Genomic DNA, 57,671 nt, shown 5'->3' with positions numbered 1-57,671 from the left:
CCACCAACCGTAGCGGTTGCGAAACCCCCATAACTCCCACTGCTTTCGGCTCCAGCGACCCCAAGTCGCCTGTCGCCGCCATCATCTCAGCGCACACCGACACCGCGACCGAACCTGCACTAGGCCCGCGCTGACACCGGCTCTCCCACGCGCCCATCCGCGTACGCACCCGCGCCGCTAAGCCCATTGGCCGCCAGACTCTGCGCAGCCGACGCCCGCGCCGTTCCCTCACCAACGCCCACGGACGCCTGGACCGGCTCAGCCACCGCCTCAGGTGATTCGACCTCGCGGATCAACTCGCGCACCGCTTTCTCGCTAACCCCGGCCATGCGTGCAATCTCGCGCAGCGTCTCCCCGCGGTCACGCATCGACCGCAGCGCCAGGCCGCACTGCCGGCGCTGAACCGCGCGCCGCTGCGCGGCCTGCTCGACCAACACCTGCTGACGCCCGGCCAACCACACATCGACCGCCTCGGCCCGATCGCGCGCGTCGAAAAACGCCGCGAGATCCTCGACGTTGGCCTTCGTGCGTCGGATGACTTCTTCCTGCGCCGCGGCCGCCGCTTCGCGCGCCGCCCGCCGGGCTCCCTTGCTGACCGCCTTGTTTCCCATCCATCACACGCTAAAGCCCGCAAAACCCTTACGCCGCACCCGGACACAAAAATCTCACCACTGCCCCCGCTCCCCATGCCCGGACCCGACCACTCACCACACCAGCCCACCGGCACTTAGGCCAACCTAACTACCACCACTCACTGAACATCACACCTCTTGCACTCAGGGTGACGATTCGGTAACGGCGGTTTGTGAGAGCACCTCCCGGGCATCATCTTGTCGGTCGCGGGCGTCGCGTAACGCCCGAGGCGATGTGAGAGTTGAACCGTGGTGATGTCGCGGTGATGGGCTTACACAAGCTGACCGCCGGAGACGGGTACATGTACCTGATACGGCAAGTCGCGGCCGCCGATGCCACCGAGCGCGGTCGCCCCAGCCTCAGCGACTACTACAGCACCAAAGGTGAATCCCCCGGCGTGTGGATGGGCGGTGGTCTGGCCGCACTCGGCCAGCCCGTCTCACGCGACCCCTCTGACCCGATCGTCGCCGACCTATGGGCAGTGGCGGCGGGATCTCAGGTCAGCGAAGACCAAATGAAAGCCCTATTCGGGGAAGGCTTGCACCCCAACGCCGATCGAATCACCAAGCATCTGACCGGCATTGGCCTGGGCCAATCCGGGGCGCTTGCTGCCGCACGGCTGGGTCGCCCGTTTGCCGTCCACGACACCGAAAACCAGTTCGTCACCCGGTTGCGCCAGGCCTACCGCGACTACAACATCACGGTCGGCAGCGGTGAACACGACAGCATCGCCGCCGACGTGCGGGCCCGGATCCGCACCGCGCTCGGGCGCGAGATGTTCACCGAGAAGCACGCTCGCCCGCCCGCCGATGACCGGGAACTGTCGGGATTCATCGCACGCAATTCACGAGCAGCCACCACCGCAGTGGCCGGCTACGACCTGACCTTCACCCCGGTCAAATCCGTCTCAGCGTTATGGGCGATCGCGCCGACACCGATCGCTCGCGCGATCGAGGAATGCCACCGCCAGGCCGTAGCCGACACGCTGCGATTCCTCGAAGAACACGCCGCGTTTTCCCGCATGGGCGCCCACGGTGTTGCTCAGGTCAACACCACCGGATTGATCGCCGCCGCCTTCGATCACCGCGACAGCCGCGCCGGAGATCCCAACCTGCACACCCACCTGGTGATCAGCAACAAAGTGCAAGCGATCGCCGCCGACGGCGTCCCGCGCTGGCTGGCCTTAGACGGCACCCCCCTGCACCACGCCACGGTCGCGGCCTCGGAGTTGTACAACACCCGCCTCGAAGCCCTGACAATCGCGAAACTGGGCGTCGACTTCGCCGAAACCGCGGCCAAACCCGGCAAACGGCCGGTGCGCGAAATCGTCGGCATCCCCGCCGAACTAATAGAGAAATACTCCTCACGCAGCGCGGCGATCGACCACCGCGTGGGCCAGCTGGCCAAGCAATTCCACACCACCCACGGGCGTGAACCCACCGTGGTCGAGATGCTCGCACTGTCCCAGCAGGCCACCTTGGAAACACGCCAAGCCAAGCACGAACCACGCTCGCTGGCCGAGCAGCGCCACGCCTGGCGCGTGGCTGCCGTCGAAGTGCTCGGCAGCCAACGAGCCCTCACGGCCATGGTCGCCGACGTCACCAACCAAAGCCCGTCCCAACAAGTCGCCATCACCGATCAATGGGTCGACGAGCAGGCCGCCGCCGTGATCGCCACCGTCTCAGAGAACCGAGCCACCTGGACGGTCAACCACGTACGCGCTCAAGCCCAACGCGCCCTGCGTTACGCCAACCACCCGGGCGGACCCGACCTGGTGAACCGCATCGTCGCCAGCGCGCTCGCCGCGCACAGCATCACCTTGAGCAGCCACGCCGACACGGAAAAAAACGAGCCAGCGCCGCTGCTGCGGCGCGACGGTTCCAGCGTCTACACCCGCCATGACACCACCGTCTACACCAGTGCGGCCATCATGGCGGCGGAGCGGCGCATCCTGGCCGCAGCCACCCTGCGCAACGGGCGCGCCGTCGATGACACCAGCATCGGTTTAGCGCTGGCCGAAACACATGCCAACCACGGCCTGGAACTCAACCAAGGACAAGCCGCCATGGTGCGCGACATGGCCACCTCCGGAGCCCGCCTGCAGCTCGCACTCGCCCCCGCCGGCACCGGCAAAACCACCGCCATGACCGCCCTGGCTGCTGCCTGGCGCAACAGTGGCGGCACCGTCATCGGGTTGGCACCCACCGCCGGCGCGGCCGAAGTCCTGGCCCAAGACCTCGCCTCCCCCACCGACACCATCGCCAAACTCATCCAGCTCGCCGACACCGGCCACGGCAGCCCCGCCGCCGCCGATGACCCCGCTCGCACGTGGTTCGACCGCATCGGATCAGACACCCTGCTCATCGTCGACGAAGCCGGCATGGCCTCGACCGCAGACCTCGACACCCTCATCGCCCACGCCCTTGCCCGCGGGGCCAGCGTGCGCCTCATCGGCGACGACCAACAACTGGCCTCGGTCTCGGCCGGCGGTGTCCTGCGCGACCTGGCCGAGCGCCACGACACCGTCACCCTGAGCACCGTCGTGCGCTTCACCCACCCCGAAACCGGCAAGGCCGAAGCCGCCGCCAGCCTGGCGATGCGCGCCGGAGATCCCGCCGGAATCGGCTTCTACATCGACCACCACCGCGTCCACGTCGGCGCCGATGCCACCGCCGCCGACCTGGCCTACACCGCGTGGGCCGCCGACCGCGCCGCCGGGCGTGACTCCATCCTGCTCGCCCCCACCAATGATCTGGTCGCCCAACTCAACGAACGGGCCCGCCTCGACCGGCTCACCCACACCCCCAACTCCCCGGCCAGCAACCCCCACGATCCCCACTCGGCGGCCACCGTCACCCTCGCCGACGGGCTAACCGCCTCTGCCGGCGACTGGGTCGCCACCCGCAAAAACGCCCGCTGGCTACGCACCACCACCCACGGCGCCTGGGTCAAAAACGGCCACCGCTGGATCATCCGCACCGTGCACGACGACGGCTCGATCACCGTCGTCCCCCTGCGCGGTCCGGCCACCCCCGTGCGCCTCCCCGCCCGCTACGTCACCACCTACACCACGCTGGGATACGCCAGCACCATCAACGCCGCCCAAGGCATGACCGCCGGCGGCCGCGACACCGAAGGAACCTGCCACATTGTCGGCTCCGACCGCCTCTCACGCCAACAGCTCTACGTCGCGCTCACCCGCGGCCGCACCGAAAACCATCTCTACGTCTCGACCGCCGAAGCCGACCCGCACCGCATCCTGACCCCCAAAGCCACCCACCCCCCCACCGCCGTGGACATCCTGACCACCATCCTGGGCCGCGACGGCGCCCAACAATCCGCCCACACCCTCGCCGCCGCCGAAACCGACCCCTTCAACCGGCTGCACCTGGCCGCCGACATGTATTCCGACGCGCTGACCGCCGCCGCCGAACAAAACGCCGGCCCCGACGTCATGGCCCGCATCGACACTGCCGCCGCACACCTGGGCCACCACCTCACCGACGCCCAAGCCTGGCCCGTGCTGCGCCGCCACCTGGCCCTGTTGGCCATCGAAGGACACGACCCCATCGACGCACTCCACGACGCCGCGGCCACCCCGCTGGGCGACGCACATGACCCGGCCGCCGTCCTGGACTGGCGTCTGCCAGCCCCCACCGGCGTCGACGCGGCAGACCGTGGACCGCTGCACTGGCTGCCCGCCATCCCCGACGTCATCACGACCGACCCAACATGGGCGACCTACCTACACGCCCGCGCTGACCTCGTGCGAGAGCTCGCCGATCACATCCGCGGCACCGCCCGCGCCTGGGATGCCACCACCGCACCCGCCTGGGCGCGGCCCCTGCTCGACGGCAACCGCAACCTGCTGGCCGAAATCGCGGTCTTTCGCGCCGCCCACCACGTCGATCCCGCCGACACCCGCATCACCGGCCCCGAACAGCACGCCAACCGCTCCGCGATCATCCAACAAGTCATCCACTCGCGCCTCGACGCCGCCCTGACCCGCGCCGGCGCCGACACCGCCCGCTGGCGCCAACTGGCCGACACCATCAACCCCCACCTCACCGACGACCCCTACTGGCCGCGGCTGGCCACCCACCTTGAGGGCGCCGCCCGCGCCGGCGCCGACGTCTCCGCCCTCCTCCACGACGCCGCCACCCAACACGGGCCCCTGCCCGCAGACATGCCCGCCGCCGCCCTGTGGTGGCGCCTGGCCGGCACCCTCGCACCCCCCTCACTGGAAGGCACCGACACCAAACTGCGGCCCCCCTGGACCGCCGAGCTGCACCACCTATTCGGAACCCGCATCGCCGAAGCCATCATCACCGACCCCGCCTGGCCCGGCCTGGTCGCCGCGGTCACCGCCGCGAGCTGGCCCCCACACGATCTGCTCGCCGCCGCCGCCGAACACCTGCACGACATCTCGGCCACCCAGACCATCCGCCCCGACGAATACGCCCGCCTGCTCACCTACCGCGTCGAACTGCTCACCCACCACGCCGCCACCATCGACCCCGACATCCCCCACCCCGCCGAGCGCGCCGAAACATTCACCGGCCAACAGCAATTCGACCTCACCGACCACCACATCGGTGACGCCGACCTGCACGAGCCCCCACCCGACCCCCACGACTACTCCTACGGGTTCGTCGAAGACGACCTCGGCGACCTCGACATCGCCGACCTGCCCACCACCCGCCCCCACACCCCGGCCCACGTCGACGACATCGACATCCCCGCCCTACGGGCCCGCCGCGACGCCGCCCACCACCACGCCCGCCAACTCGTCGACGCCATCCTGTCCGGCGGCGGTGGACCCGCTGAACGCGCGGCCGCTGCAGAACTCGCCAAGCTGCACCAACGGCTCGTCGAACAACGCCCCTACCAGCAGGCTCTCGCCCAGGCGCATGGCCGCTGGGTGCACGCCGAAGACACCGCCGAGCTGCACCATCAACTCCTCACCCAGCTTGCCGCCGCGATCACCGCGGCCACCGAACGCGGCGACCACGACATCGCGGACCGCTACCAGCAACACCACACTCAGGTCAGCGAACAAACCGAGCACGTCGACGCCGCGGTACGCACCGCGCGCGACCGCCTCGAGGGTGCGCGCGCCGACCTCATCGACAGCGCCGGCGGCCAGGCCGGCATCGTCACCGAACACCACCTGCACGCGCGCCGCGCGCAAGCCGTGCGCGCCGACACCGACACCCTCAACCTCGCCCGCCGACGCGCCCGCAACCTTGATGACCAGCTCGCCCGCGCCGAAGCCGCAGCCGCCCGCTCGCTAGCCCAAACCCCCGCCCACACTTACGATCTGGGCGCCGATCTCGACCAGCTTCAGGCCGAAGTCGACTTCCTGGACGCGGCCAGCGCTGCCAGCCCCGCCGCCCTCTACACACCTCCGCCGGCCGCCCTCGATGGCCTCGACGACGCGCATCGCCGCGCCGTTAGCGCGCTGACCACCAACATTCACAGCGTCCAGCTGCTCCACCTGCATCCCGGTGCCGACAAAACAGCCACCCTGAGCGCCCTCGCCGACACCGCCCACCACCACAACAAGACCACCTTGGCGGTCACCGGCTCCGACAACGCCCCTGACCACACCTACGCCGACACCACCACCAGCATCGACGACTACCGCGCCGACCTCACCGCCCAGCGACACAAACCACCGCTGGGCAGCCTGATCATCGTCGACGACGCCGACACCCTCACCCCGGCACAACTGCGCTGGCTCGCCCACACCGCCGCGGCCACCAACACCAAACTTGTACTGGTCGCCACCCCCGGTGATCGACAGCCCACCCACACCCTGATCGCCGTGCTCACCAACGACCTGCCCAACACCCAACACCTCGGCACCCCCGACCCCGGCCGCACCCAACCTCGCACCGCCATCGAGCGCGCCGAACACTACCTCGCCGCCACCAGCACACCCAGCCCCGAGCGCAGCCGCGCCGTCGAAGTCCTGTACCAACGCACCCAAGTGCTTGCGCAGCTGCGCGACATCGCCGCCACCGCACAGCGATTGGACTCCATCGCCGAACGCGACCGCACCCGCGGCCGCCACCAGAACCGCGGCAACGGCCTCGAACTCTAAAGTTCACCCGATCGCGGCCGACCTCGCGCCTTCGACACCAGTGGGTCTACGCAGGTTTCCCACTCGTCGCTCTCCGCACTTTTCTGCGTCGTTCACCGAATTTCGATCGTGCATCGGGTGGTTACGAGCGATGACCTCGAATCGGCTAGTGACGTACAGCCTGCGATCTCACGCGGCTGTAAGCCAGCAAATGGAACACCGCGACGGTACGATCAACACACGGAGGTCATCCCGGCGGGCGACGCAGCCCCCGACCTCATTCATCGAAATCTTCGGTCCTTCTCCATGTTTCGTGAGGATAGCTATGTGCGACGAACTGTTTTCTGGCTTCAGTGAAACCGGGTGGGATGAGGCTCCCTGGGACGTCGAACCGACCTTCACTACCGCCGAGTTGCAAATCCTCCTTAACCCCGAGCTCTCGGTCGCAGAGGCGGCCGAACGCGTGGGTTGTGTCGAACACGACGTGCGGCGCTTGCGGCGAACGTCCTGACTCTCCTGGTTACAGGTGGCGGATGGTCGCCGCCCGTTTCAGGCTGCCGCACGTGTCACCTCGCGGCGCTGTGTGACACGGGCCCACGGGCTGGGTACGCAGAGATTGTCTGACCAGCACGCAGAACGGAGAAACACTCATGGGCAACGTCTACGTCGAACCGCGACCCAAAGGCCGCGAAGGAGACGCTATCTCGCACTATGTCGTCGAAGACCACGCTGATAGCGAACTCCACCGGGCCTCAACCCAGCAGGATGCGATCGACTGGGCAAAAAAGCAGGGTCATTCACCACTGGTGGCGCGCGTTCGGCATCTCACCGACAAGAAGAAGCCGGACCAGTGGCGGGCCGTCTGACTCGACATTGTCGGACAGGCGCTAGTGGATTTGGTTGGTGAGCTTGGTGACCAGTGCGGTGTTGAGGTAGCTGGTGGCCGCAGGTCCGCCGGTATTGAGGGCGGTGATGGTCGCGGGATCATCGATGACGACCAGGGTGCCCCCGAAACTGGTGTATTTGGCGGGCAAGCCGGCGTACCCGCCGCCGCCGGCGGCGGGGTCGGTCCGCAATAGCAGCATGACGTCGCTGCGCTGGCCGATGTAGTCGACGTCGTTGATGTTGAAGGGAACCTGCGGTGGGCCGCCAGGGCTGCGCTTGTAGTGGGGGTTGTAGGTGAAGCCGATGCTTTCCAGGTAGCTACTCGGCGGTGACGGGGTCGCCGCGGCCGTGGTCGTGGTCGTGGTCGTGGTGCCTGTGTAGTTGATCACGACGGCCGATTTGCCGAGAAAGCTGCGGTGCTCGGAGCGGATCGTGTTCTGCTCGGATTGCGCCTTGTCCAGTAGCGTCTTGGCGGCGTCGGTGCGACCCAGTGCCGTGGCGACCCAGTTCAGTTGTGTCTGCCACGTCCAGTCTTGGCTGTTGTCGGCGGGCCGGGTCAGTGTCGGCGCGATCGAGGCCAACGCGTTGTAGGTAGGTTGGTCGACGTCGCCGGTGTCGATGATCAGGTCGGGTTTGGCCGCGGTGATGGCGGCGGCATCAGCGGCCGCGAATACCGGTGGGGTTGAGTGCATGAGCGGTTGCAACCAGCTCGGTGTGGTGGCGCCAGCGGCGTTGATCAAGACCGGCTGAGCGCCCAGCGAGAGCACAGCATCGGGGTCGCCGGGTCCGAGTGCGGCGATGGCCACCGGGCGGTGCTCGAGTTTGAGGGTGCCGAATTTGGTGTTCAGGGTTTGTGGCTGGTAGGGGCCCAAGTCGCCGCTGGTGTGACCGAACAGGTGAATGCCCACCACGGTGGCCGCGACCAGGGCAGCAACAAGCACTGTCGCGCCCACGATGAGACGAGTGCGTTTGCGGCCCTTGGGCGTTGGTGCGGAACCGGCAGGGCCAGTCGGCGTTGGGCCGGACGGTACACCTGCGAACTGTTGGGGCATAGCACTGTTCGGTGGCGCGGCTGCTCCGCGGGGATCATAGGCGGGCCACACCGGCTGGGCGTGGGGCGGCGTCGGTGGATAGCTCAGCGTGGGATTGGTCGCGTTGCTCGCCCGGGGCCCGGTGGGGCCGGTGGTGGTCGGTGGCGCAGGGTTATTGGTGAATGCGGCGCTGGTCGCCGCGGCCAGCGCGCCGGCCGTTTGGAAGCGCTGATCGGGGTCTTTGGCGAGCGCGCGGGCGATCACGTCGTCGATCTCAGGTGGTAAAGAGGGGTTGATTTCTGTCGGGTGCGGGACGGGTCGCATCAGGTGTCCGGCCAGCGTTGCCGACAATGAGTTGTCTTCGTAGGGGGTGCGGCTGGTCAGCAGCCGAAACAAGGCGCAGCCCAGGGAATAAATGTCGGTGCGGTGATCGGCCGGGCGGCCTTCGATGGTCTCGGGCGCCGCGTAGGCCGCGGTGCCGACCATCGAGCCTGTCGCGGTCAACGTGGTCGCATCGTCGAGGGCGCGCGCGATGCCGAAGTCGGCCAACAACACTCGCTCGTGATCGCTGCCCGGTGACGAGATTAGGAAGTTTCCGGGTTTGATGTCGCGGTGCAGCACCCGGCGCGAGTGTGCGTAATCGAGTGCGGCGGCGACGTCGGTGATGATGCGCACGATGCGGGTCGGGGTGAGGTTAGCGCGCGCCAAATCGTTAGCGGCGGTTCCTTCGACGTACTCCATGGCGATCCACAGATGCCCGTCGGTTTCGCCGCGGTTGTAGACCCGCACGATGTTGGGGTGGTTGAGGGTGGCGGCCAGGTCGGCTTCGCGGGTGAACCGGATCCGGAACTGGCGGTCCACCGACAGCTCGGCGGACAGAATCTTCAGTGCATCGCTGCGCGGCAATGTGGGGTGGCGGGCCAGGTAGACGGTGCCCATTCCACCTGAGCCCAGCACGTTTTCGATGCGGTATCCGGCGATGACGGTTCCTACGGCAAGCGGCATGAGGGGCTTACTTTCCGGTCAGCATGCGGTATTGGGCGGCCATCATCTGATGTAGTGCGTGTTCTTGTTCGTTTTGCATCTCGTAGGCGTAGCGGTCCGCGCGGGCCACACACCAGTAGGCCAGGGTCTCGTTGAAGCATTTCGCTTTGGGCATGCCACTGATCCCGCGAACCTGGTTCGGGCCGGTCATGTCAGCCACCAGGCGCGCGGCTGAGCCGCTGTCCGGGGTTTGGTAGATCCTGGTTTCCACCACCCAGGCCACCTGTTGCACGGCAGCGGATTTGAACAGCGCCGCCAAATGCACCGGGTCGTCGGGAGCCAGGTGCAGGGCGCCGTGCGCGTCATAGACGCCGTCGCTGATCGACTCGTTTTCTTGCCGGGGTGCCACGGTGCGCGCCATGAGGCCATCAGGATCCAGCGGCAGTTGAGCCATCTGATCAGGTGGCGTGGGTTTGAATTGGTCGACCAGCGGCTGCTGTACATCGAGGGTGGTGGCGATCAATTGGGCTGCCCTATCGGCGTTGTCGGCCGACGTTGCGGCTTGTGCCAACACGTATTGTCCGTGAGCGCTGAGGGCGGTCACCGTGAAACGCGGCCCCCCGGGTTCGGGGTAGTGCGCGGTCCAGGTGTAGCTCAGCGCAGTCGTTGCGGGGTACCGGGGAATCGAGACTGGTTGGGTGGGGACAGGTTTGGTGTCGAATGGCATGGTCAAGGACGCGCCTTTGGCGGCCATGTCGGCGATCGCGGCGGTGGCGTCGGCGGGGCTGGCCAGTTCCAACACCATGTTGAGCAGGTCTTTGTAGGCGCCTTTGTCGGTGTGACGGGCGCTGGAAAACCCGGCCAGCAAGTGGTGGCCGTTAAGGGCCTCACCCAGCGGGGCGCCCAGCAGCGAGTTGACCGCGTCAGTGTCTTTGACCACGCCGGATTCCATTTGCGCGAAGTCGATCAGGTCGGGGTCGACCTCCCAGGGGCCCACCACAGCGCTGGCCAGGCGGCGCCCTTCTGCCCACCCGCCTTGCAGCGCGTCGCTGGCCACGCCGATCGGGGGGCGCGGGGCGGTGGGAAAATTCCCGACATCGAGCAATGCGAGATCGACACCGTCCGAACTGGCCTCTCCCGGGGCTTTGATGGCGCTGCCCGCGATCGTCGTGCTGCATGCCACCGTGATCGCCGCGGCCGCGACGGCGAGGATCAAGGTGAGTGCGCGGACCTTCATGATGTGGTCAGCATCAGGTATTGGGCGGCGATGACTTGGTGGGCTTCGACCTCTTGGGCCGCTGTGGCTTTGAAGGCGTACCGCTCGGCGGTAGCGATGCACAGGAAACGCACGGCGCCCAGGTCGGTGCTGTCGGATCCGCGGTCAAAGCAGCGCGCTGAGGGTAGCCCGTTGATGCCGGGCGCGGAGTGGTAGCCCAGGAACGGGACGTCGATACGCACGAGACCGTCGGCGGCGCGCTGGGCGCCGGTGGTATCGACTGCCTCGTAGACGGTGGTGCGGTCGACGGCGACGCGGGCGATGCCGGCGTCGTTGTACATCGCTTGGGTAGCGATTGGGTCAGACCGAAAATGCAGGGAGGCGTGCGGGGAGTAGACCGCGGACTGATTGATGCTGGGCTCGGTGGCCGGCACGGTGCGGGCCAGCAGCCCGGTCGGGTCGGCGGGCAAGGAGGCCAGCTGGTCTACAGGTGTGGCTTGGAAGTGGTCGGCCGAAGGGCCTTGCAGGTCCAGGGTTTTGGCGATCATGTCGGCGGCTGCGGCGGCGCTTTCTTTGGAGCCGGCGAACTGGAAGAACACGTAGGGTCCGTGCGCGGTGAACGATTCGGCTTCAAAGCCTCCTGAGAGGGCGGCAACGTCGGCCACCGCGGCCGGGTAGCGCGGAATGGGGAGTCGGGTGGCCCAAATGTTGCCTGGGCGCACGGTGGCCAAGTCGGCTGCGCCCATGGCGGCTGCGGCGTCGGCGGCGTCTTGGGTGGTGGGGAAGCGCAACACTCCGTTGTCCAGGATCTTGGGATTGTCGCTGTCGGCCTGTCCTTTCGGTGGTGGCGGGGTGGCGCGGCCGCTGACGAAGCCGGCTACGAAGTGATGTGCGGTGGCGATCGGGGCGATTGTTTCGCCGCGCACCAGCACCGAAAGCCGGCCCGGGTCGGATATGGCGGTGGTGGGTGCGATTTCCGCGTTCGTCGGGCTGATGAGCTTGTCATCGATCTGCCAGGGTCCGGTTACCATGTCGGCCATGCGCTGGGCTTCGACGCGGTGCCCGGCGGCGTCATCGGCCACGTTGCCCAATGGCGGTCGGGGTCGGCGCGGATAGTTGCCGGGGTCGAGCAGCGCCGCGTTGGCCGCCGCCGGTGCTGGGCCGCCGGACTTCACGGCGTTACCGGTCACGACCGACGAGCAGCCGCTGCTGAGCGCGATCCCCGCGGTAATGAGGGCGGTCAGTAGCGGCAGTGATGCGCTCCAGCGTGCATACATCCCCGCGGTGTGAGCCATGGTTCGGTGTGTCGGTGTCACCGGGATGATTCCTGACCCCGCGGTGACTCCGTCTTTCGCGAGTGGCCTGTTTTTCCCGACCAGCGGCGCAAGGCCATGCGATCGACGAAGATCGCGCTAGCCGCCCGGCGTTCTGAAATCGCTTTGTCGGCGACCGCCATCACTGCCAGCTGTCGTACCCGGGCACCAAGTCGTCTCTCTTCCTGGCGGATTCGGTGCCATTTGGCGCCGTCGGCGTCCAGGTCAGCACTGTCGTTGAGGTAGTCGAGTGCGGCGTCGATGGCGCACTGCTGCAGGTCGGAATTGTCAGGGTAGAGCAGCGCGGCATCGCGCGCCGCGCGTTGGAGACGGGCCCGCTGAGCGGAGTTGAGATGGCGGGCTCGCGGTTGGCTCATCGCTGCGGTCACGAGCGCACTGGGTGATCCCTCGGGATCGGCTACGCCGTGTGTGCCCATCCCTCTCCCCCTTTGCCGCGTTGCCGCGCGACTGTGTCGGTCTGGAACCAGATCAGAAAATGGTAGCCGCTGCTACCAGCACGTCAGGCGCGATCGCCAATTTTGTTCATGATCAGTCGGGTGACGTCGCCCGCGCTGTGGCCTGGGGCGGGTGCAGTAGCAGCAGCAGCAGTGTCGCGGAAGTAGGTGATAGAGACCTCGACGATGCAGTTGTCGCGCGCCCCGAGCGCATGCATCTCGCGCAACCGGGTTTCTTGGTCTTGGTTTGCCACGGTGGCTTCCACGACAGAGGCGTCAGCATGCACGTCGCCGACCTCGTAGTGATAACCCACGCCGGCATCTACGCGTGCGCCAACACATCTGGTCCATTGCTCGGTGAACTTCGCGAACAGCGCATCGGCGGCGGCCATTGTCGGCAGCGCAACCACACCCTCCTCCAGGTCAATCACCGTCGGATCGTGATCGGCGTGCGAGTCCCACCACTGTTCGTGCGCGACATTGAGGACCTGGGCGTTGGTGTACACCTCACCCATCAGGATGTGGCTGAGCCCCGCGCAATCGCTTTGTCTAGCGCCGGGCCAATCCCAGAACAGCTCCCCGGGGCCGCCGAATACAGGTGCCCGGTCGATTTCGAACGACTGAGTAAATACGTGCGAGAGCTCGGTGTCGCTCAGCATCGCGTCTTTGATGACCTGGCCGGTCAGGGCGCGAGGTTTAAGGTTGGGTGCTGCCCGCACCGCGCCGTGGACAACATCGGTGCACCCGACCGTCATCGTGATCAAGACCGAGGACACCACGAGCAAGGCAAGCCGAATAACCCTGGGCGACAACCACATCCTGGTCATCGTCATTCCTTTCTTTGTGCAGCCTCGCGGCCACACGGTGAGTGCATTGCCAGCCGATTTTGAGGCCGCCCACCATCGGCGGCAGAGGTTAATGCGGGGTGACGCGGTCGGCCATGCGGGTGGCGATGGCGATGGCCTGATCGTTGCGATTGAAACCGCAGCTGTTCACGTCGATGACGACGTTGTTGCGTGCGGTAAGCGCCCGCTGGCATTGCCAACCCTCGGCGCCTTCCTGGGTATTGATGACGCTGACCATGCCGCCACGATTGGCGACGGTGCCTACCATCCAGATTCCGTCATGAAGGGCCGGGTCGGGATGCAGCGTGATGCCGTTGCATTTCTCCCAGGCTTGGGCTTGCTTGTCGACAAAGTCGTTGGCCGCCTTAGCCGTTGAGTAGTAGATCGCTCCGTCATCGACGATGGTCTCGGTCATGCGCGGGTCTGAGACCGCTTGGATCCGCACCCCCAGATAGCCGCTGTTGTCGAGTTCTCGTTGCAGCGCCGGGTGATGGACGCCGCCGCACTCAGGGTGATCGTTGTCCCCGCCGGAGAAGGCCAGCGTGTCATTCCGCGACACGTCGGCCCTAGGCGTGAGATTTGAGACGCCCAGCATGCTGTTGAGGGTCGTCACATCCAGCAGCACGCCTGGCAGCGCAGAGAGTGGCATCGTTGCCGCAGGTGTGGAGCTGGGGCTGGGCGCGGTTGACGTGGCACTCGAGCGCGGAGCGATCCTCACGTCGGCGGGTCCGTCGGAGCCGCTGGCGAAATTGATCACGAGCCCGACGCACAGGGCGGTGGCTACGACTGCGGACCCAGCCGTTATCCACGCCAACGGCAGCCGGCGACGGTTCGGTGCGGGCCGGGACGGCGACGGCGAATAGCCGGCCGGCGCGCCCCACGCCGGCATTCCCGGTGCTGCAGGCGGTATCGAAGCCGGCCCCGCAAAACCGATAGGCCGGCGAGGCAACACAGTCGTGATCTCCTCGCCCGGGCCAGGGCCGAAAGCCGGCCGTTGACCGGGTTGGTAGACATCAATTGCCTCGGCCTGGGAGTCAGCGGGAGCCGCAGCCCACTGCGGCACCACATGTGATGTTGGGGCGTCATGCGCGGCACGGGTGATCGGCACGTTGGGCTGGTCAGGCATTCGGTGTCCTCCAGGAGTAGGTGACGGCGTGGCGCAAAGGTCGGTCGCTGCGGTGGGGTGACCGTTATCAGCGCCGGCCGGGCCGCTGCCGCAGCCGCCAGGCGCGAAGTCGTTCATTTGCATGCCCCACATTGAAACACAGCATGAAACAGGGCGCAATGCTTTGAAACATTGCACTGCTGTGTTTTTATTGCTAGCGTCTGCGTCATCCCAACCGGGACCGGACACCAGCACCCACGTAAGCGCCGCGTCGTTCACCAAACGCCCGACCTCGATCACGACCCCCGCCAGCATCCAAAGACGAAAGGACCGCCCCGATGACAAACCTCCCTCCTCTCCCCAGCGAGACCCGGTCTGTTGCAAGACCGTTCGCGTCTTTGCAGCTGCCAGCTGACGTGCGCCTGTTCCACACGAACCAAGATTTGGCCTGCCGGCAAGACCCCGAGCTGTTCTTCGATGCACGCCGCCGGCACCGCGCGATCAAGCGGTGCGCCGAATGCCCCTTTCTGGGCCGCTGCGGCTACAACGCGGTCGCCACTGGCGCCACCCACGGCGTTTGGGGCGGAGTGATCCTGCCCGGCGACTACCCGCAGGACCTCAAACCCGTCTACGCATTCCTGGCCGCCCAGTTTGAGCGGCGTCGCCACGCCGAGATCGGTGATATTGCGGTGGCCCCGCTACCGCAGCCCGCCGAACACACCGAGACCCACCACCAATCCCCCAGCTTTCGTGCCGGCGCCGCATAGGAGAGCCCCATGAGTACCGTCATTTCAGAACCTCGCGCGATCGCCAGCGTCGACGACAGCGCCAGCCAACGACTCCCCGTCTGCGGCCCGGCCCGTGGATCGGGCACCGCCAAGCACGCCACAGGTCGCCGCACACCGCGCCTGACCGCCACCGTGCGCTCGACCATCCTCACCGCCGCCGCCTTAGCCCTACTACTGACCGGCTGCACCACCACAGAAGCCGGGCACCCCAGCGCCGCACCCGATCTGGGGCGCTGGCAACCACCGGCGGTCTTGCCTCAGCACCTTGCCGATCTGCTGCTCAAAGACAGCGACGTCAACACCATCGCGCACACCACCGCCATGGCCGTGCGCAAGCCGATCTCGCAGATGTGGCACGACGAGGAGACAGTGTCCAATCCCGGCTGCCTAGACATCTACCAACCGGCCGAAGCCGCCGTCTACCAAGGGAGTAACTGGACCGCGCTGCAAGGCCAAATACTTGACGACGCGGCACCCGTTGCGCCCAAGCACGCGCTGATGCAAGCCCTGATCGGCTTCCGCGACGCCGATTCAGCCCAGCAATTCTTCAGCCAAGCCAAGACACGCTGGTCGGGCTGCGCCAACCAGTCAATCACCGTCATCACACCCGGCCATGCTCCCCTTACCTGGAATCTCGGCGAGCCACAGAGCACCGACACCACCTTGGCCGCCACCCAGACCCACTCAGGCCCGAGCGTCGCCAGCTGCCAACGTGCCATGGGGATCGCCAACAACGTCATCATCGACGCTCTCTGGTGTGGCTTGGACACCACCACGCAAGCAAGCGACATCGTGGCCAAAACCACCGCTGGGATCTCCCGAGACTGAGCGCGCCCCAAGGGACTTGACGCCGGCTCGCCACGAACGGCGGGCCAGCCCCATTCCCCTCGATATCCTACCCCTTACGGAGCGACTATGTCTTGGCCCAATGCCAACCAGCAACCATCCGGGTACCCCCAGCCATACGGACACCAGCAACCCCGCCCCTATCCCCCCGCCGCGGGGCCGTACCCCCCTGGCGCGCAGCCCTACCCGCCCGGCGCGCAGCCGTACCCGCCCGGTGTGCAGCCCTACCCCCCTGCGGCACATCCCTACGTCCCGTCGCAGGTCTATCCCCCGCCCCCACAGCCACCTGCCGCCGCGGCGCCCTGGCCGGTCCCGCCGTCATCGCAGGCGAGCCACCCGATGCACCCCGCAGCCGGCGATCAACGCCTGTTTCAGGTGCGCATCAGAAAGCACACCGGCGCGATCATCCTCATGTTCAACCAGACCTACACCGTCACAGGGACTCTCGCTCAATGCGAGGCCGCGCTACGCAATGCTTTGCTGCACAATTTGCTCGCCGGTTGGTGGAGCGTGGGGTCAGCCCTGATCTGGAATTGGGTTGCCTTAGTCGAAAACCACAGTGCGCGAAAGCATCTGCACCGCCAAGCCACCCAGGCCTACACCGCCCAACGCGCTCCGTGAATTCAGCCCACCGTGCCAGCCAACCCCACGACCTTTACCTAGCTTGCGTGAGGTTGGTTGCTTTCTGACGACGCGGCCGCGACGTCGAGCCGCGCGCACTTCCTGTTACGTGATCGTCAACTCGGCGATGAGATTCTCGATCGCTTGTGCGACTTCGGGCGCAATGGGACGTTCGGCTTCGACATCTTGAAGCACTGCTAGGGGCAAGCCGGCGCCAGTCGCGGCCTCCTCCAGGCTTAGCTCTGCACGGTGGCGGGCCCCGTAAAGCCGCTGGCCCAAAGTGGCCGTCGGCGAGCCAGCAGCCCGCATCATCACATCGTTGTAGCTGCGCCGCACCCTACTCAATGCCTTCACGGCCTCAGGGCCGCCCGTGGCGTGGCGCGCAGCGCTGGCAGCAAGCCCCTCAAGCTTGCGTAGATCAGCCAGGATGGTGGTGGCTTTGGCGATGAACCCCGGCGCGGTTGGGTCAGGCAAATCAGCGATGGCCGTGCCCAGGGTTTCCATGGCCAATTCCACCGTCCGCGCCATCATCGGCGCCTGAATGGACTCGGTCAACACCTCGGTCGCCTCGTCGCTGACCGACTCACGGGTAGCAGGCATCAGAACAGGGGCGGGCGACACGGGCAACGCCGGAGCAGCGCCTCGCCGCAGGCTTGTGATGTAGCCCGAAGGCCACCCCAAAGTCTCTTCCAGCTTCGCCAGCGTTTTTGCACGTGGCCAGCTCACACCTTTTTCGAACTTAAGCAGGGCGCTCGCGTTGAGAATTCCGCGCCGGTCGATTTCGCGCTGAGAGAGCCGTAATTGTTGGCGGCGCTCAGCGACCGCGCGGCCCGCGCGCACCACCCCAGGATCCCTTTCGCCGTCCCACGACGGGTATTCGGTCTGAACCGGACTCAATGACTGGGTCGACTCATCACGTGCAACGTCCAAGGTAAGGCGCACTTCCACCCCGTCAGGTGCCCCCAGGTGCAGGGTCGTGGCACCGGTAATGAGCACCGCGCTGCGCGCCACGCCATCGACGAACATTCCGTTGGTGCTGGCGTCAATGGCCTGCCAGCCCGCGGGTTGGGGTTCGAGGCGAACATGCCGCCGCGAGACACGCTCGTCATCCACGCCGACCGCGGCCCCGGCCTCTCGACCGATAAAAGCCACGCCGGCCGCCGGGCTAAGGGTGTGAGTCGCCCGACCTACCCGCGCAATCAGCGTGGGCATGTTGGTCAGTTGGCTGGTTGTCAATTGTCGCTCCCTCGTCCGCGCTGCTGCGGTGTTATCAAACATAGCGCTCGGTGGAAGGGTACACCCCTTGGCCATGCGCCCTCTAATGAAACAGTGCATGGCCGCGATCCCTGTTAGCATCGCCTCCGCGCATACACAGAGCGTGACCGGTGACGCTGACAGCTGCCATCCAGCGGTTTTACTACCCCGATAGGCGTTACGCCCACCCGGCTGGGTGGACATACTCCGGGGTAATCCGATAGCTCGGTGCTATGGTTTTGAACATTGCGCCATGTTTAGTGCTTGCGTTAGTGTTGAGCGCAAGGCTGTGGTGTCCGTCGCCGGCAGCCGCAGTCAGAGAGGTTTCCCCATGCGCCACCTGCAGCCGCCCCCGCCAGCACAGCACTACCCGCCCACACCGGGCCTCGCGCCCGTCGGCCCCCAGCATCCCTACGGGCCGCCGATCCAGGCGCTGCACCCCCTACAACCGTTCCCGGGGCCGGTTCAGCGCGGGCCGATGCCCTACCCGCACCACTACCCGCCCAACCGTGGTGGGAGTGTTTGGGGGCCAGCCCCGTTCCCTCCACGCGCTCCCCGGGCCCGGGCAGCTGTGCGCGGCAAACGTCTGCCGCTGTACCTGGGTGCAGCGCTTGCCGTGATCGCCGCGACTGTGCTCATCACGGGATTCTGCGCGCCGGGCTTTTTCATGACCAAACAACTCGACGTCACGGCGGTGCAGGCCGCGGTCACTCACGTCTTATCGGACCCAAACGGTTACGGGGCCAGAAACGTCAGCGACGTGACCTGCAACGACGGACACAACCCCACCATCGTCAAGGGTGATACCTTCACCTGCCAGGCGACCATCGACCACATCAAACACCAGTTCGTGGTCACCTTCACCGATGACGCCGGTAGCTACGAGATCGACGCCCCGAAGGGGACGAAGGTCTAAGACATGCCACTCGACGACCCCGGCCCGCCTAAACCGCGCTACCGCAACGCTTTAGGGGCAGGCCTGGCACTGCTGGGGCTGGCGGTCATGTCGCTGATCGCCTTGCTCTTGTTCAACGTGTTGGGCAACTGGGTGTTCGCAGTCAAGCTCGAAGAGGGTTATTTTCCACCAAATTCGGGCAGTGTCGTGCGTTCGGGCCGCATCGCGGTCCTCGCCGCGACCGTGTTGATTCCCGTCGCGGCGGGTCTTGGCGCAAGCACGGTCGCCGTGCGCCCGCACCCCTTCGTGCAGGTGGTTGCGGCAATCACACTAGCGGTTATCATTCCGGTGCTACTGGTTGTGTGGCTCTGCTACGGGCTGGTTTTCTAGGCCATTGCACTGTGCTGCACTGTGTTTCGACGAATGCATCGTGCATGAATACGGTCTCGAGCACGTCCCATCCCCAGCGTCTCGCGCGGCTAGGCTAGGGGTGGCGTGTGATGTTGTCGTTGATCGCCCGGACCAGCATGACGCCCGCGGTGATGGTGTTTTGCCCACACACGCGCACATCGGCAATGATGTTGCGCCGCACGGCCATCGCACGTTCGCATTCGCTATCTTTGTGTCCTGTTGCCCCGGCGGGCAACAGGACGGTGCTGGCGATACCGTCTGTGTCGCTGACGATGGTGATCGTGGCGTGGTCAGCCGGCTGGCCGCCGGGAAAGGACACGGTGACGTCGGTAAGTCGGCACCCCTGCCACGCCGATAACTGCTCGGCTCGAAACTGCTGCGCGGCGGCCTCATCCGGGAACGCAGCGACAGCCTGGATAACCTTATGACGTCCCGGACTGGGTTCCATCAACCCTTGGACCGCCACCCCGGTATACCCCGACCCCGTGTAGGTGGCTTCTAACGCCGGCGCCACGGCGCTTGCGCACTTGGCCGGGTCTATCGACGCATCCGAGGAAAGCGACGTCGACACCTCACGCGGGTTCATCTGCACATGGTTGAGTATGTTGCTGACCTGTTCGGCAGACGCTAACAGACTGGGCAAGGCCGCGGTGTCTACCGGCGGCGCCGCTGGCGGGGCGCTCGTCGCCGATGACGTCGGCGCGGGTCTGCTCGAGGAAGGGACACGGGTGGACGACGGCGCCGCTGACTTCGGTGTCGTTGTTGACTCGTTGCTGCCCAGCACCACCAGCGTGATCACCAGCCCCGTCACCACCACGGCGGCCGCACCCGCAACCCACCATGGCCAACGCGGACGGCGCCGCGGTGGCGGGTATCCGCCCGGACCTATCCCGACTGCGCCGGCCGGGTAGGGATGCGGCTGTTGCCCGGGTAGCACAGGCCATGGCGGCGCGGCTGGCGGAACCTGCCAGTGCGAGGGGCCAGGCGGCGGGGCTTGCCAGGGCGGGGAAGCGCCAGGCGGTCGGCCGACGTGCGCCCCATGCTGCGGCGGGCCCGATGGAGGCGCGGGCGATCCACTCGGCGGGAACGGTGGCACCGGGTATTGCGGCGGCCGGGTATGCGATAGGTCCATCGTCTCCTCGCCGCGAAACTTGTGTGCGCTCATCGTTTCGTCGTCAGGCCCGGGCCCCCATTCGTCACTCATGTTGGTAAGCCTGCCTCAAAGCGGTGAATTGCTCAGTGGGATTGCGCATTAAAGGCCGTCAACCCGAAGATGGACGGCTTTGGCGCCGCCTGCGGCCCACGATTGTCAACTCCGATCTCAGGCGTCGGGGAAGCGTTGGTAACACAGGTCGTCATTGCTGCTGACAACCCCAGAGCGAAACGCGGTGATCCGGGTGAACCCGGCGGGCACGGTCTGCCCGTTGACGTCGCTGGCCACCAGGTGGTTGGTGAGCAGTCCCGCGACGGCCTTATCGAGGTCGCCGGCAGTCAACGTCAGGCCATTGCCAGATGGCAGCGACACCGGACCGGCCATTTTGCGGTGCGCGAGCCCTGTCAGACAAGCGGTCCGCAGTGCACTTACCGGCGAGTCCAGTTTCAGGCCCCGTTCGTGTTGTACCGCAAGGACATACCGCGACATCACGACCGACATGGCGGTGTCGTCGCCTTGAATCAACACATGGCCGGACTGCTCGTCAGCGGGTGCACCCATCTTCTGCAGCTGCGCCAGATCAACGGCGATGGTGTTGGTGGCCGGGCAGTAAGACGCGGGCGGGTGGGCTTGCGCATCAGGGCAATTGCCGCCGCTATAAGACAGCTGTGGCGGACTTTTTGGGGCGAAGATGGCGCTGAGGGTGTCCATCAGCGACGACATGGTCTGCTCGTTGATCGGCACCTCCCCCGTCTCGAGCCGACCGGATTGGTCGTAGGTCAACGCGATCGGCAGGTCCCCCCGACGCTGTTTGACCTCGTTCTCATCGATCACGCCACAGGCCGACGCCCCGGATACGAATCCCATCTGGAAAGCGCTGACCCGGTCGAGTGCGGTGCCGTGCCCTTCTTCGATCAACTCCTGATCTTGCGGGGTCAGGATCGGGTCACGAATAGTCATCAGGCCGGCCAACACGTGATCGAGCCCGTCACCGGTACTGAGGGTGAAGCGCGTCGATTTTCCCTCGGCTACCCAGCGCATGTAGACCCCGCCAAAGCAGTCCGCCTGCTGTTCGCGCACGATCGTCGAGGTGTCCCGACCGATGATTTTGGCCATATTCTGAATGGCGTGGCCGTATTCATGGGCGAAGATTCCGGTGACCGGCATCGGACCAAAGTAGGTCTTGCCGGTGGGGATCAGCACGCCGCGGTCCCAGGCAATCAGATTGCAGCGCGGTGAGAACAACGCGTTGACCAGTTTGTAGGTTCTTTGATGGCACACGATCGGGCTGGCTGGATCCTCGGAGTCATAGGAGATGAGCTCCTCGACGGGCGTGAAGTCACCCTTGAATGATTTGCTGTAGTTGGATTGCCAAAAATCCTGAATGTCGTTGATTGACAGCAGTACCAGCTTGTCTTCGTCCCCGTGGTTGGTGTTCTTCACGGTGCCAGTCGGTGGCGGCGCGTCGCTGCGCGGGCCGCTGGGCCCGTCTACCGCCAGAAGGCCGCCGACGTGAAAAGGGTCATACAACATGGATGAGCCGTGGGCTTTGACGACGGTGGTACATCCGGTGGCCACAGCGATCACGACGACGACGCTCACCGCGGTCGCTGCGGCGGTACGGAGCCATCCAGTCACGTGGCACCCCTATTTTCCATGTTCGTGCTAATGGGTGAATTGATGCGGCATCAGCCAAGGGTCGGGCTTAAGGATACGGTCTCGGCGAACAAACTCTGTGGGTTTATTCTCGTTAGTCGGGACGACCGACATCGAAATTCCCGTTGTTGTCCAGGAAAGTGGCGGTGACGCGTCGCGGGGCGCCGTCGACATTGACCTGGCAGGTAAAACTGTTGCCTTGCTTTATCGTGACGTTTTCACCGTGGTTGCAATTGACATCCGCCACGTTCTTATCCCCGTAGCCAGTGATCTCATCGGTCAGCACTCGTTCGATTTCCGATTGGGCGGCCTGGACGTCGAGCTTTTTCGTCAACAGCAAGTCGGGATTGGACAACCCGATCACTAGACCTATTGCCAGGACGACAGCAGCCGATCCGACTCCACCCCACAACAGGGCAGTCGACTGCGTGGATCGCTGGCGTCCTGCGGACCCAGGGGGACCATAGGGCGGGCTGGCGTATGGACCGGGCGGCGGATGACCGTACGGGTTGGCTTGTCCATACGGGAACGGTTGAGGCGCGAAACCGGGCTGCTGGGCAAGACCTGGTGACGGCGGGAGGGGCTGCCCTGCCGGCGGGAAGCTCGGAGCCGGGTCGGGGCCGTGGCGCTGCGATGGGGGTGTCGCAGGCGGCGGCCCAGTTGGCGCACGGCTGCCCGGGTGGACGACGGGTTGTTGGTAGACGGTTTGTTCGTCCTGGTCATCGGACGCCGCCCGGGCTGGCTCACTGCGGGGCCTCGCGTCTGGGTTGTCGGTGTCGTTATTGCGTTGCGGCGCTCTGGGTGTGGGCGCCACCAGGGTTTTTTCTGGATCGTCAACCAACGGCTTTTTGTTCCCCACGACGGTGGTTTCTTCGTCGGCGTGCGACTTGCGGGATACGACGATGGTGCGCTCCGCGTCGTCAGGCGTTGCAGCAGAGCTGGATTGGGCGCTATCGCGGCCCCCGGACGGCAACGAGCCTGACGGGCTGGTGGTCTCGCCATCGTCGGGTTTGTGCGCCATCATGCCCGCATGCTCTGGTCGCTACCCAGCGGGTGAAGGTGCCTGGTGTGCCAAGTGGGCATCGCGCTCTCCATCTGCGGCTCACGGGTTATCACGGCGGCGGCCGGCATCAACGGGACCGCCACGGATGCGCGTCCAGCATCGCGGTCACCCGCTCAATCACGCCGGGGTCGGTGCGACCTTCTCGGGCCAGTTGTTCGGTTGCCGCCGCGATCCGAGCAAGAAGCCCGCCATAGGCGCGGGTGGCGGCTTCGACGTAGACGTGCACGGCATCGCTACCTTGCGCCGTCAACGCCCGCAAGTGCTCAGAGAGATCGCCGGACTGGCGTTGCACCGTGGACACCAAGGCGCCCACCGCCTGTGCATCAACTGGTCTGGCGCCGCCACCCAGCGCCGTCTCGAGCGCGAGGTCGAGATCCCGCACCGTGGTCAGGACGTCTTCGACATAGCCGGTGTGACCGCGTATTTCTGCGGCCGGAATAGGGACACTCAGCAATAGCTCAGCGGACGGGTGGGCTTGCGCGGCTTGAGCGCGTGCCCGCGCCGCCTCGGATTGGGCGGCGTACAGAGACGCCAGCGCTTGCTCTGTCTGCTCACGCGCCGCTTCCACTTCCGCCGCGCATTCGGCGCGCAGCTGCTCGATTTCCTCGCTCGTACGGGCGATGGCGTCGTCGGCTTCTGCGCGTGCCCGAGCAAGCGCAGCGTGGGCGGTTGACACCTCACCGTCGGCCTGGCCCCGGGCGGCCGCCACCTCGGCCGCGGCCAGCGCCCGTACCCGTTCGAGCTCGCCGCGCAACTCTTCCAAGTCTTGCTGAGCCGCTCTGCGGTCTTCGGCGCGCTCGGTCATGCGCTGTTCGGCGCGCGTGTCAGCTGCGCGGGCCTGCTCGGCGGCGGCGGCCACCTCGGCGCTCGCGTCGGCGCGTACCCGTTCGAGCTCGTTGCGGAGTTCTTCGAGGGCACGCTGAGCCGCCGTGCGCTCTTCGATCCGCTCGGCCGCACGTTCTTCGGCCCGTCGGTCAGCGGCGCGGGCCTGCTCCTGTGCGGCGGCGACCTCGGCGGCGGCGTCGGCGCGGACCCGATCCAATTCGCTACGTAATTCTTCGGCAGCTTGTTGGGCGCTGCGCAGTTCGGCGGCGTGTTCGACAGCCTGACGTGCGGCTGCGCTGTCTGCTGCCCGCGCCTGCTCGCGGGCTTGCGCGGCGGCCTGGGCGGCCTCTTCGGCCTCGGCGCGGGCCATGTGCGCGGCTGCTTGAGCGTCACGCTTGTCTTGTTCGGCCTGGCGCGCCTGGTGCTCGGCCACAGCCCGCAAATGGTCCGCCTCGACGAGCTGCATCGCTGGTGAGAGCCGTTTTGGTGCTGGCCCACTACGGTTGCGATGTTCGATCAGCTCGCCTTCGCTCATCGCGGCCACCGCGGCCAACTGCGCCGGCGCGGGCTTGCCAAGCCGCTGGGCAGCATCGACCGCGGCCGTCGCGGCCTGCTTGGTCACCGCTGCCCATCGGTCGATGTCGAGTTCTTCGATGTGCTGACGCAGATGTGTCATTGACGGCGTCGCCTGCCCTGAGCTGCGGCCACCTCTTTGGCGGGCCGGGGGCGTGGGGTATCGCCACCTTGCGCCGGTGAGCCCGATGACTGCACGGTCTCCCTCGGACCGGAGGGAGCGTCAGCGAGCGTGGGCTCAGCTGAGGCCGAGGGGACGGACGGCTCGGACGCCACGCTGCCCTGCTGGGCCAACACCTGCGAAAACTGGCTCAAGTAGACCGTCACCGCGCCCGTCAGCGTGGCGTCACCGAGACTCTCGGCGTCGCGTAACAAACCCCGCAACAGCTCTAGAGCCAGTTCTGGCCCCAAATCCACCGTGGCGCCTCGGCTGGCCGCCGGCTCTATCCCCGCCGTTTCCACCACCCACACCAGCCGCTGCCAGCATCGGTCCACCGCGGTGTTGTGTTGCTCGGCCTCACGAATTTGACGGTTGTGGCTCTCTTGCCGCTTGGATGCACGCCAGAAGCCAATCAGGATCACCGCAGCCAACAACAGTGCCGCAAGCAACGCCGCAGCGCCCCCGAACCCAGCTGAGGTGAGGAACTCGCGGGCCGGCGGCAGCGCAGGCATCCGCTCAGGCACGAGGACCACCGAATCCACTGGTGGGGCCACAGGCATCGACATGGAAAAACCATACCGACCTGTCAGGGCCTGGCGCGACGCTCACGATGATTTGCTCGGCGGGCGTCGCACAACCCCGCCAGCACCGCTAGGTTCGATTCAAATATCACTTTGGCCCCGACAGTCGTTGTGCTGCAACCGATACGAGTGAAAAGGATCCAGTGAAAAGCTGCGCCCACACCTCGCCTGCGTGGCGTTGCCTCGTCTCGGTGGCCACCGCGGCGGCACTGCTGACCGGGTGCAGCTCACCGGCTTGGCGCACCGGCAACCCACCGCCGCCGGCGTTGAACGCTACCCACGGCGTCTACCGTCTGGTCCAGGAGCCCGAAGCAGGCTACGCGGCCATCCTCGGGATCATCGGCCAGGCGCGCCGAACCCTGCGCATGACGATGTATGAGCTGGCCGATTCCGCCGCGCTCAGCGCGCTCGTCGACGCCCACCGCAGGGGCGTAGACACCAAGATCATTCTCGACGCCGCATTCCACGGCCGCCAAACCAACACGGCCGCCTACGACCAGCTCAAAGCAGCCGGCATCGACGTACGATGGGCGCCCGCGGCCACCATCTTCCACCAAAAGACACTGACCGCCGATGACACCGAAACCGCAATCGGCACAGCCAATCTCGTGGCCAAGTACTACCCGTCTAGCCGCGACGCCTGGGTACTTGACACCGACCCCGCCGACATTGCCGCCATCACCGCCACCTTCGACGCCGACTATGCCACCGCCGCAACGGGCCGCCCAGCACCAGGTGTGCCAAGCCCACACCTGATCTGGTCACCTGACGCTCGCGCCGCCTTTCTACAGCAACTCGACACCGCCGGGCACAGCATCGAACTGACCACCGAAGAACTCAAAGACCGCGCCATCGTGGCCGCCTTGACCAAAGCCGCCCACCGTGGCGTCACCTGCCGCATCGTGCTGACCGCCAACCCGGCCACCGTCCACACCGTCGATGAACTCACTGCCGCCGGATGCAAGACCCATCAATACCCCGCCGACCGCAAGCATCTGTATATCCACGAGAAAATGATCCTGATCGACAGGACTGTCCTCGTCATCGGCAGCCAAAACCTGTCCACCACAAGCCTTCTGGAAAACCGCGAAGTGTCCTTGCTGCTCACCAACCAGACCGCCAAGCCGGTCATCGACGCCGTGGCAGCCACCTTCGACAACGACGACCGCCAGTCCACGCCGTAGGGTCCCGCCAGGCCGCGGACGCATAATGGTGTGGTGCAGCGCATTCCCTTGCCCCCAGCCCCCATGCTGGCCAGCGCCGCACCGCCCCCTGCCGACACCACTGGATACTGTTTCGAGGCCAAGTGGGACGGCATCAGGCTGCTTGCGCGATGCGCCGAGCGGGTCGAGTTATTCAGTCGCCAGGCCACCAACCTCACCACCTGCTTCCCGGAGATCGTCGACGCGCTCTCAGCGGGCCTTGAAGGGCGGACTGCCATCCTCGATGGTGAGCTCGTCGCCTTCGATCACCACGCTCGACCAAATTTTCAGCTGATTCAGCGCCGCCTACGCGCCCCGCGCCCGGGCCCCCGCCTACTCGCCTCCGTGCCGCTGACGTTCTGTGTTTTCGACATCATCTACCTCGACGGCCATGACCTCACCGGGCACACCTACCTGCAGCGCCGCAGGATGCTCGACGACCTGCGCCTGCACAAACCACCCATCGTCATCTCTCCGTACTGGACAGGTATCGGCACTGACGCGATGGCCGAGATTATGCGGGGCCTGGGCTTGGAAGGCTACGTCCTCAAGCACGCCCACTCCACCTACCAGCCCGGCCGACGCTCGGCTGCATGGATCAAACACGTTGTCCGCCAACGAAGGCCCATGGTGGTCGGCGGGTTCATCCCGAGCGCCGGTACCCACCGCGGCGGTCTGGGCGCACTGCTGGTCGGGGCCTACGACACCAACGGCGAGTTGCGCTACTGCGGGCACGTGGGCGCCGGCATGACGCCGCGCACGCGGGCCAGCCTAATGGAGCGCCTCAGCGACCTGCAGCAACCCCTCACACCGTTCGCCGCACCGATACCAGAGCTACGCGGCGCCCGCTGGGTACGCCCGACGGTAGTCGTAGACATCGAATACCGCCAATTCACAGGAAGATTGCGCCACCCAGCACTCAAAAGCGTTCTCATCGACGCTGATAGCTCTGGAATATCGCTTCCCCCCGAGGGGTGAGGCTCTCGATAGCATGGGCTTAAGAACCAGCTGCGATGTCGAACAGGGCCAGCTGCACCGGTTTTGACGGTGTGCGACGGCCTGGCCGGCGCTGACGGCTCTCTTTGTGTGCGACGTCGGCGATCGCGGCGGCAGCAAAGGCCAGGTATTGCGCACTGGGCTGTTTGTCGACTTCCTGCCCGGGCCGATAGGTCGATCGGATCGACTCACGCAGCGCAGGAGGCACAAGAGACCAGTGATGTGCGCACATGAATAGCCGCGGCTCGATGTCGACATCGCACCCGCGGGCCCGGCAGACATGTGGCGGTGCCGTATCCGAAGGCGACGGCAGCGGCGTCGTCATTTCGACTGCCGGGCAACGCAGTTGGGCCGCGCGCGACTGTCTGCTGCGCGGCCATGCGATGTGATCACCGCAGCCTCCCAACTGTCGGACTGGTTCAGGGCTGGTAGATGGTGTCGGCGACATGGGTGGCGAAATCGTTGACCACCTGCCATGTGCCCTGGACAACCACCGCGATTAGCGCCACAGCGATCAGCACGGCCGCCAGCAGGCCGCCAAGCCACGGGAACTTACGCGAATCATTCACTTTCGCCACGGCTTTCAGTCGATGACAACACCGCCGCGACCTGACGAGGACGCCGTAGGTGGTGGGGGGTCAGTTCCCAGTGGGTGATACGGCCAGGCTGGTCTGCGACGCGGCGCACGACACCGCGCCGCGCCAAAATCACCAGCGCGCGATAGACCTCTTCGGCCACCACGGGGCGGCCACGCGGGCGGCACACCTCGGTAACAGCCAGGCGGGCTTGGGTGGTCGACATCGGTTGATTCGCGTCAGCCAAAACCGCGACGAGATGCTCGCGTAACTGCTCGGCGTTCACTGGGCGATCGCTTCGGCGGCGCGGCGGTGGCGTGCCACAATCCATTCCCACATGGTGCTGGGCTTATCCACGGCGGCCCGGTCAGCCTGCAGCAGCGTTTTCACTGCGCGGTCGTATTTGGTGAGGAAGTCAGGCCAGTCGGGCAGCTCGGTGGTGATGCCTGCCGTTCCGCGGCGCAGCAGCCGGGCTTGGCCCCGGTTTTGCGGAAGCAGTCGCCGGTAGTCAAGGCTGGGACCTAGCTGAGAGGACAACGTTTTCCCGCCGGTGGCCTGATCGAAGCTTTCCTGGCGGCGGGTGGTCTCACGTGACCACTGTTCGCCGCGCTGCAACATTTCCATCTCGTCAGCGCCGTACATGATCAGCGCGGCCGGGAAGGTGGCGCGCAGCTCGCGGGCATAAGCGCTGCCATAGACGGTGTCGAACTGGCAGGACGCCTGCACGGCGAGCACCAGATTGACGCCAAGCCCGCGCCCTTCTGAGACATAGCGGCGCAGCGCGGGCATCGGCGCCACGTTGGTAGCCTCGTCAATCACCATCAGCAGCCGGTGCAGCATTTCCTTGCGCGCGGTTTTGCCGCGCCAGCTGCGCACCAGGTGGTCGAGCAGTGTGACGGCCGCGCCGGCGATCGACCCTTCGGCGGGGGCCAGGATGAACAACGTCGCATCCGGGTCAGACAGAAACGCATCGTCGAAACACGGTGCGGTGTCCCCGCGCAGCCCCAGCCGCATCCACGGGGTGACCGCCTTGCGCATGGTCAGCGCGATACTGTCGCGCTGCTTGGGCTCCATGGCCAGCGTGCGCATCAGCGCGTTGCGAAACAGCGGCTGGCTGGCCACCTGACGCGCGGCGCTGTGCCAGCCCGGCGCGTCGGGGTCCTTGTCGTCTTTTTCCAAGTTGTCCACGGCCAGCAGCACCCATTCGATGCCTTTGCCGTGCCCACGAGGGGAGGCCGCGTACAGCATCGCGGCCAGCGGGCCCTCGGTGTTGGCTTCCCAGATCCCAGCATCAGAGACCTGATCAATGCTCGAGCCCAGCCCGACCGCCGACATCTGCATCATGGTGTTGGCCGCAGTCACCGCCTGGTCTGGTGTGCTGATCAGCGCGGTCGGGTCAAACGAGCGCACCTGCGCATCGGCCGGGTAGACCGGCGAGTAGTCCGGGCGCAAGTCGATCACTTGTTTTGGGCCCCAACGGCGTTGGCATACCAGCCACAGCAGGTCATCTTTAGGTGACACGCATACCGCAGGCCCGCCCCACAACACCGCCGCCGGCGCTAAGACTCCGCGGGTCTTGCCGGTTTCGGTAGGGGCAGAGACCAGCAGATGGCAGGCACCCTCGGCAACCGAAAGCTGCTGGGTCGAGCTGTCACGGCTGAATCCGCAGTACGGCGAAGACGGCGGGCGATACATCGCTAGAACCTCCAGATCGGGCTCGGGTCACCGGGTGGCGCATCGCGGCGGGTGGGAAACACCCCTGGCCCGGTGAGATCATCGGGCTGTAGGAAGCCGAAATCGATGTCGTCGACCTCCTCGGCTGGGCGCATCGGCCACCAATCTCGGGCCCCGTCCACGGCCAACCAGCCTTCCAAAATGCCGTAGATGCCGGCGGTGAGCAGCGCGGCCGGGATTTGGGCCACCAGCCACGGCGCCACAGCCGCTGACACCAAGGAATCACCGGGCTCATAGAGCAGCGGCAGCGGCAGACCAACCACTACCGCCGCCCACATGAACGCGGCGATCGGGTACGAGCGTAGCTCACCGGGAATTAGCTGGACCACACGCACCGACATGGCCTTGCCCACCGGCCAGCCCAGCGGCGCCAATACCGCTGCCGACATAAGAATGATCGCATCGAACATTGCGTACGACGTTTTAATCGGGCGCGCATACCAAGGGTGAATAACATCATCGTCGGCGGGATCAACCCGCGCACCGGTGGCTGCGGTATCACGGTCTCGTATTTGGCGCGCGAGAATTTCTGAGCGCCTTTTCTGGAATATAAACGTGCGTTGGTTACGGGCGATCCACTTGCGGCGGATCTCGTCGAACCGATCAGCAGGCACTGGCATCAGCAGCATCCCCCACGGCTCGTACAGGCTCAGTGTAAAAGTCGTCAAGGCGCTGCGCGACGTCCATCAAAAAGTTTTTCAACTCGCTCGCGCAGCGCGAGACGCCGCCGCATTCGGCGTCGCGACGCGCCGCGTTGATCGCCGCTGCACACAGGTTGATCTGCTCTGATATGCGAACTGCGGGGCTCTCGCCGGCCAGCACCCGCTGGGCGGAACCTTCTTGCCACCCCAGCGCCACATCCAGGCGTGCCAGCGTCTTGGGCGCCAGCCCACCGTCACGTTCGGCGGCTTTATACAACGTTGACGGGGCTGGGCCGCCCGCGGCGGCGAGGTCCTCGCGCGTCCAGCGCAGCTGCGCCAGACGGTCCTCGACGAAAAAGAGCAGCCGCCTTACTCCGTCTGCTGGGAATGCGTTCACACAAAAGACGGTAACAACCGATCAAGTTATTTCGCTACGGCCGTGGAATATCCGTTACTGCACCCCTTAGGCTGACCCGTAAGGACAGGAGGTCAGTGGATGCGCGTGGTTTTCGGCGTCGCTTTCATCGCCATCATGGGAGCCGTTTTCACCGTGATGACGGCGGTGATCTTCGTGACCCAGCATCTGTTTGCTAGTGCGGTGATCGCGGGCGTGACCGCTGCTGCCCTGGTGAGCATCGCGCGTCGGCGACGCAAGGCCCGGTGCTCGCACCCTGCCCCGGGATACCTGGCCGTCTCGGCCCGGACACAACCCCACCCGGTCCGGGGCACGCCAACGCAGATGTCCTCAGCAGCTGTCCCGGCCCGCCGCCACCGGCCCGCCCTGGCGCCGCGGAGCGTGTCATGAGCAAAACCCCGATCGACCACCAGCGCGATCACACGATCGCGGCGACCGAAGGTTTCCTCGCCGACATCTACGGAGACGACCTGAGCGCCATCAAGGGTGAGCAGCCCGCGCAGTTGGAGGGTCAACCGCGCTGCGCGCCCGGCGACGACCACGACCCAGCGCTCACACTCAATGCGGCACCAGCCGGGGACCCCATCGACGTCGACGACACCACCTACGACGGTGCCGACCACGTTGATGTGCGGCGGCCCAGCGAGGACCCACCCATTGATCTCGACGGGCCCAGCGACTGCGATGATCAGCCCGACACCCACGGCGCTGACAACCATGATCTGGGCACCAGCGCGGCACCCGATGGCGACGAAACACCGCTGCCAGGTTCGGAATTGGTCGACCAGCTCACCGCCAGCAGCGACACAGACGACGCCGCAGGTAGTGCTGAAGAATCCGCACGCAGCCCGCGCTACAACAAGAGAATCGCTGTCGGCTTCGGCGCCGCCACCGTAGCGGCCACCCTGGTTGTCAGCGGCGCTCTGCTGGCCATGCGCAGCGACCCACACACCAGTGAGCCACCCCAGCCCAGCACTCGTCTCAGTGTTCTCGCCGCGCCGTCGAGCACCACCGCGGCCCCCGACAACCAGGACTCCACCATCCCCTATACCGCCACAGCGGTGGGATGCCTACCCGGCTCGACAGCCGCGCAATCCGTGGCCGGCGCCGACCCGACCCAAGCCTGGGTGTGTGTCACCGGCGGCAACATCGGCCAATTCCTGACCATCAATCTCGGCCGCACCATGGTCGTCACCGCCGTCTCCCTGACCCCCGGCTGGGTCGGGGCCGACGCCTCCGGCGCCGACCAATGGCACCAACACCGCGTGCTCACCCGTGTGCAATGGAGCTTCAACGACGCCCCACCCACCGCGGTGCCCCAAGAGACCGGCAGCGTGCACGGCGAAGCCACCAAACCCATGCCCAACCGCGGCGTGCTGGCATCGCGCATCATCATGCTCGTCCAAGAAACCGGGCGCGCACCGGCCGACACCACCACCAGCCCCGCCCCCGGCGGCGGGGTGCTCGGCGAGGTGCTGGGTCCCCCGGCGGCACCCGCTGACCCCACGCCGACCAGCACTCCCGCACTGCCCGGGCTGCCCGCTGACCCCAGCCACACCGACCCCGCCGACAACACCTTCGCCGTGTCGTCGATCAAAATCTTCGGCCACCCGCCCCAGTAAAGGTCTCGCCCACCATGCTCACCAACACCTGGCGCAAACGCCTCGACGGCACCCACAACGCGCTGCGCCGCGCCGGCCTCATCGTCGGCCTCGGATCGTGCAGTGTGGTGGCCATCGCCACCATCTGGGGCTGGATCTTCGACAACCCCATCGACGTCGCCGGGCCCGCGCGCAGCGCCGTCAACCGCACCGCCCTGGTCGGCTCCTACGCCCAAGACTGCGTCACCCGTTGGCTCACCGCCACCGCATCCCACCAACAGGTGCTGCACGACTGCTGGTCACTGCGCGACCCGATCAAGCTGCCCACCACCCCCGCGCTCATCGTGACCTCCCCCGCGGTCTCTGCGGTCACCTTGGTCAGCGACGTCGGCACCACCCAACAGTGGAGCGTGGTGATCACTGTCTCCGAGCGGGCCTTTGAAGCCGCCACCCCCCGCACCGCCTACTATCGGCTGCCCGTCGTCTACAGCAACTACGGCCTGCGGGCCAGCGCGCTACCGGCCCGGGTCAACGGGCCCGGCGCTGGTGCTGACGCCCCGCTGGGATACTCCACCGCGGTCGCTGACACCTCACCAGCGTTCGCCACTGTCACCGGATTCATCACCAGCTTCTTGACCGGGGCTGGCGGGCTGGAACGCTACGTCACCACCAGTTCCGGGCTGCTGCCCGCGGCCGACTATCGATCCGCCCAAGTCATCAAACTCATCGCCAACCACAGCCTCGGTGACCACGATGTGCCCGCCGAGGGCACCACCGTGCACGTGCTCGCGACCGTCAACGCAGTCACCAGCCAATACGCCCCGCTGCAGCTGGACTACCCCATCGTGTTGACCGTCACCAGCGGCCGCTGGAGCGTCTCAAGCCTCGACTATGCGCCCCTGCTCGCCGATGGCGCCGAACTGACCCCCGTCATCCCGACCGCCGCCGCGCCGCGCTAGAGGACCCCATGAGCCTTGAGCACATTCCCACCGCGATCGTCTCCGTCACACTGCTGTTGCGGCTGCTTCGACTCATGCACCGCGAGCTGCGCGCGCTGATCCTCACCGCTCTGCTCCTTGTCGCCCTCGCCGGCGGCGCACTCATGCTGGCCGCCGGACCCGGCCACGCCATCACCGTCGGCCCCCTTCTGCAAGCCCTTGTGACCTCACTAACCACGAAAGGAAATCTGACATGAGTATCGCTTCGGCCCCAACGTTTCTGGCAGCCACCGACTTGGTTTCGGGCAGCCACTCCCTCTACACCATCGGTGTGGGTGTGCTGGTTGTGTTCATCCTGCTCGCCGGCGGCGCACGCGCTGCCGGCTCCTTCTTCGGCGGGCGCATCGGCGCCACCGTGGGCTGGGCGCTGACCGCGGTCATCGTCGCCGTCATCGTCGGCTCGGGCTACGCCATCTACGTCTCGACTAAGCACACCGTCGACCGCACCGGCATCACCACCGGACAATTCGGCCAGTAACCCGAACCGCCACGCTGCCTTTCAGTGCCGAGCCGCTCCGCGGTCGGCAGGCACAACGCTTGAGGAAAGCCCGTGACCGAATCAGCCCAGCTGTTCAAAGGCGTCCACGACACCCCCGTCTACACCGACATCTTGTTCAAGAAGCCGCTGCGGCTGTGGGTGGCGATCAGCCTCTACGGGGGCACCGCCCTGACCGCCGTATTCACCATCCTGGCACTGGATTCCGGGCACGCTCGGTCCATCTTGATCTGCGGGCTGTTGGCGACCGGCGCCGCCGGCGGCACCGCAGCCCTCATGCCCCGCGGCCGGCCCACCTTGCGCTTTCGGGTGGCCAGCGCCTGGCGGGCCCTGCGCCCGGCCCTGGCCAGCAGCTCCACCGATCCGCTGCTCGCGCCGCCACGAACCGTCATCGGCAACCTAAGCTTCACCAGCCACGGCGTATACGCCCACTACCTGATCAGTGGATTGCCCTACTACCTGCAATCCACCAAACGCCGAATCGGGGTGGCAGACCGACACCAAACCCTCGCCCGTGAAATCCCCGCCGGCACTTGGATCTTCGGGCTCTCGGTGCCGCAAAACCAGCGCCAACTGTTACGCGCCATGCTCGACGGTCACCTCGACAAACCCCCCTGGATCAACGCCTGCCAGCAGATGGCGCCCGTCATCGCCGAACAAACCCCCCGCAACCGCATCTATTGGCTGGCGATGCCCGTCGACGCCGGCCGGGCCGGGCACAGCCCTGTTGGCCAAGCCACCAAACTGCGCGACTGGGTGATCGGCCGCGACAAAGACTCCGACGACTCGGTGGCCGCCTACCAACGCCTCGCCCACGACATCATCACCGCCCTGCCCGAAGAATTCGGTCCACAACCCGTCAGCGCGAACATGATCGCCTGGTTTTGGCGCCACAACGCCTGGCGGGGAGTGTTCAACAGCCCCCTGCCACGGCGCGACACCACCAGCCAGCTCGACACCACCGCGCTGCCGGCCGCAGTGTTCGACGACGGCGACCAACACCACCACGGTGGGCGCGTACTGCCGCTGCGCCTCATCGCCGCCGCCCTGGCCCTGGCGGGCGCCGCTGGCGGCACCGCGCTCGGACCCGCGCTGGCCGCCCCCATCGTCGCCCTGGCCGCGGCGGCGATGGGGGCCTGGAGCGCCGGCATCCGCCGTATCCCCTCGTGGAGCAAAACCCTGCGGGTGTCCAGCCCCGAAGGCACCTATCCCGACAGCTATCAAGCCATCCTGCCCGTCGTGGATATGCCCAAGGCCGGCATCGTGTTTCCCGGCTCGGAATTTCTCCAAGCCCTCGACGACCTCGACACCGGCGCCACCTTCGACTTCGCCGTCAACCTCGTCACGCTAAGCCGCGAAATGGAATTCGTGCGCAACGACCGCGCCAAAGGCAACATCGACGACCAATTCACCCAGCGCCGCGACGTCCGCAACGGCGACGCCGAACTCATCGCCACCTTGCGCCAACTCGCCGAATACCGCCGCCAGCTCGAAGCCAACATCGACGAACGCCCCCTGCACGCCGCCTTTCTCATCGCCGTCGGGGCGCCCGACCACGAAACGCTGGACTACAGCATCAAACGCCTACGCGAAGAACTCACCGCCTCCGGCCAAATCGCCATCCGCCACTATCGCGGCGCCCAAACCAAACTGTGGGCGGCCTTCAACCCCGCTGCACCCACCCACAAAACCACCGTCGACCAATTCACCCAACCCACCACCACCAAGAAGTGGTCACGGTTCGTGCCGTTCACCTCCTCCATGGTCGGCAACAGCACCGGAATCCTGTTGGGATTCAACAGAAACAACGCCCTCAACAGTGCGGTGCTGCTCGACCTGCCCGCCGCCGCACGCCGCAACCGCAACCCCTGCCTGGTGTGCAGCGGGGCGCTGGGATACGGAAAATCCTATGCCGCCAAACGCATCACCCGCGGCGAAATCCAGCGCGGCGCACAAGCATTCATCGTCGACCCCGGTACCGAATGGCAAAAAGCCCTCGTCGACGTCGCCAACAAGGCGGTCATCGACATGGCCGGCAACCAGTTCAGCTGCGACCCACTGCGTGTCTTTCCCCCTGGTCTCGCTGGCGGCTACTGGCTCGACTACATGATTCCGATGATGAGCCTGGACCCGCACAGCGTCGCGGTTCGCCGCCTACGCGCCATCTTGCAAGCCGACGTCGCGGCAGCCCTGGGCATCACCAGTACCGCCGCGCTCATGAAATACATCAGCCACATCCAAGCCCCCACCACCGGGCCCGATGACCGCGCCCCCCAGGTCATCCGACTCGCCGACGACCTCGCACCCATCGGCGCCGCCCTACAATCGTGGGCCACCCACGACTTCACAAGAGCCATCTTCGACCCCACGCTGCCCGTTCCCGACCTGGCCACACTCGACGTCACGATTTGGCTCACCGGCAGCCTCGATCTTCCCACCGCCGACGAAATGAACACCCCCCACCTCTACGAGCGACTCTCCGACCGCAAGCGCGCCTCGGTAGCCATCTACGGCATGCTCGTGCGGCTAGCTCGAGTGACATTCTTCGCCGACAGCACCCGCTTTGGCCTCATCGTCCTCGAAGAGGCCGCCGGGCTACTCAACTCGCGCGCCGGCGCCGACGACGCACACCTGATCAGTCGCCGCGCTCGCAAGCACTACACGGGGTTGTTGATCATCACCCAAAACCCCATCAAAGACCTAGCCCTCATGGGTGATGAATTCATCACCCAGCAGCTCATCATGCCCTTCGAAAACGAAGAACTGGCACGCCAAGTCGCCGCCAAAGTCGGCATCCGCCTTGACGACTACCCCGACATCGAAGAATTCTTCCTCGCCCAGCCCTCGCCCGAAGAGATGCGCGACCCCACCTCCTTCGACGAGCTCGACGACCGCCCCACCGCCGAGACCGGCCCGAACCGGGCTGGGCGGCAAGGTTACGGATTCTTCGTCGACGAGTTCCGCCGCAAATCCCCCATCTGGGTCGCCAGCGAACCCGACACCGCCGTGCACCACGCCTACGACACCACCCCCGGGCGCGCGGCATGACCACCGCGCCAACCACATTCAGCCAACGCGCCGCCGAATACCTGGGCTACCAGATGGCCATCCGACCCCGGCTGCGCCGCTTCACCACCTTCTGGCTCCTCACCCACACCCTGGCAGCGGCCGCGCTCGCCGGCGCGCCACCGGCGGCTGCCTCCACCCTGGCCGGTGCGCTCAACTGGACTGGTGTGACCGACAGCCACGGTGTGCCCGTGGGCAGCTACTACCTGTCGGTGGTCAGCACCAGCGAGGCCATCACCAAAGCTGGCCCGGGTCTGAGCGTCGACCCGTCGAGCTGGGCTCGCTGGCTGGCCAACGCCGTCACAGTCGGACTCGACCATGAGCTGATCGTGGAACTGCTGCAAGCCCAGGCCGGCATCTACATTTTCATGATCGCCATGTCGCTGTGGCTGCTGCGGTTCGCCATGTCCAACACCTGGCTATTGTGGCTGGCCACCTGGTTTCGTCCCATCTTCGAGACCATCCGAGTCATCCTGGCCGATCTGTGGGTCTTTCCCATCTGCCTGATGCTGGGCCTCGGCGTCGGCGCATACCACATCCTGTGGCACGGCCGCAAAGGCTTCGGATCGGGAATCATGCTGTCCACCATCGCTGTTGGCGTCCTGGGCATCGTGCTCACGCATGACCCACTGTCTGACCTCTACAACGAAAACGGGCTGCTCACCCAAGGCCGAAACCTCGGATTCAGCGTCTCCCAGGCGGCGTTCAACAATGGCTCCATCACCACCGGGGGCGGTCAAGCCCAGCTGCAACACCTGACCGGCCTCATCGCCGACGCCACGGTGCGGATGCCGTTGCAGCTGATGAACTTCGGCACCACCGTCGATGACATCGGCACCTGCGGGGGTGCCTACACCGCCGCCATGCTCACCCCTCACGACGGCAGCGACCTCGCCGGTCCCGCCCACGCCATGGCGTCCTGCGGGGCACCACAGGCCCTGTCGTTCGCCCAACACCTCAGCGGCGCCAACCTCGCCCTAGGCAGCTGCTATGGCCTGCTCGGGGCGGTCTTCGCCTTCTTCGTCTGCTACGTCACCTACAGCTACGTCATGGTGTGCTGCGCGGCCTTCGTCAACGCGCTGTTGTCCATCGTGGTCGCCGCGCCCGCCATGATTCATGGCCACCCGCGGCGGCGCGCCGCCCGGCGTATCAAGATGTTCTTCAAACACGCCGCCCTGGTGTTCGCCTACACCACCTACATCTCCATGGCCGCGATGATCGTCCTGAAAATGGGTGCCCGCGGCGGCTACGCCGATCAGGTCGGCATGAGCCACCCGCTGGCCCGACTCTTCATGATCGCCATCGTCTCCGCGGTCGCGATCGGCGTGTTCTGGTGGCTCAAACGTGAACTCGGCGACCACACCCGCCACGACTTCACCCAGGCCATCAGCGATCTCGGCCACCGAAGCCGCGAGGGCTACCAACGCGGGCAAGACGCCTACGACCGAGCCCGCGAGCTCAACTCACGCGCCCCCTGGTCCAAAACCGCCGGCGACGACCCCACCGATGCCCCTGATGAGCCCGACCAGCCCCTCACTGGCACCCCGGTCAACGGTCGACCACCCGGCGGACGACCACCCTCGCCCGGCCGCGCCCGCCATCACACACCAACAGCGCCGACCCCCGCCTCGACACCGGGTGCTACGGCCACGTCCGAAACACCCGCTGCGGCAACTTCCTCGGCTGCTGTTGACGGGGCGGTGATGGCCGGAGAAGCCGGCGCCGCCGTCGCGGCACCCGAAGTCGTCGCCGGCGCCGCAGTCGCCACTCGTGTCGTCCACCACCAGCGCCGTGACCACAACCCCGGCGGGAGCGCCCAGCCCACCGCCACCGGCACAGCCACCCAAGCACCTCACGCCAGCCCCGCCCGCAACCCCGCCCAACCCCCCACAACGCCCGTCGCGGGCCGCGCCGGCGCCACCAGCCCCAAGCCGCCGCCCACCAACAGTCCCGCCGGTCCTGGGTCCGGCGCGACCGGTCAGCCGCGTGCAAGTCGCCCTCAACCTGACCAAGCCGACCTCGCCGAAGACAGCAGCCCGGCCAAGGGACGCTCAACGCGTTCCCGTTAAAGCCGGCCCAACTCCCAATGCCCCAGCACCAAACCGGTGCGGCCCTTGGCAAGCGGCTCCGGCGTGGCCGCGAATCCCTTCATTTGCAGCGTCCAGTAGTGGGAATGTTCAGGGGCCAAATCCGCAGATTGATCGGCCCTGACCAAGGCGGGCAGGGTATACAACACGCGGTCCTGGAAAAGCCGTCCGCCGGGCTCATTCGGTACAAATTCCACGGCGCCCAGCACGGCAGGACGCAACCGCATGACCGCGTCGCGTTGACTGTGTTCGTAGCGTGCCGGCACCAATTCGCCAGAGTCGACCCACGATTCCCACAGCCGCACAACCTCATTGATGTGCTGATCGAGGAACGCCAGCAAAAACGGCATTCCGGTGGCTATCACGATGGTGTCCATACTCAGTCATCGTCGCAGAGACGACCGACAAGTTATCTGTAGCCAGCCAGCCCGGCCGTGACGCCGCCCGGGGCAAGGGCTCAACGATGACGTCGGCGTCGCCGCGTGTCTTGTTCAATGCGGATATGCATGAGCCATCCCGCGAGCCACGCCGGTTCGTGTTCGTTGCGCAGAGCCTTGATCTGAGCCGAACTCAGCCCCGCGGGGTGACCGGCGCACATACCCGTGATCAGCACGGCGCCGCGCAGCAGTGGGACGGTCCTGATTGAAAAGTTCGACACTGCATGCAAGTTGAGCGTGGCCATCCGGTTGATCGGCAACGAGCCTGTGGCCGCATCGAACCAGAAGACGAGATCATGCTGGGCGGTCAGGGATTCCGCGGACGGGCCGACGTGCCCATCGACGACCCTGGCGTCGATGGGCACCAGCTTCATCATCTCGTCGGGCGACACCAGGATGCCCACCGGAACCAGCGCCTCGAGTAACGCACTGTCGTTCGCACTAAGACGGCTGCGCGGCTTCACGGGCTTACTCGGAGCGCTTTTCAGAGACCGCGGCGCGCAGCCCTTCGGCTAAATCCTCGCGGGTCAGTTCGCGCAGCCGCAGCAGCTGCTCGTCGGTGACTTCGACGTCGTCGCTGGCCAGCAGGTCATCGAGCTCGGCAGTATCGAGGCGATCGTTGCGGTGATCGCGGGCTTTTTCGACCACGTTACGCACGAACCCGGCATTGCCCAGCACGTCGATGCCGCGGATCAAATCGCCTTCGGCAGTGAGGGTTTCTTCGGCATAGAACCTCTCGAAGTCTGGGCGCAGCACCTCAACGGCTTCATCGGTAGTCACGTCTTCGTCTTCACCCACCATCAGTTTGGTCAGCTCGATCAGCTCTGGCGGGGTGTAGCTGTGGAACTCGATCACGGTCGAAAACCGCCGGCGCAGACCTTGATTGACTTCCAACATCCGTTCGGTGGCTTTGGCGTAGCCCGCCCCGAACACTACGAGCTCGTCGCGGTGATTCTCCATGTACAGCAGCAGCGTGTTGATGATGGCGTTGCCGTAGGGGTCGCCGGTGGAGTAGCCACGTTCATGCAGGGTGTGCATCTCGTCGAAAAACACCGCCCCACCCAGGGCGCCCTCGAGCATTTCTTCGGTGTTCTTTTCCGCATCAGCCATGTAGCGGCCCAACAGTTTGGCGCGGCTGGTCTCCACCACCAGCGGCTTGCGCAACACCTTCAGCCCGCACAGTTGTTTGGTGAAAGACCGTGCCACCGAGGTCTTTCCGGTCCCAGGTGGGCCCAGCAGCAGGGTGTGCCGCGAGGTCACAGGCACCCTCAGCCCCACCTTAGAGCGGGCCAGATTGACCTTCGTGGTGGAGCGGATGCGTTTGATTTCGCGCTTGGCCGTCTCCATGCCCAGCATGGCATCGAGCTCGGCTTGCCCCTCAGCCAAATATTCCGACGCCTTCTCAGCATCACGGGCCGTCTCAGTCTCTAGCCGACTCGGGGCGCTGTCGGGATCCCACGGGTCGGTGCGAGCCTCAATGGTTTCGGGGTCGGTGAGCACCAGGCGCCGGCTGGGGTCATCCATCGCTTCGCGGGCCGGGGTGAACTTCGGATCGCGTGAATACACGCGGCGCAGCAGCTGGGCCGCCTCGTCCTCGCGGCCCAGATGGCGAAGACACATCGCCTGGGTGTAGAGCGTCACGGTGGCTGCCTGCGGCACGCGGTCATCGCCGGCGGCCCTCTCGCCGCGGCGAAACGCATCTTCAAACACCCCAAGTGATGCCAGCGCTGTGGTGGCCATCGCTGTGGCCGCGCACTCGTATTCGGCCCGATACCAACGCTTGTCGATCGGGAACAGGCGCAACACATCGGTCCAGCGTTGCGTGCGGAAATGCAGCAGCCCGCACACATAGGTATGCATGTCCGCGTCGAAGGGATCGGTCGGCTTGGCCGTCGAAGTCACCAACGCGTCGGCTTGGCTGTAGCTGGCTTCACGGATCAGCACCGTGGCGTACGCGGCGCGCAGCGCATCCACCGACCCGATCGGCAGCTGCAAAAATAGGCCATCGAAGACCAGTGGGCGGAAATCGGCGCCCAGCACGCCGAGACGGCGGATCTCCCAGCCGAAGGTTTCTGCGGCCGCCCACGCCCCCGCCAGCACCTCCACCGTGTCCTCACCGGCCAGCACTCGGCCCATCCAGCCATCGCACACGCCTGGCTCGGCACGGGTGACTGTGCGGAACATCTCGGCGGCCACCTGACGGTTATGGCTGGGCACTAAGCCGCCCACACCAATACCCGATGCCAGCAGCCCTCGCCGAAATGCGCTGCGGGCCGGAGTTTCTGCCTCGATACCTGTCATGGTGATGTCGAATCTAACCGTTTAGGCCGCCCGGCGGGGACCGGCATCAATCAAGCGGCGCTCGTAATCGAGGTTGATCCGCAACCGATACTGAAATGCCCACGTGCGGATCACCGCGGCGCCGCGACCATCCTGCTCGATGTGAATATCGGCGCCACTGGCCGAGCGCGCACCCACGGTGCGTATGGTGACCGCCGCGCCCGCCGGTGTTGGGCCCCCGACACGGTCATAGACCACCACGTACGGGTACTGCGACGGAGGTAGCTGCTCAGCGAGGCCTGCCGCCCCCACCATCTGCAGCCCGACCCCGGTGACCTGTTGCCAGCGTTGCGGCTGCTTGGTGCAAATCAGCACCTGGTATCCGGTCGCGGCTGCCCGCAACGCCACCTGCACCAGCAGCGCGAACTCCCCGGCGATCGTCACCGTCGCCAGTTCGGTGGGGTCGTGCAGATCCACCAGCAGCGGATGCCCGCTGGCGGTCGTTCCCACGATGATGCCCGTTGCCCCGATCGGGACCGCCACCTTCTCCCCGGCGGCCAACTCGCGGGCCGGCAGGTTCAGCCCGCCGGTGGCCGCGGTCAGCAGACCCGCGGCCAGCCCAGCGTCGTGGCGGCCGACGAGCGGATTTAGGCCCGTCAGCGGCGGCTCGGGCAGCGGGCCGCCGGTGTGGTAGCGCACCATCACCCCCGCCGTGGTGGCCCCGTTATCGGCACGACGCAGCTGGACCGAAACCGCGGTGGCGTCGGTATCCGGTGCCCACAGCCGGTCGATCGCAGTACTCGATATGTCACCTGGCGACATCCAATACGTCTGCACGTAGCCGCCTGCATGGCGCAGCCGGCCCCATCCAGACGCTAGGCCCGTCGGGTCGATACCGGCCAGCAGTGCCTCATCGGCGGCGCGGATCTGGGCGGCGCTGAGCACCCGTGACGGGATACGCAAGCTGGTCAGCTCGGCTGCTAGCCATTCGGCGGCCGCGCTCATCGTGGCTGCCACCGACTCGCGCCACACGATCGCCCTAGCACTCTGCAAGGCGTTGAACCGCACCACCAGCCACGTGCGGCGCTGCCCGACCGCGGGATGATCACCCACCTCGGCCGAATACACCGGCGCATACGGGTGATGCGTTTTAGGTGCACGCCGCGCCCCCACGCTGACAATGTCGATGCCTTCTAAGTGCACATCGAACTGATCGAGCCCAGCGGCCACCGCCTCGAGGGGCAGCTTCGCCAAGGACTCCACCCGCGGGTAGTCCAACACCGAGGGACTATGCGGCGGTCCGTCGACTGCGACCACTGCCACCAAATGTGGCCCCACGGCGCGGATTCCGACCGGCCCGGACCCGAAGCGGCGCTCGTAATCAGCCAGCTCGCCGGCGGCGCCGACGCGCGGGCGGCGCCCGGTCACCGATCGCCACAGCAGGCTCAGCAGCGGCGCACCGCGCCAACACAGCAGCACCAGGACCGTGATCAGCACGGTCAGCCCGACACCGACCCACCAGCCGGGGCGGCCCGCCGCGGCCGCGCCCGCTGCGATCACCGCCACGTCGACGACGAACACCGCTACGACCCGCGCCCAGCTCGCAGCCACACTCAGCGGGAAATTTGACTTCATCACCGGCCCTCTCGTCGACGCATCAGGGCGGCTGAACCCAGTACCACCGAGCACAGCAGCGCAAGCCCGCCGACCCCGGCGGCGGCCACCCACACCGGGGTCATGTCGCGGCCCACCTTCGGCGGTGCCAGCACCAGCGGCGCCGCCAAGTGCTGAGGCCCCACAGGTTCACCAGGCGGTAGGTCATAGGTCAAGGCGGCGACCGGGTCGACGATGCCGTGCCCGACCTGGTTATCCACCCCGCGCGCTGGCGCCCGCGCTGTCGCGAGCAACCGGTTGATCACCTGATGTGCGGTCAACTGGGGGTACTTGGCGCGCACCAGCGCGGCCACCCCGGACACCAGTGCGGCCGAAAACGATGTGCCCGCCTGGGCGACTAGCGTGTTCTTGTTGCCCTCAACGGCATTCATCAGCCCGTCATCGCGCGGCGAGAGGCCTTCGACGTCGGTACCGGGCGCGGCGATCGACACCCAGGGCCCGGCCATGCTGCTGCCCAGCGGAGCGCCGCTGGAATCCACCGCGCCCACGGTGAGCACATAATCGGAGAACCATGCTGGGGTGGCCACCGTCGTCACCCCAGCCCAGTCGCGAGGATCGTTGGGCGTCAACGGGTTATAAATCGGGTTCTGCTTGCAGTCGTTACCGACACCGGTTTCATTGCCGACGTTGCCGGCCGCGGCCACGATCACTACGTTGCGGTCCACCGCGGCGTAATGAATCGCCGCCCCCAAATCGCGCTGATCGATCATGTCGGTCGCGGTCATACACGACACCTCCGAAATGTTGATCACCGTGGCGCCCATGTTGGCCGCATGCACGATCGCGCGCGCCATGGTGCGGATATCGCCGGCCTTGCGCCGGGTGGCCGGGTCCTGGTTACCGGCGAAGGCATCCTTGGGGCTAAACGCTTTGGAGCTTTGCCGGATCGCAATGACCTGCACATCGGGGGCCACCCCGGAAAACCCGTCCGCTGCCGGCGCCGGCGGTGGCGGCGGCGCGGGGGCTCCCGGAGGCGGGGGTGGCGGCGCTGGCGGTCCAGGCGGGGCCGGGTCATCAGGTCCTGTGCCAGGGCTTTCGGGGGCAAGTTTGGCGTGACCGGCGGGCATCACCACCTGCGGGGTCGCTCGGGGATGCCACCCGGCCCCGTCCGGTGGCGGCGGGGGCGGGGGCGGTGGCAGCTGCACGGTTACCGTTTGCGGCGGCGGGGGTGGAGGTGGGGCCTCCGTGGTGGGCACCGTGTCGGGGTGACGGCTCTGGCGCGGCGGGGGAAGCGGTGTTTTGCCGTCGGCCGGTTGGGCGGCGATCAGCGACGCCACGATCGTGCCGTGGGCGTCACAATCGGCCAGGCCGTCCCCGCCGGCCACCACGTAGTCACCGCCGCCGACAAGGTCGGTCAGCCGCGGATGCGGGCTGACCCCGGTGTCGATGACGGCCACCTTCTGACCCGCACCGCGGCCAAACCGCCACGCCTCGCCCAAATCCAGCATGTCCATGTAGTGCGGCTGCACCCGATAGTCCGTACCCGGCAGCGTGCCCACCTTGGGGCAAAACGCGCCCTGGCGCATCGGCTGATCCGGGCCCGGAGGCCCATCGGGCGGGGTTGCGCCCACATCAATTTGTGGGGGCTCCACTGCGGTAGCCGGCGGGGCAGCCCACAGCCCGGTCAACCCCACCACTGCAACAGCGGACACCGCCGCGCAGGCCTGTTGCGCACGACTCACCGAAGTCACCCCTGCTACCGGTACCGGATCGCGGCCAAGACACCCATCAGCCAAAACGCCAACGGGAAAATGCCGGTCAAACACACATACTCGATCCACTCCACGACTTTGCGGAACGTCGGCGTGTAGAAGCGGTTGGGCACCACCACCCCGGCCACCAGCCCGGCGACGGGCACCGCCACCATCACCGACACCCCCACCAGCAGTGCGGGCATCGTCCACAACCCCAGCACATAGCGCCCGGCCACCCCGATCACCAGCGCGACCGCGGCCAACGCCAGAATCGTCGCCTGCCAGCGGTCGGTGAACGAGCGGCCCCGCAGCAGCACCGCGACCGCCACCAGGCCCGCCAAGACCAGCGGCAGCCAGCGTCGCGGCACGTGCGGATCGCACAACCCGACGCTGCACGCCGCCGCCAAACCCGTTGTCGCAACCAGCAATCCGCTCAGGTAGGAGTGCGCCCGGTCGGTGGCCACCGCGACCTCACGCACCGACTCTGGGCCGGCGAACGTGGCGACTTGCCCGCTGGCCACCGCATGATCGGCCGGCAAATCAGGGCGCGCCTCAAAGATCCAGCGGCCCGAGGCCGAGGGGAACACCGGCAATCGAATCCCGGCCGCCCAGCGCGCCACCGTGGGGGATACATGCATCCCTATCACCGCCATCAGCAGCAGCACTGTCAGCAGGATCGGAGCTGAGGTCACCAGTGTCATGCGCACCAACCCGATCACCGCGCCCGCGGCCGCGGTCACGATCACCGCGGTGCCCAACGCGATATGGCGGCCGGTGAACCGCACCACCAACAGCGCCGCTACCAATACGGTCGCCAAACCCAGCGCGGCGTGCGGGGCGCCCACCGGGCCGGGCACCGCGGCGGCGGCGGCCACGGCCGCCGGTACGCAGCCGGTCAACAGCAGCGTGTCACCAAGACCACGCACCAATACACTGGTCCCGCGGCGCGTCAAGATGATCACCGCCGCCGCGAGCAGCACCGCGGCCAGCGCGCCACCATAGGCGGCTGGCAGCCAGCCGAGGTGCCCGTAACGCCAGCGGGCCAGCAAGACCGTTGCGGCCAACACACCGGCGACCACCATGGCTGCCCCGACTCGGGCCGCCCACACCGGTGTGACTGCCGGCCAGCGCTTACTGAGCTCGGTGGCCACCGCCGAGGTGACATGCTCGACGACATTGATACGTGCCTCGGTGTCCGGGGCGAACCGCAGCCACAGCCGCGTGCCATCGCTGACGCCCTGGGCGGCCAGCGACAACCCCGGTTTGAGCGGGCTGCCATCGACCCAGCACAAGGTCCAACGGCCCCGCGCAGTGGCCGCCAACGGTGATTCCCCCAGCTCAGCAAGGCGCGTGTTGACCAAGTCCACCAACGCCGTCAATTGCACCGACACCGCCGCGGTGGCGTCCAACACCACTCCGATCTTGGTGGCCCCAGCGATGACCGCCACCAAGACCCGGTCGGGCAGAGCCGGACCGGATGCCGCGGTTACAGGGTTGTCGCGTTGCCGTTCGATCGTCACGCGCTTCGCGCCCCCGCAGCGGTGGGGAACCCGTCGGCAAGCTCGGCGGCCAGCTCCAAAAACGCCAACCGGGTGGCTTTACGCAGAGCCAAAAAGTCCAGGGTGTCGGCGTCGCGCAGATGCGGGTCCCACGGGATGGTCTTGACCGAGCGCACCCGAGGCCCCACCGTCTCGGTGATATGGGAGATGAAGGCCTTCGTCGCGCAGTCATGGATGTCGTTGAGCACGATCACCGACCGCTTGAGCAGCTCGTGGCCGTTGCGCGCGGCCAGCCATTCGACTGTCGTCTCGATCGCCAGCCCGCCCTCAGCGTTGCAGGAGCCGATGATCATCAGCGCGTCGGTGTTGGACAGCACGGTTTTGAAGAACTCGGTTTCCACCTCGGCGCCGCAGTCGACCAGTGCCAGTTGGTAAAACCGGCGCGTCAGCGCGACGGTGTCATGAAAGACCTTCTTGTTCAACTCCATTGGGTTGGCCACATTCTGGTTGCCCGGTAACACTTCGAGGCCCTGCTTGTTCTGTCCAGTGAAATGACGGGCTTTGGGATAGTCGACAACCATGTCTTGAGCGGCAAGAAGATCCCCCAGTGAGCTCAGTGCCTTGGGGTCAACGAAGCGGCCCAGCCCGCCGTAGGTGGTGTCGGCGTCGATCGCCAGGACCTGCTGGTTGCGCTCGGCGGCGAACACGGTGCCCACACCGGCGGTCACGCGCGTCTTGCCGACCCCGCCTTTCACCGACACCGCCGCGATCTGGTAGTTGCCGGGAATGTTGGAGGTGACTCGGGCCTTCCAGTCACGGAGCTGGCGCTCGTGAGGGCCAGCGCCCAGATTGATCAGTCCGCCTGTGCAGACGTAAACCGCTTTGCGCCAACCCATGTCAGCCGGATCGCGGCGCCGTTTGACGACTTCTTCGACCTGGACGTGTCTGGTGCGCGGCGCGCCGACACTTTGCAGGTCCGCACGCGGCGCCCACCGTTCGACTGGGTCGACGTTGGGGGGTGTCCACCGCTGCGGGGGCGGCTGACGTTGTTCGAACTGCGGGCGCGGCGGAATCGGGGGCGGCTGGTGTTTGATCGGGCCGCTGGGCGGGGCGAAGTCCGTGCCAGGAGCCCGCGACCAGGGCACCGCATTCGGGTGCCCTGCCGGCGGCGGCGCAGCGAATCCGGGCTGGCCTGGCGCTCCTAACGGGCCCGGCGGCGGGGGCGCCGCGTGCGCGCCTTCGGTGTCGCCGGCTGCTGGTGGCGCCGTGTCCGGCGCTGGCGGCCACCCGGCCTGGGCCGGACCGCCCTCCGCAGACGGCGGTGCGAACTCGTATTTGCCCACCGGCGGCGGTGGCAGCTGCGGTGAGGGCACCTGAGGCGCAGGCGGTGCGGTCGGCTCAGGAAGCCGCAAATCCGACAACGACACCTCCTCGGTGACCTCGTCGGTGGGTGCGGCATGTTCGCGGTGCTGCTCGGGGTTTTCCGGCGGCAGGTAACGCGACATGAAGTCAGAATTGTCAGTCATTTGGTCCCCATCGCTGTGGCGCGTCTGGCGTTTACTACTTCTGATCCTAGGGGCGGAATTCTCGCTATACCACGCCCATACGGTATTTATCGAGAACACTTTGCTGGCACGCCGGTACCGCTTTTGTCAGGCCATTCGTTCGTGACTTGCCCAGGCCCGCACCCCGACGCTATCGAAGACCGTCGTGAGTGCGTGATGCAGTTGGGCCGGGGTGGCCGGGGCGATCGCCAGCCACTCCTGGTGGGTGCCCGGTGGCGGGTTGAGCCGATACAGCGCCACCCGCCCCGAGGCGGTGTCGCGCAGGTTCAGCACCGTTTCGCTCCATACCGTTTCGGTATCCACATGTGCGCGCGCATACGCCAGGGCCTCGGCCTGTGGATCTTCTAGCGCCGCGCCCAGCTCTGCCAGCGCGCCGCCGCGCAGCCCCAGTGAGCGCAGCGCGGCCATCTTGGCCGCGGCCGAGCCGGCGTGCGCATGCGCGCTGACCGCGCTACGCATGTCATCGAGGGGAACGTTGACCGCGCTGATTCGTGCCGGCTCGACCCGGTGCACCGAGTCCAGCGCTTCGACGATCAGGCGTTCTATCCACTCTTGATCAGTGCCGGGACAGTCGTCGATAGTGATCAAAGACCCGGCGCGCACCGCCGAGGCCCAGCGGCCGTCGCGGCGGGCCAACACGATGCGTAGCTGCTCATCTGGTATCGCCCGCCAGGTGCTCGGATCATCCATCACCACCGGGGTGACCACGTTCATCGGGCCGTGGGAGACCAACACCACGATTTCGACGTCGGGGCTGGCAAGTACCGCCATGCGGGCGGCGATATCGGACCGCACCACGGCGCCCTCATCGGCGATTCCCTGGTCGACCAACACCGCCAGACCTGGGTGCGCGGTCAGCCATTGGGTGTCTTGAGCTTGGCCGTAGGGTCGCCCACGCAGCTCGGGGGCAAGTTGGGCGATGCCCAGCATGGCTTGCAACAGCCACAACCCCTCAAGGTTGACGGTGATGTCGGAGCGGGAGGTGGCCGCGGTGGTGTCAGCGGTGGTCATCGACGATCTCCAGGTCGTCTAACGCAAACGTGGCGGCACCGTTGTCGGTGCCGCCACGTGCTTGCCTGTGAATACTGCGGGCTAGGCCCATGAAGACCCGACGGCGCTGTCGGTGCTGTTCATGTTGGACCCGGCGGTCTGGACCTTTTGTCCGTGGGCGTTGGCCTGCTCGTAGATCACCTGAAAGTTGCGGCCCAACTGGGTGATGAACTCCTGGCAGGCCGTCGAGCCGGCGCCACCCCAGAAATCCCCGGCAGCCAGCACATCGCGCACGATCGCTTGGTGCTCGGATTCCAGGGAAGCGGCTTGGGCACGGATCAAAGCGCCGTGGGCATCGACATCACCGAACTGGTAGTTGATCGACATGGCTGAAGTCTCCTTGTGTGAAAGGTGGGTAGGGGCCTGGCAGTTAGCTGCTCAGGATCTGCTGGGAGGCCTGCTCTTGCTGTTCGTAGTTGTTGGCGTCGCGGATCAGCCCGTCGCGCACCCCGTGAAGCATGTTGACGATGTTGCGGAACGCCTGGTTCATCTGCCCCATCGTGTCGTAGGAGGTCGCCTGGGCCTGCCCACTCCAGCCGGCGCCTGCGATGTTCTGCGAGGAGGCCCACATCTTGCGGGCTTCGTCTTCCACGGTCTGGGCGTGCGTTTCGAACCGGCCGGCCATGTCACGCATCGCGTGCGGGTCGGTCATAAAACGGGTGGCCATAATAACGCTCTCCTTAAAGCCTGGGTGATTTAATTCAGTGTTGCTGTAGGGCCAGTCTATTGGCCTGATCTGACGCCCGGCAACGGTCGGCGAAAGCTATTTGTGCGAATTTTTCCTGGCATTGATGCTCTCTTATATGGGCTAGCTTCGGCGCACGACTTTGACCGGCTTTCCATACCGCGGGGCGCCGTCACTATCGTTACCGCGGCCGTGCAAACCTGCCGCCATCGGGGTCCCTCCATACATGCCCGATCCTCCCGTGGTCGCGGGCGCTGCCGCGGCCACCCCGCCACCACCCGAAGCGGCCACCGGGGCGACCGCGCGCGCCGCGCTCGCGGACTCGACCCCACTGCCAGCAGTCCAGGTCGCCGGCACCGATAATCCGCCCAACGAGCCAGCCCCTCCGGCCACGGCCTCGACTTCGGCGGCCGCCCCGCCCAGCCCGGCCAGCCCCGGCCCGCCGGCACCCGTTAAGGCCGCCGAGGTCCCGCCGGCTCCGAACATGCCCGGATTCATGAAACTCATGAACGGGCTCAGCAGCGACTGGAACTGGCCCAGGCCGCCGCCCCCCAGTCCTTGGCTCAGCGGTGAGGCAAGCCCCTGCAGCGCTTGAGGAATGGTGCTGACCAGCTGTGGGCCCATCGACAACATGGTTTCGCCGTCCAAACCGGCAGGCAAGCTACCCGCGCTGCTGGCGAAATTCATCGGCTGCTGCCCGGCGGCGGTACCACCCGATTGCCCCAGCGCGGCAGCTTGGGCTGCCAGCCCGATCGGGTCGGAGTTCGGCAGCGGCGGGGTGAACGGCACCAGCGTGCCGGTGATCCCGGCAGCTTGCCCGGCGAAGCTGTACATCGTCGCGGTGTCTTGTGCCCACATCTGCCCGTAATGGGCTTCGTTGGCCATGATCGCTGGGGTGTTAAAGCCCATGAAGTTGGTGTTGAGCAGCGCCACCAGCTGGGCCCGGTTCTGGGCGATCACCGGCGGGGGCACCACGCCGGCCCGCGCCGCCTCGAACGCATCGGCCGCCCCCGCGGCAGCCAGCGCCGCTGCCTGGCATTGTTCGGCGGTGGCGATCATCCACACCACGTAGGGGGCCGCGGCCAACGCCATCGTCATCGACGACGGACCCAGCCACGCGGTGCTGGTCAGAGCCTCGATCACCGCCTGAAACGCCGCTCCCGCCGACCCGAGCTGCGCCGCTAGCGCCTGCCAGGCCGCCGCCGACTCCATTAGAGACGCCGAACCCAGGCCGACATACATCCGACCGGAGTTGATCTCGGGAGGAACCTCGTAATCCGGCATGGCTACGTGCTACGGACCCGCAGGTCAGACCATCGCGACGGTGTTCAGCGCCTCAGTTGCGGCATAGTCGGCCGAGCTGATGCCCATTGTCGAGACAAACATCGAGTGCACCACCGACCCGATCGCCTGCGTCACCTGATACACCCCGCCGTGCACGCCGAACGCCGCCGCCAACAGCACCGAGGCCGGCTCCGGTGCCGGAGGCACCACACCCATGATGGGAGCTGCGGCCGCGGCGTTGCCCGCCGCTACCGTCGACCCGAGTCCAGACAGCCCGGAGGCGGCCTCATCAATCCCCGCAGGTAACGCTTCGACAAACATGGAACCCTCCCACAACCAACCCGGCCGGACCATTTACCCGGCCTGATGACAAAAGTGTATCGACGCTCGCCGACTTACGCGCGGCCCATCAGCGATCTATCCCACCGCAGTCTCGGCTACTTGCACATAAATTCCCGATTCGCCCGAATCGCCGGTATTCATCAAGAATCCGCGGCCCCGTGGCATGGAATGTCCCTTCCATTTCGCCTTGACGAAACCTTGGTCGGGATCAGAGTCCATCACCAGCAGCGGCTCGGTCGCGTCACGAAGCAGCCTGACGAGCGGATCGCCCATCCCCGACATGAACGGCCCGAACAGCCGGGTATAGATGATGTGCAACCCCACATCAGAGCCCGCCTGGACAAACGGCGCGATCGGGACCAGTGGCGAGTCATATCCCGCGGGCAAGCGCTCCGAATCGTCGATGACCAAAAAAATCTCCGGGCCTTCCCAGTGCCGCTGGCCGATCTGAGCGACCGACACATCATCGCTGGGCATCCGCGGCGCCAAGACCTGCGCCAACTCCTCCATGCGCTGCTTGACCGCCTGCGGTGTGGTAGCGAACCGGTGCACATACTCAGGCCCGAGCACATTGAGCAGCTGGCGGCGCGGATCCACCAGCCACACCTGCGCGGCCGGGCGCCCGGCATCCTGTGCCGCCCCCTCCGCACCCGGGGCGTAGACCCGCCCAATCTCGCGCATCAACGTCGCACAGGTCGTGGTCCGACCACACTTGGCCTGCCCGGTGATCATCAGGTGCTGACCGTCGAAGAACGCCGGATGTTCGGTCTCATTGAGCGCCCACACCATCGTCGAGGCGCTGCGCGGATCCGAGGCCGCCAGCGCGGCCAGCTCGCCCGCCGCCACCCGCTGAGGCAGCCGGCGCACCTTGGGTGCCGCGGTGAACCCTCCGGCCACACGGTTGACCGCTGCGACCACGCTGCGCGAGTCGAACACCTCAGCATCCGTGGACTCCAGCGCGGGGCGCGCCATCAGGGTGTGCAACCCCACCGGCTCCACGCCGGCGCGCTCATAGTTCTGCCCGATCATGCCGCGCCCTGGCCGCGAAGGAACCGCCGCGGCCAAGCGCGGCTTAGCGACCAGCGCCGCGTCGTTGACATCGGCCAGGCGCAGCTCTACCCGGGAGCCGAAGTTGCCGCGCACCATCACCTGCAGGTCGGTGGTCTTGGTGACCGCGACGACCACGTGAATGCCGAACGTCGGCCCCTCCTTGATCAGCCGGTTCACCTGGTTTTCCACCAGTTCGGGATACTCGCTGGCCACCGCCGCATAGTTATCGATCACCACAAACACATCGCCGTGGCCGTCATCGGGCAGCGGACCCGATTCACGACCAGCCTTGCGGCGGCGAAACACCTCCATCGACATCACACCGGTCGCTTCGAAACTGCGCTTGCGCGAGGCCAGCAGCTCCGACATCTCGGCCACCGTGCGGCGCACGCCGTCACCATCGAGCGACATCGCCACCCCACCCACATGCGGCAGGCCGGCCACGCTGCCCAGCGCCGCAGAGGAAAACGCCAAGCAATAGAACTGCACCTGCTCGGGGGTGTGGGTCATGGCGGCCGCGCAAATCAGATTCTGCAGCGCGGTGGTCTTGCCCGCGCCCTGCGCGCCGACGATCGCCACGTTGGCACCCGCGCCCGACACATCGACGGTCAATGGATGCTGGTCATGCTTGAACGGCCGGTCCACCAGCCCGATCGGAAACACCAAATTCGGGGTACGGGCATACTCACTGTCCCAGCGCCGCCCCAAATAGGTGTTCACCAGCTTCTCGATGCTCCACGGCTCATCCAGCGGCGGCTTCCACAACTGGTAGGGCTCAAAATCGATCCGGCGCAGCTGGTCGATGATGATGCGGCCCACCTGCGGGCGCATCAGCGCCGTCACACCGCCCTCGTCATCCTCCCCCTCGGATTGCTGCTCGCTTAGCCCGTCAACCTCATCGACCACCTCATCGGACGTCGCAGAGGTATCAGAGTCATCCGGCAGCGGCAGCGGAGTGAAATCGGTGGTAAACAGCTGCGGCGCAAAGTAACTGACCGCCGCCCCGTCTGACTGCGGGCCGCCAGCGAGGTCCTCGGTACCCGGCTTGCGGTACTCGCGCCACAAGAACTCGCCCTGAAACTTCGTCAAGGTACCGTTTTGCGGGCTGCCCTCCAAGAAATAGCACTGCCCAGAGCCCTTGAGGTTCACCGCGTTCGGCACGCCGATCGCCGAAGCCGCCTGCGCGGTCTTAGTCATCAACGCCAGCCGATATCCCATGTTCTCCAACAGCCGCTCAGCGCGAGTGTCGATCTGCTGGCTGGCCATGTGTAGATGCACCCAATACGCCCGGCCCTGCCGGCAGATCCGGTCCAGCGACTCCTCGATCTCACGACCCATCATCTTGAACAACTCGGCGAACTCGTCGATGACCACCATCAGCACCGGCAACGCCGGCAACACCTGCGCCGCCCCCGACGACAACTGATCCGCACGGATCTTGTTGTACTCGGTCGCATCATCAGCACCGGCCATGTCGCACAAGGCCTTACGCCGCGCGATCTCACCGTCGAGCGCGTCGACGAAGCGGCCCATCAGCCCCTGGTCCTCTTCAAGGTCGGTGATGATCTGCGCCACGTGAGGCACCCCGGCGAAAGGTCGAACACCTGAGCCGCCCTTGAGGTCGGCCAGCATGAACTGCAGATTCTGCGGCGGGTGCCCCAAGCACAGCGACTCGATCAACGCCCGCAACATCATCGTTTTACCCGAACCGGTAGTGCCGGCCATCACCCCGTGCGGACCCTGACCGCCGTGCGCGCCCTCTTTGAGGTCGATGAAAAACAGCTCGTTGTTATCGGCACGGTTACCCAGCGGCACTTTCAACCGCTGCAACGAGTTGATGTCACTGCGCGAAGCCCAAAACTTTTCAAAATCAATATGGGCGGCATCCTCAATGCCGTAGTAGGACAGGATGTCTCGGGCCATCACCCGCTGCCCGGTATCAATTTCGATCGCCTCATAGGCCTCAGCCAGCCGCCAGCGCGACATGCGCTCGGCGAACGTCTCAGCCGCATCGCGGCTGACCTGATCTGCATAGGCAAAAAACTGCGGCTCATTGCCCTGGGCATCCCAGGTCACCGGGTCTCGCGGCACCGCCGAAACCACCCCGTTGTCCCCGATATGCAGCACGCGGCGCGGATCACGGCACGCCGGAACCCGACTCGAGCCGCGCACGTCAAAAAACGTCAACCCATTGACCCCTTCGGAACTCCCGAAACGATCCCAGCCCACCTCGGTGTCGCACACAATTACGGTGTGCGGCAACGGGTTAATCGGTTCCTTCGACGCCCCCAGGCGAGCCCTAAAGTCCCCGCGCGCCCGTAACCCCAGCGCCTCGGACTGCGCGGCCAAGAAATCGTTAACCGACCCATACACCATCCGCACCGGCCCCGCACCATCCTCGAGGAGGGCATCGCCGGCGTGCGGCAACCACTTGACCCAATCCCACTCAGCCGCATCCGCGGTGACCACCACCAGCCGCAAATGATCAGGCCCGTGGAAAAACACCAACTGGCACAATATCGCGCGCATCAACCCCAGCACCCGCTCGCGTGGGCCGCGCAGCTCATAGCCAGGCTCGACCATCAGTGACACCAGTGCGGGCACCCCGTAGGCCACCGTCTGGTACTGCATGAACTCCTGCAGCACTTTTCCGGTCACTGGCTCGAGCTCGATATCGGTCGGCGCGTCTTGTGGTTCGGCGAACACCGCGGCGTGCGACTCCACCAAGTCAGTCATGCCCCGCCCCACCCGGGCCACCCCGAACCAGGCATCACCGCCGTTGGGCTTGCGCTCCCACATCCGCACACTGCCCACGCTGGCTTCCAGCGTGTCCGGTGCCGGGTGATACCAGCGGTAGTTCTCATCGAGCCGGTCAGCCAACTCCGAGGTGGTTCCCCGCAACTCGTCCATGATCATGCAAAACCGCGCCCGCAGCGCATCCAGTTTCGAGCGCGACATCTCCTGCGAGCCACCGCGTCCACCGAACAGCATCGCCATCAGACCGCCCACCATTACGACCGGGAACAATGAGCCTCCCCCGGTGAACGTGCGTGCCCCGCTGGCGAACGACACCCAGACCATCGCCCCCACCAGACCCATCAGCCCGACGATCAACACCACCGACCACAGCGGTTTGCTCTGCGGCGGCGGCACTTTCAGCGGCGTCGGCAACTCAATGGTCTCTGGCCGAAACGGCGGCGCCTCAGCAGTCTCTTTGCGGGCAAACCCATGTTTCATGACTTGGGGACCTCCAGTTCGGCCGGGTTGGCGTCGACAGGCAAGGTGTTGTGGCGCACCAGCGCATCAGCGCGCGACAGTGCCGGCCCAGCGGCCAGCAGCCGCAGCGCCAGCCACGGTGCCGGGTTGGGAGTGTGTTTCTTCAGGCCCAGCGCGTTCATGGTGTCCTCTTCGCGCGGAACCCCGAATCGCACACCGGATTCGGAAATCCACCACAACGACTCCAGCGTGCTCGCTGAGGGCGAATTGCCGGTGGATACCACATAATTGGCGTATTCCGGACCCAGATAGACGCGGTCGGCCTGCATCTGGGTGCCGGGTGTTTTCACCAAATCGACCACCTTGTCCGCCTGGTCCTCGGCCACCGGGATGGTCGGGCCAGCGATCACCGACGTGGTCGCCATCGACTCCCCGTCCACCTTCTCCCAATGCCAGCAGGCGGCCGCGTTGAGCTGGCTGTCCACCACGTGCGGGGGCGCGGCCGGAAACGCCGACAAGTCCAGCGTCTGCACCACCGGCAGCTTGGCCAACACCGGCCCGGCCACCACCGGCATCGCCGCCCCCGCGGGACCGGCGTTTTGCAGCACCTGAGCCACCACCGGCGAGACCGGCTGCACGCCGTCGGCGAGCACCACCGAGTAGGCGGTCTGACCACCCACCTGAGGAGTCGACACCACCGTCCCGATCGGACCCGGCGCCCCGGCGAACCGCGCCGGTAACCCCGCACCCGCGATCACCGGCACCGACAACTCCGGGCCCACCGGAATAGCATCAAACAGCGCCCGGCTCATCGGGCGAGACCCCGACACCGCGTCCTCACCCAATCCCAACGCCAACAGCACCGCGCGGGCACCCTGGTTGATCAACGAACGCCGGCCGTCGCGGATCAACCACACCGCGTCCCCATAGCGGCGCACCAGCGCATCATCAGCACTCAACACGTGGCGGCGCGGACCCAACTCCGGCTGGCCGTCAATGACGGTCACCGTCACCGGTTCTGGCGCTGCCGCCCCGAACGCCTTGGTGATCTCATCGCACACCAGCCACGACGAGCGGCCCGGCGAGGTCACCGCCATATCTTGCGGAGCGCCGGCAATACCGACCAGGGGGCCGCGCGGGTGTGCCTCGATCTCACTGCGCCGCACCCGAACCGGGGTCGACGCCTCCCCGACGATCAGCCGCGCCGAGGATAAATTCAGCGCCGGATACAGCTTGTCCCCGACGCGCACATACAGGGCACCGGAGTCCTGATCGGCCACAATCCGCGCCTGCCCCGCCGACCCGGCCGGGCGAATCAACGACCAGAACAAGGCCCCCAGACACAGCACCGCGGTGATCGTTACGCCCGCCAACAACGACATCGACTGTCGCCGGCCCGGCTCGGCTTCCATCCGAACCCGCCGCCGCGTCATCGCCAACACCGCCCGGCGGGCAAAAAACATGTGCCCCGACACCTGCACCCGTGTCGACAACCCCAGGCCGCGCCCGCGCCACCGCGACTCGTCGCCCTTGCCCGCTCCCGGTTCAACCACCGTCACATACCTACCTGTCGTCGATTACGCCACCAGCTCGCGACCGCACAGAGCGCCCAGAAATCGTTACCCGACAATGCGTTTCACCACCACACGGCCATGTGGAAAGTTCGAATATTGGACATGTCCACCCGGGGTGGGCGCCTCGATCAC

Annotated in this window: 53 protein-coding genes (2 of these 53 running past the window's edge); 18 read left to right on the top strand and 35 right to left on the bottom strand. The window is 66.4% G+C overall.

Features of this window, described 5'->3' with window-relative positions; genetic code table 11:
* Both AC0KTM_RS29230 and AC0KTM_RS29225 read right to left on the bottom strand, forming a co-directional pair.
* Nucleotides 1–31, bottom strand: the start of a protein-coding gene (locus tag AC0KTM_RS29230) for a hypothetical protein (RefSeq protein WP_047323391.1). The gene continues 494 nt to the left of window position 1, outside the view; the window shows 31 of its 525 coding nt (coding positions 1–31); it begins with the start codon at nucleotides 29–31; its stop codon lies beyond the left edge, outside the window.
* 88 nt (nucleotides 32–119) lie between these two features.
* Nucleotides 120–611, bottom strand: coding sequence for a hypothetical protein (locus AC0KTM_RS29225; RefSeq protein ID WP_074021723.1), 492 nt, complete (start codon nucleotides 609–611; stop codon nucleotides 120–122).
* A 287-nt stretch (nucleotides 612–898) separates the two neighbouring features.
* Here AC0KTM_RS29225 and mobF point away from each other — a divergent pair, with 287 nt between their 5' ends.
* The 3 genes from mobF (at nucleotide 899) to AC0KTM_RS29210 (ending at nucleotide 7,584) form a co-directional block, all read left to right on the top strand.
* Entirely contained in the window at nucleotides 899–6,739 is a 5,841-nt protein-coding gene (gene mobF, locus AC0KTM_RS29220) for a MobF family relaxase (protein ID WP_075630229.1), read from the top strand.
* A 304-nt stretch (nucleotides 6,740–7,043) separates the two neighbouring features.
* Nucleotides 7,044–7,229 carry a hypothetical protein gene (locus AC0KTM_RS29215; RefSeq protein WP_047324259.1) on the top strand — a complete coding sequence of 62 codons (186 nt, stop codon included), beginning with the start codon at nucleotides 7,044–7,046 and terminating at the stop codon, nucleotides 7,227–7,229.
* 139 nt (nucleotides 7,230–7,368) lie between these two features.
* Complete coding sequence (locus AC0KTM_RS29210; RefSeq protein WP_047324258.1) at nucleotides 7,369–7,584, top strand: hypothetical protein; 216 nt, start codon at nucleotides 7,369–7,371, stop codon at nucleotides 7,582–7,584.
* Nucleotides 7,585–7,605: 21 nt separating this feature from the next.
* Here the strand turns inward: AC0KTM_RS29210 and AC0KTM_RS29205 are convergent, their stop codons facing one another.
* The 6 genes from AC0KTM_RS29205 to AC0KTM_RS29180 form a co-directional block, all read right to left on the bottom strand.
* Nucleotides 7,606–9,639, bottom strand: coding sequence for a serine/threonine-protein kinase (locus AC0KTM_RS29205; protein ID WP_047324257.1), 2,034 nt, complete (start codon nucleotides 9,637–9,639; stop codon nucleotides 7,606–7,608).
* Nucleotides 9,640–9,646: 7 nt separating this feature from the next.
* Nucleotides 9,647–10,855, bottom strand: a complete 1,209-nt coding sequence (locus AC0KTM_RS29200) for a DUF7373 family lipoprotein (RefSeq protein ID WP_047324256.1) — start codon at nucleotides 10,853–10,855, stop codon at nucleotides 9,647–9,649.
* Complete coding sequence (locus AC0KTM_RS29195) at nucleotides 10,852–12,129, bottom strand: DUF7373 family lipoprotein (RefSeq protein WP_231614292.1); 1,278 nt, start codon at nucleotides 12,127–12,129, stop codon at nucleotides 10,852–10,854. The genes AC0KTM_RS29200 and AC0KTM_RS29195 overlap by 4 nt, the downstream gene beginning before the upstream one ends.
* Nucleotides 12,130–12,146: 17 nt before the next feature.
* Complete coding sequence (locus tag AC0KTM_RS29190) at nucleotides 12,147–12,584, bottom strand: hypothetical protein (protein ID WP_047324254.1); 438 nt, start codon at nucleotides 12,582–12,584, stop codon at nucleotides 12,147–12,149.
* Nucleotides 12,585–12,667: 83 nt separating this feature from the next.
* Nucleotides 12,668–13,429 carry a sensor domain-containing protein gene (locus tag AC0KTM_RS29185; protein WP_158086685.1) on the bottom strand — a complete coding sequence of 254 codons (762 nt, stop codon included), beginning with the start codon at nucleotides 13,427–13,429 and terminating at the stop codon, nucleotides 12,668–12,670.
* Nucleotides 13,430–13,517: 88 nt separating this feature from the next.
* On the bottom strand, nucleotides 13,518–14,096 hold the full coding sequence (locus AC0KTM_RS29180) for a sensor domain-containing protein (protein WP_074020884.1): 579 nt from the start codon (nucleotides 14,094–14,096) through the stop codon (nucleotides 13,518–13,520).
* Nucleotides 14,097–14,950: 854 nt separating this feature from the next.
* On the opposite strand from AC0KTM_RS29180, the gene AC0KTM_RS29175 reads away from it, so the two are divergent.
* The 3 genes from AC0KTM_RS29175 to AC0KTM_RS29165 all read left to right on the top strand — a co-directional run bounded on the left by AC0KTM_RS29175 (nucleotide 14,951) and on the right by AC0KTM_RS29165 (nucleotide 16,807).
* Complete coding sequence (locus tag AC0KTM_RS29175; protein ID WP_158086684.1) at nucleotides 14,951–15,319, top strand: WhiB family transcriptional regulator; 369 nt, start codon at nucleotides 14,951–14,953, stop codon at nucleotides 15,317–15,319.
* Nucleotides 15,320–15,328: 9 nt separating this feature from the next.
* Nucleotides 15,329–16,168, top strand: coding sequence for a sensor domain-containing protein (locus AC0KTM_RS29170; RefSeq protein ID WP_047324250.1), 840 nt, complete (start codon nucleotides 15,329–15,331; stop codon nucleotides 16,166–16,168).
* A gap of 357 nt (nucleotides 16,169–16,525) precedes the next feature.
* Nucleotides 16,526–16,807 (top strand): hypothetical protein, encoded by a 282-nt coding sequence (locus AC0KTM_RS29165; protein ID WP_052955331.1) that lies wholly within the window; start codon nucleotides 16,526–16,528, stop codon nucleotides 16,805–16,807.
* A gap of 105 nt (nucleotides 16,808–16,912) precedes the next feature.
* Here AC0KTM_RS29165 and AC0KTM_RS29160 read toward each other — a convergent pair whose 3' ends face one another.
* Nucleotides 16,913–18,043: a helix-turn-helix domain-containing protein gene (locus AC0KTM_RS29160; RefSeq protein ID WP_158086677.1), complete on the bottom strand. Its 1,131-nt coding sequence runs from the start codon at nucleotides 18,041–18,043 to the stop codon at nucleotides 16,913–16,915.
* 349 nt (nucleotides 18,044–18,392) lie between these two features.
* Here AC0KTM_RS29160 and AC0KTM_RS29155 point away from each other — a divergent pair, with 349 nt between their 5' ends.
* Both AC0KTM_RS29155 and AC0KTM_RS29150 read left to right on the top strand, forming a co-directional pair.
* Complete coding sequence (locus tag AC0KTM_RS29155) at nucleotides 18,393–18,977, top strand: DUF4333 domain-containing protein (RefSeq protein ID WP_231614245.1); 585 nt, start codon at nucleotides 18,393–18,395, stop codon at nucleotides 18,975–18,977.
* A 3-nt stretch (nucleotides 18,978–18,980) separates the two neighbouring features.
* The gene (locus tag AC0KTM_RS29150; protein WP_047323669.1) at nucleotides 18,981–19,346 is read left to right on the top strand and encodes a hypothetical protein; all 366 of its coding nucleotides are present in this window, start codon (nucleotides 18,981–18,983) and stop codon (nucleotides 19,344–19,346) included.
* 94 nt (nucleotides 19,347–19,440) lie between these two features.
* On the opposite strand, the gene AC0KTM_RS29145 is transcribed toward AC0KTM_RS29150, so the two are convergent.
* On the bottom strand, nucleotides 19,441–20,010 hold the full coding sequence (locus tag AC0KTM_RS29145) for a sensor domain-containing protein (RefSeq protein WP_074020913.1): 570 nt from the start codon (nucleotides 20,008–20,010) through the stop codon (nucleotides 19,441–19,443).
* 7 nt (nucleotides 20,011–20,017) lie between these two features.
* Here AC0KTM_RS29145 and AC0KTM_RS29140 point away from each other — a divergent pair, with 7 nt between their 5' ends.
* A complete protein-coding gene (locus tag AC0KTM_RS29140) occupies nucleotides 20,018–20,278 on the top strand; it encodes a hypothetical protein (protein WP_074020917.1) in 261 nt (86 codons plus the stop codon).
* A gap of 410 nt (nucleotides 20,279–20,688) precedes the next feature.
* Here the strand turns inward: AC0KTM_RS29140 and AC0KTM_RS29135 are convergent, their stop codons facing one another.
* The 4 genes from AC0KTM_RS29135 to AC0KTM_RS29120 all read right to left on the bottom strand — a co-directional run bounded on the left by AC0KTM_RS29135 (nucleotide 20,689) and on the right by AC0KTM_RS29120 (nucleotide 25,363).
* Nucleotides 20,689–22,158, bottom strand: coding sequence for a neutral zinc metallopeptidase (locus AC0KTM_RS29135; RefSeq protein ID WP_047323672.1), 1,470 nt, complete (start codon nucleotides 22,156–22,158; stop codon nucleotides 20,689–20,691).
* A 112-nt stretch (nucleotides 22,159–22,270) separates the two neighbouring features.
* Nucleotides 22,271–23,200 carry a DUF4333 domain-containing protein gene (locus tag AC0KTM_RS29130; protein ID WP_232512939.1) on the bottom strand — a complete coding sequence of 310 codons (930 nt, stop codon included), beginning with the start codon at nucleotides 23,198–23,200 and terminating at the stop codon, nucleotides 22,271–22,273.
* A 106-nt stretch (nucleotides 23,201–23,306) separates the two neighbouring features.
* Nucleotides 23,307–24,740 (bottom strand): coiled-coil domain-containing protein, encoded by a 1,434-nt coding sequence (locus AC0KTM_RS29125; protein ID WP_047323673.1) that lies wholly within the window; start codon nucleotides 24,738–24,740, stop codon nucleotides 23,307–23,309.
* Nucleotides 24,737–25,363: a hypothetical protein gene (locus AC0KTM_RS29120; protein ID WP_231614246.1), complete on the bottom strand. Its 627-nt coding sequence runs from the start codon at nucleotides 25,361–25,363 to the stop codon at nucleotides 24,737–24,739. Before AC0KTM_RS29120 ends, AC0KTM_RS29125 begins: the two co-directional genes overlap by 4 nt.
* Before the next feature lie 206 nt (nucleotides 25,364–25,569).
* Between AC0KTM_RS29120 and AC0KTM_RS29115 the strand changes: the two genes are divergently transcribed.
* Together AC0KTM_RS29115 and ligD are read left to right on the top strand one after the other, a co-directional pair.
* On the top strand, nucleotides 25,570–26,562 hold the full coding sequence (locus AC0KTM_RS29115; protein ID WP_047323674.1) for a phospholipase D-like domain-containing protein: 993 nt from the start codon (nucleotides 25,570–25,572) through the stop codon (nucleotides 26,560–26,562).
* 33 nt (nucleotides 26,563–26,595) lie between these two features.
* Nucleotides 26,596–27,558 carry a non-homologous end-joining DNA ligase gene (ligD, locus tag AC0KTM_RS29110; RefSeq protein ID WP_136246248.1) on the top strand — a complete coding sequence of 321 codons (963 nt, stop codon included), beginning with the start codon at nucleotides 26,596–26,598 and terminating at the stop codon, nucleotides 27,556–27,558.
* 19 nt (nucleotides 27,559–27,577) lie between these two features.
* Here the strand turns inward: ligD and AC0KTM_RS29105 are convergent, their stop codons facing one another.
* The 6 genes from AC0KTM_RS29105 to AC0KTM_RS29080 form a co-directional block, all read right to left on the bottom strand.
* The gene (locus AC0KTM_RS29105; RefSeq protein ID WP_192579513.1) at nucleotides 27,578–27,901 is read right to left on the bottom strand and encodes a hypothetical protein; all 324 of its coding nucleotides are present in this window, start codon (nucleotides 27,899–27,901) and stop codon (nucleotides 27,578–27,580) included.
* A 94-nt stretch (nucleotides 27,902–27,995) separates the two neighbouring features.
* The gene (locus tag AC0KTM_RS29100; RefSeq protein ID WP_156181215.1) at nucleotides 27,996–28,154 is read right to left on the bottom strand and encodes a hypothetical protein; all 159 of its coding nucleotides are present in this window, start codon (nucleotides 28,152–28,154) and stop codon (nucleotides 27,996–27,998) included.
* Complete coding sequence (locus AC0KTM_RS29095) at nucleotides 28,138–28,437, bottom strand: hypothetical protein (RefSeq protein WP_052955336.1); 300 nt, start codon at nucleotides 28,435–28,437, stop codon at nucleotides 28,138–28,140. The genes AC0KTM_RS29100 and AC0KTM_RS29095 overlap by 17 nt, the downstream gene beginning before the upstream one ends.
* On the bottom strand, nucleotides 28,434–29,846 hold the full coding sequence (locus AC0KTM_RS29090) for a type IV secretory system conjugative DNA transfer family protein (RefSeq protein WP_047323676.1): 1,413 nt from the start codon (nucleotides 29,844–29,846) through the stop codon (nucleotides 28,434–28,436). The genes AC0KTM_RS29095 and AC0KTM_RS29090 overlap by 4 nt, the downstream gene beginning before the upstream one ends.
* Nucleotides 29,847–29,848: 2 nt before the next feature.
* Nucleotides 29,849–30,514, bottom strand: coding sequence for a hypothetical protein (locus AC0KTM_RS29085; protein WP_052955337.1), 666 nt, complete (start codon nucleotides 30,512–30,514; stop codon nucleotides 29,849–29,851).
* Nucleotides 30,489–30,923 carry a hypothetical protein gene (locus AC0KTM_RS29080; RefSeq protein ID WP_052955338.1) on the bottom strand — a complete coding sequence of 145 codons (435 nt, stop codon included), beginning with the start codon at nucleotides 30,921–30,923 and terminating at the stop codon, nucleotides 30,489–30,491. Before AC0KTM_RS29080 ends, AC0KTM_RS29085 begins: the two co-directional genes overlap by 26 nt.
* Before the next feature lie 99 nt (nucleotides 30,924–31,022).
* On the opposite strand from AC0KTM_RS29080, the gene AC0KTM_RS29075 reads away from it, so the two are divergent.
* From AC0KTM_RS29075 to AC0KTM_RS29045, 7 genes are all read left to right on the top strand, one after another.
* On the top strand, nucleotides 31,023–31,331 hold the full coding sequence (locus AC0KTM_RS29075) for a hypothetical protein (protein WP_047323677.1): 309 nt from the start codon (nucleotides 31,023–31,025) through the stop codon (nucleotides 31,329–31,331).
* Nucleotides 31,328–32,563, top strand: a complete 1,236-nt coding sequence (locus AC0KTM_RS29070; protein WP_052955339.1) for a hypothetical protein — start codon at nucleotides 31,328–31,330, stop codon at nucleotides 32,561–32,563. The genes AC0KTM_RS29075 and AC0KTM_RS29070 overlap by 4 nt, the downstream gene beginning before the upstream one ends.
* A gap of 14 nt (nucleotides 32,564–32,577) precedes the next feature.
* Nucleotides 32,578–33,501 (top strand): conjugal transfer protein, encoded by a 924-nt coding sequence (locus AC0KTM_RS29065; protein ID WP_047323678.1) that lies wholly within the window; start codon nucleotides 32,578–32,580, stop codon nucleotides 33,499–33,501.
* 8 nt (nucleotides 33,502–33,509) lie between these two features.
* Nucleotides 33,510–33,737, top strand: coding sequence for a hypothetical protein (locus AC0KTM_RS29060; RefSeq protein WP_047323679.1), 228 nt, complete (start codon nucleotides 33,510–33,512; stop codon nucleotides 33,735–33,737).
* Nucleotides 33,734–34,018, top strand: a complete 285-nt coding sequence (locus tag AC0KTM_RS29055; protein WP_047323680.1) for a hypothetical protein — start codon at nucleotides 33,734–33,736, stop codon at nucleotides 34,016–34,018. Before AC0KTM_RS29060 ends, AC0KTM_RS29055 begins: the two co-directional genes overlap by 4 nt.
* A 72-nt stretch (nucleotides 34,019–34,090) precedes the next feature.
* Nucleotides 34,091–37,084, top strand: coding sequence for an ATP-binding protein (locus AC0KTM_RS29050; protein ID WP_047323681.1), 2,994 nt, complete (start codon nucleotides 34,091–34,093; stop codon nucleotides 37,082–37,084).
* The gene (locus tag AC0KTM_RS29045) at nucleotides 37,081–39,171 is read left to right on the top strand and encodes a hypothetical protein (protein ID WP_047323682.1); all 2,091 of its coding nucleotides are present in this window, start codon (nucleotides 37,081–37,083) and stop codon (nucleotides 39,169–39,171) included. Before AC0KTM_RS29050 ends, AC0KTM_RS29045 begins: the two co-directional genes overlap by 4 nt.
* Here the strand turns inward: AC0KTM_RS29045 and AC0KTM_RS29040 are convergent.
* The 15 genes from AC0KTM_RS29040 to AC0KTM_RS28970 all read right to left on the bottom strand — a co-directional run.
* On the bottom strand, nucleotides 39,168–39,566 hold the full coding sequence (locus AC0KTM_RS29040; RefSeq protein ID WP_047323683.1) for a hypothetical protein: 399 nt from the start codon (nucleotides 39,564–39,566) through the stop codon (nucleotides 39,168–39,170). The two genes, AC0KTM_RS29045 and AC0KTM_RS29040, sit on opposite strands and share 4 nt — an antisense overlap.
* 80 nt (nucleotides 39,567–39,646) lie before the next feature.
* A complete protein-coding gene (locus AC0KTM_RS29035; protein WP_052955340.1) occupies nucleotides 39,647–40,030 on the bottom strand; it encodes a hypothetical protein in 384 nt (127 codons plus the stop codon).
* A gap of 64 nt (nucleotides 40,031–40,094) precedes the next feature.
* On the bottom strand, nucleotides 40,095–41,927 hold the full coding sequence (gene eccA, locus AC0KTM_RS29030; protein WP_047323685.1) for a type VII secretion AAA-ATPase EccA: 1,833 nt from the start codon (nucleotides 41,925–41,927) through the stop codon (nucleotides 40,095–40,097).
* A 21-nt stretch (nucleotides 41,928–41,948) separates the two neighbouring features.
* A complete protein-coding gene (gene eccE / locus AC0KTM_RS29025) occupies nucleotides 41,949–43,541 on the bottom strand; it encodes a type VII secretion protein EccE (protein WP_047323686.1) in 1,593 nt (530 codons plus the stop codon).
* Nucleotides 43,541–45,262, bottom strand: coding sequence for a type VII secretion-associated serine protease mycosin (gene mycP / locus AC0KTM_RS29020; RefSeq protein WP_075630230.1), 1,722 nt, complete (start codon nucleotides 45,260–45,262; stop codon nucleotides 43,541–43,543). Before mycP ends, eccE begins: the two co-directional genes overlap by 1 nt.
* Nucleotides 45,263–45,276: 14 nt before the next feature.
* Nucleotides 45,277–46,794 (bottom strand): type VII secretion integral membrane protein EccD, encoded by a 1,518-nt coding sequence (gene eccD / locus AC0KTM_RS29015; protein WP_082147688.1) that lies wholly within the window; start codon nucleotides 46,792–46,794, stop codon nucleotides 45,277–45,279.
* Nucleotides 46,791–48,299: a MinD/ParA family ATP-binding protein gene (locus AC0KTM_RS29010; RefSeq protein ID WP_047324164.1), complete on the bottom strand. Its 1,509-nt coding sequence runs from the start codon at nucleotides 48,297–48,299 to the stop codon at nucleotides 46,791–46,793. Before AC0KTM_RS29010 ends, eccD begins: the two co-directional genes overlap by 4 nt.
* 126 nt (nucleotides 48,300–48,425) lie before the next feature.
* A complete protein-coding gene (locus AC0KTM_RS29005) occupies nucleotides 48,426–49,349 on the bottom strand; it encodes an ESX secretion-associated protein EspG (RefSeq protein ID WP_047324163.1) in 924 nt (307 codons plus the stop codon).
* An 81-nt stretch (nucleotides 49,350–49,430) separates the two neighbouring features.
* On the bottom strand, nucleotides 49,431–49,715 hold the full coding sequence (locus tag AC0KTM_RS29000; protein WP_047324162.1) for a WXG100 family type VII secretion target: 285 nt from the start codon (nucleotides 49,713–49,715) through the stop codon (nucleotides 49,431–49,433).
* Between the two features lie 43 nt (nucleotides 49,716–49,758).
* Nucleotides 49,759–50,055: a WXG100 family type VII secretion target gene (locus AC0KTM_RS28995; RefSeq protein ID WP_047324161.1), complete on the bottom strand. Its 297-nt coding sequence runs from the start codon at nucleotides 50,053–50,055 to the stop codon at nucleotides 49,759–49,761.
* A 141-nt stretch (nucleotides 50,056–50,196) separates the two neighbouring features.
* Complete coding sequence (locus AC0KTM_RS28990) at nucleotides 50,197–51,357, bottom strand: PPE family protein (protein WP_047324160.1); 1,161 nt, start codon at nucleotides 51,355–51,357, stop codon at nucleotides 50,197–50,199.
* A gap of 24 nt (nucleotides 51,358–51,381) precedes the next feature.
* Nucleotides 51,382–51,678, bottom strand: a complete 297-nt coding sequence (locus AC0KTM_RS28985) for a PE family protein (RefSeq protein WP_047324169.1) — start codon at nucleotides 51,676–51,678, stop codon at nucleotides 51,382–51,384.
* A 96-nt stretch (nucleotides 51,679–51,774) separates the two neighbouring features.
* On the bottom strand, nucleotides 51,775–55,986 hold the full coding sequence (gene eccCa / locus AC0KTM_RS28980) for a type VII secretion protein EccCa (protein ID WP_047324159.1): 4,212 nt from the start codon (nucleotides 55,984–55,986) through the stop codon (nucleotides 51,775–51,777).
* Nucleotides 55,983–57,524, bottom strand: a complete 1,542-nt coding sequence (eccB, locus tag AC0KTM_RS28975; protein ID WP_082147687.1) for a type VII secretion protein EccB — start codon at nucleotides 57,522–57,524, stop codon at nucleotides 55,983–55,985. The genes eccCa and eccB overlap by 4 nt, the downstream gene beginning before the upstream one ends.
* Nucleotides 57,525–57,584: 60 nt before the next feature.
* Nucleotides 57,585–57,671, bottom strand: partial view of a C40 family peptidase gene (locus AC0KTM_RS28970; protein WP_139315451.1) — the 3' portion only. The gene runs 819 nt beyond the window's last position; only the last 87 of its 906 coding nucleotides appear in the window; the start codon falls outside the window, past its right edge — the gene reads right to left on this strand; its stop codon occupies nucleotides 57,585–57,587.

It is taken from the genome of Mycobacterium sp. NTMscope_Eco_3 (assembly GCF_976985685.1).
Note: the sequence above shows the minus strand (reverse complement) of the source record. Positions and strands in the feature narration are given on the sequence as shown.

Coding starts and splice junctions, on each gene's coding strand:
- AC0KTM_RS29075 (WP_047323677.1), top strand. CDS start 31,023: ATGCGCGTGGTTTTCGGCGTCGCTTTCATCGCCATCATGGGAGCCGTT.
- AC0KTM_RS29005 (WP_047324163.1), bottom strand. CDS start 49,349: ATGACCACCGCTGACACCACCGCGGCCACCTCCCGCTCCGACATCACC.
- AC0KTM_RS29060 (WP_047323679.1), top strand. CDS start 33,510: ATGAGCCTTGAGCACATTCCCACCGCGATCGTCTCCGTCACACTGCTG.
- AC0KTM_RS29150 (WP_047323669.1), top strand. CDS start 18,981: ATGCCACTCGACGACCCCGGCCCGCCTAAACCGCGCTACCGCAACGCT.
- AC0KTM_RS28985 (WP_047324169.1), bottom strand. CDS start 51,678: ATGTTTGTCGAAGCGTTACCTGCGGGGATTGATGAGGCCGCCTCCGGG.
- AC0KTM_RS29185 (WP_158086685.1), bottom strand. CDS start 13,429: ATGACCAGGATGTGGTTGTCGCCCAGGGTTATTCGGCTTGCCTTGCTC.
- AC0KTM_RS29065 (WP_047323678.1), top strand. CDS start 32,578: ATGCTCACCAACACCTGGCGCAAACGCCTCGACGGCACCCACAACGCG.
- AC0KTM_RS29085 (WP_052955337.1), bottom strand. CDS start 30,514: ATGCTGCTGATGCCAGTGCCTGCTGATCGGTTCGACGAGATCCGCCGC.
- AC0KTM_RS29225 (WP_074021723.1), bottom strand. CDS start 611: ATGGGAAACAAGGCGGTCAGCAAGGGAGCCCGGCGGGCGGCGCGCGAA.
- mobF (WP_075630229.1), top strand. CDS start 899: ATGGGCTTACACAAGCTGACCGCCGGAGACGGGTACATGTACCTGATA.
- AC0KTM_RS29200 (WP_047324256.1), bottom strand. CDS start 10,855: ATGAAGGTCCGCGCACTCACCTTGATCCTCGCCGTCGCGGCCGCGGCG.
- AC0KTM_RS29195 (WP_231614292.1), bottom strand. CDS start 12,129: ATGGCTCACACCGCGGGGATGTATGCACGCTGGAGCGCATCACTGCCG.
- AC0KTM_RS29040 (WP_047323683.1), bottom strand. CDS start 39,566: ATGGACACCATCGTGATAGCCACCGGAATGCCGTTTTTGCTGGCGTTC.
- eccA (WP_047323685.1), bottom strand. CDS start 41,927: ATGACAGGTATCGAGGCAGAAACTCCGGCCCGCAGCGCATTTCGGCGA.
- AC0KTM_RS29210 (WP_047324258.1), top strand. CDS start 7,369: ATGGGCAACGTCTACGTCGAACCGCGACCCAAAGGCCGCGAAGGAGAC.
- AC0KTM_RS29165 (WP_052955331.1), top strand. CDS start 16,526: ATGCACCCCGCAGCCGGCGATCAACGCCTGTTTCAGGTGCGCATCAGA.
- AC0KTM_RS29205 (WP_047324257.1), bottom strand. CDS start 9,639: ATGCCGCTTGCCGTAGGAACCGTCATCGCCGGATACCGCATCGAAAAC.
- eccCa (WP_047324159.1), bottom strand. CDS start 55,986: ATGAAACATGGGTTTGCCCGCAAAGAGACTGCTGAGGCGCCGCCGTTT.
- AC0KTM_RS29170 (WP_047324250.1), top strand. CDS start 15,329: ATGAGTACCGTCATTTCAGAACCTCGCGCGATCGCCAGCGTCGACGAC.
- AC0KTM_RS29125 (WP_047323673.1), bottom strand. CDS start 24,740: ATGACACATCTGCGTCAGCACATCGAAGAACTCGACATCGACCGATGG.
- AC0KTM_RS29090 (WP_047323676.1), bottom strand. CDS start 29,846: ATGTATCGCCCGCCGTCTTCGCCGTACTGCGGATTCAGCCGTGACAGC.
- AC0KTM_RS29215 (WP_047324259.1), top strand. CDS start 7,044: ATGTGCGACGAACTGTTTTCTGGCTTCAGTGAAACCGGGTGGGATGAG.
- AC0KTM_RS29105 (WP_192579513.1), bottom strand. CDS start 27,901: ATGACGACGCCGCTGCCGTCGCCTTCGGATACGGCACCGCCACATGTC.
- AC0KTM_RS28995 (WP_047324161.1), bottom strand. CDS start 50,055: ATGGCCACCCGTTTTATGACCGACCCGCACGCGATGCGTGACATGGCC.
- AC0KTM_RS29010 (WP_047324164.1), bottom strand. CDS start 48,299: ATGACTGACAATTCTGACTTCATGTCGCGTTACCTGCCGCCGGAAAAC.
- AC0KTM_RS28990 (WP_047324160.1), bottom strand. CDS start 51,357: ATGCCGGATTACGAGGTTCCTCCCGAGATCAACTCCGGTCGGATGTAT.
- AC0KTM_RS29120 (WP_231614246.1), bottom strand. CDS start 25,363: ATGTCGATGCCTGTGGCCCCACCAGTGGATTCGGTGGTCCTCGTGCCT.
- AC0KTM_RS29130 (WP_232512939.1), bottom strand. CDS start 23,200: ATGATGGCGCACAAACCCGACGATGGCGAGACCACCAGCCCGTCAGGC.
- AC0KTM_RS29070 (WP_052955339.1), top strand. CDS start 31,328: ATGAGCAAAACCCCGATCGACCACCAGCGCGATCACACGATCGCGGCG.
- AC0KTM_RS29000 (WP_047324162.1), bottom strand. CDS start 49,715: ATGTCGATCAACTACCAGTTCGGTGATGTCGATGCCCACGGCGCTTTG.
- AC0KTM_RS29055 (WP_047323680.1), top strand. CDS start 33,734: ATGAGTATCGCTTCGGCCCCAACGTTTCTGGCAGCCACCGACTTGGTT.
- AC0KTM_RS29190 (WP_047324254.1), bottom strand. CDS start 12,584: ATGGGCACACACGGCGTAGCCGATCCCGAGGGATCACCCAGTGCGCTC.
- AC0KTM_RS29180 (WP_074020884.1), bottom strand. CDS start 14,096: ATGCCACTCTCTGCGCTGCCAGGCGTGCTGCTGGATGTGACGACCCTC.
- AC0KTM_RS29045 (WP_047323682.1), top strand. CDS start 37,081: ATGACCACCGCGCCAACCACATTCAGCCAACGCGCCGCCGAATACCTG.
- AC0KTM_RS29155 (WP_231614245.1), top strand. CDS start 18,393: ATGCGCCACCTGCAGCCGCCCCCGCCAGCACAGCACTACCCGCCCACA.
- eccE (WP_047323686.1), bottom strand. CDS start 43,541: ATGAAGTCAAATTTCCCGCTGAGTGTGGCTGCGAGCTGGGCGCGGGTC.